Annotated in this window: 53 protein-coding genes, 3 tRNA genes and 1 pseudogene (1 of these 57 running past the window's edge); 34 read left to right on the forward strand and 23 right to left on the reverse strand. The window is 34.1% G+C overall.

Going from position 1 to position 57,671, the window contains the following annotated elements:
- Positions 1–16: 16 nt before the first annotated feature.
- Entirely contained in the window at positions 17–154 is a 138-nt protein-coding gene (locus GXM17_RS03300; protein WP_244307343.1) for a transposase, read from the forward strand.
- 221 nt (positions 155–375) lie between these two features.
- On the opposite strand, the gene GXM17_RS03305 is transcribed toward GXM17_RS03300, so the two are convergent.
- Positions 376–457: transfer RNA gene (locus tag GXM17_RS03305), tRNA-Leu, on the reverse strand.
- A 157-nt stretch (positions 458–614) separates the two neighbouring features.
- Between GXM17_RS03305 and GXM17_RS03310 the strand changes: the two genes are divergently transcribed.
- The gene (locus GXM17_RS03310; RefSeq protein WP_163397879.1) at positions 615–2,003 is read left to right on the forward strand and encodes a dipeptidase; all 1,389 of its coding nucleotides are present in this window, start codon (positions 615–617) and stop codon (positions 2,001–2,003) included.
- 388 nt (positions 2,004–2,391) lie between these two features.
- Here the strand turns inward: GXM17_RS03310 and GXM17_RS03315 are convergent, their stop codons facing one another.
- Positions 2,392–3,756 (reverse strand): saccharopine dehydrogenase family protein, encoded by a 1,365-nt coding sequence (locus GXM17_RS03315; RefSeq protein WP_163397880.1) that lies wholly within the window; start codon positions 3,754–3,756, stop codon positions 2,392–2,394.
- Positions 3,757–3,930: 174 nt separating this feature from the next.
- Between GXM17_RS03315 and GXM17_RS03320 the strand changes: the two genes are divergently transcribed.
- Complete coding sequence (locus tag GXM17_RS03320) at positions 3,931–4,317, forward strand: DUF423 domain-containing protein (RefSeq protein ID WP_163397881.1); 387 nt, start codon at positions 3,931–3,933, stop codon at positions 4,315–4,317.
- Positions 4,318–4,504: 187 nt separating this feature from the next.
- Entirely contained in the window at positions 4,505–6,109 is a 1,605-nt protein-coding gene (gene pckA / locus GXM17_RS03325) for a phosphoenolpyruvate carboxykinase (ATP) (RefSeq protein WP_163397882.1), read from the forward strand.
- Positions 6,110–6,226: 117 nt separating this feature from the next.
- On the opposite strand, the gene GXM17_RS03330 is transcribed toward pckA, so the two are convergent.
- From GXM17_RS03330 to GXM17_RS03345, 4 genes are all read right to left on the reverse strand, one after another.
- Positions 6,227–7,285, reverse strand: coding sequence for a phytase (locus GXM17_RS03330; protein ID WP_163397883.1), 1,059 nt, complete (start codon positions 7,283–7,285; stop codon positions 6,227–6,229).
- Between the two features lie 77 nt (positions 7,286–7,362).
- Complete coding sequence (locus GXM17_RS03335; RefSeq protein WP_163397884.1) at positions 7,363–10,173, reverse strand: TonB-dependent receptor; 2,811 nt, start codon at positions 10,171–10,173, stop codon at positions 7,363–7,365.
- Between the two features lie 491 nt (positions 10,174–10,664).
- Positions 10,665–10,738: transfer RNA gene (locus GXM17_RS03340), tRNA-Asp, on the reverse strand.
- A 184-nt stretch (positions 10,739–10,922) separates the two neighbouring features.
- A tRNA-Phe gene (locus tag GXM17_RS03345) sits at positions 10,923–10,995 on the reverse strand.
- A gap of 143 nt (positions 10,996–11,138) precedes the next feature.
- Between GXM17_RS03345 and GXM17_RS03350 the strand changes: the two genes are divergently transcribed.
- The 7 genes from GXM17_RS03350 to GXM17_RS03380 all read left to right on the forward strand — a co-directional run bounded on the left by GXM17_RS03350 (position 11,139) and on the right by GXM17_RS03380 (position 18,099).
- Positions 11,139–11,873, forward strand: coding sequence for a type III pantothenate kinase (locus GXM17_RS03350; RefSeq protein ID WP_163397885.1), 735 nt, complete (start codon positions 11,139–11,141; stop codon positions 11,871–11,873).
- Entirely contained in the window at positions 11,866–13,095 is a 1,230-nt protein-coding gene (bamG, locus tag GXM17_RS03355) for a BamG family beta-barrel-assembly machinery protein (protein ID WP_163397886.1), read from the forward strand. The genes GXM17_RS03350 and bamG overlap by 8 nt, the downstream gene beginning before the upstream one ends.
- Positions 13,096–13,146: 51 nt before the next feature.
- Positions 13,147–13,704, forward strand: coding sequence for an LPS export ABC transporter periplasmic protein LptC (gene lptC, locus GXM17_RS03360; RefSeq protein WP_163397887.1), 558 nt, complete (start codon positions 13,147–13,149; stop codon positions 13,702–13,704).
- A gap of 10 nt (positions 13,705–13,714) precedes the next feature.
- Positions 13,715–13,909, forward strand: a complete 195-nt coding sequence (locus GXM17_RS03365; protein ID WP_163397888.1) for a hypothetical protein — start codon at positions 13,715–13,717, stop codon at positions 13,907–13,909.
- A gap of 3 nt (positions 13,910–13,912) precedes the next feature.
- A complete protein-coding gene (locus tag GXM17_RS03370; protein ID WP_163397889.1) occupies positions 13,913–15,172 on the forward strand; it encodes a hemolysin family protein in 1,260 nt (419 codons plus the stop codon).
- A 108-nt stretch (positions 15,173–15,280) separates the two neighbouring features.
- Positions 15,281–17,380 (forward strand): peptidylprolyl isomerase, encoded by a 2,100-nt coding sequence (locus tag GXM17_RS03375; protein ID WP_163397890.1) that lies wholly within the window; start codon positions 15,281–15,283, stop codon positions 17,378–17,380.
- A gap of 287 nt (positions 17,381–17,667) precedes the next feature.
- Entirely contained in the window at positions 17,668–18,099 is a 432-nt protein-coding gene (locus GXM17_RS03380) for a hypothetical protein (protein WP_163397891.1), read from the forward strand.
- A gap of 11 nt (positions 18,100–18,110) precedes the next feature.
- On the opposite strand, the gene GXM17_RS03385 is transcribed toward GXM17_RS03380, so the two are convergent.
- Both GXM17_RS03385 and GXM17_RS03390 read right to left on the reverse strand, forming a co-directional pair.
- The gene (locus tag GXM17_RS03385) at positions 18,111–19,031 is read right to left on the reverse strand and encodes a GYDIA family GHMP kinase (protein ID WP_163397892.1); all 921 of its coding nucleotides are present in this window, start codon (positions 19,029–19,031) and stop codon (positions 18,111–18,113) included.
- Between the two features lie 114 nt (positions 19,032–19,145).
- The gene (locus GXM17_RS03390; RefSeq protein ID WP_163397893.1) at positions 19,146–20,444 is read right to left on the reverse strand and encodes a hydroxymethylglutaryl-CoA reductase, degradative; all 1,299 of its coding nucleotides are present in this window, start codon (positions 20,442–20,444) and stop codon (positions 19,146–19,148) included.
- 179 nt (positions 20,445–20,623) lie between these two features.
- Here GXM17_RS03390 and GXM17_RS03395 point away from each other — a divergent pair, with 179 nt between their 5' ends.
- From GXM17_RS03395 to GXM17_RS03415, 5 genes are all read left to right on the forward strand, one after another.
- Entirely contained in the window at positions 20,624–22,795 is a 2,172-nt protein-coding gene (locus GXM17_RS03395) for a S9 family peptidase (RefSeq protein ID WP_163397894.1), read from the forward strand.
- Between the two features lie 12 nt (positions 22,796–22,807).
- On the forward strand, positions 22,808–24,352 hold the full coding sequence (locus tag GXM17_RS03400) for a peptide MFS transporter (RefSeq protein ID WP_163397895.1): 1,545 nt from the start codon (positions 22,808–22,810) through the stop codon (positions 24,350–24,352).
- Between the two features lie 5 nt (positions 24,353–24,357).
- Positions 24,358–26,163, forward strand: a complete 1,806-nt coding sequence (locus GXM17_RS03405; protein WP_163397896.1) for a peptide MFS transporter — start codon at positions 24,358–24,360, stop codon at positions 26,161–26,163.
- Positions 26,164–26,208: 45 nt separating this feature from the next.
- Positions 26,209–26,676, forward strand: a complete 468-nt coding sequence (locus GXM17_RS03410) for a thioredoxin family protein (protein ID WP_163397897.1) — start codon at positions 26,209–26,211, stop codon at positions 26,674–26,676.
- A gap of 231 nt (positions 26,677–26,907) precedes the next feature.
- A complete protein-coding gene (locus GXM17_RS03415; protein WP_163397898.1) occupies positions 26,908–27,360 on the forward strand; it encodes a thioredoxin domain-containing protein in 453 nt (150 codons plus the stop codon).
- 1 nt (position 27,361) lies between these two features.
- Here the strand turns inward: GXM17_RS03415 and GXM17_RS03420 are convergent, their stop codons facing one another.
- The 4 genes from GXM17_RS03420 to surE form a co-directional block, all read right to left on the reverse strand.
- Positions 27,362–29,401: a ComEC/Rec2 family competence protein gene (locus GXM17_RS03420; RefSeq protein WP_163397899.1), complete on the reverse strand. Its 2,040-nt coding sequence runs from the start codon at positions 29,399–29,401 to the stop codon at positions 27,362–27,364.
- Positions 29,402–29,452: 51 nt separating this feature from the next.
- On the reverse strand, positions 29,453–29,935 hold the full coding sequence (locus tag GXM17_RS03425) for a C40 family peptidase (RefSeq protein ID WP_163397900.1): 483 nt from the start codon (positions 29,933–29,935) through the stop codon (positions 29,453–29,455).
- A gap of 9 nt (positions 29,936–29,944) precedes the next feature.
- Positions 29,945–31,063 (reverse strand): lipid-A-disaccharide synthase, encoded by a 1,119-nt coding sequence (gene lpxB, locus GXM17_RS03430; protein WP_163397901.1) that lies wholly within the window; start codon positions 31,061–31,063, stop codon positions 29,945–29,947.
- 224 nt (positions 31,064–31,287) lie between these two features.
- Positions 31,288–32,067, reverse strand: a complete 780-nt coding sequence (surE, locus tag GXM17_RS03435; protein ID WP_163397902.1) for a 5'/3'-nucleotidase SurE — start codon at positions 32,065–32,067, stop codon at positions 31,288–31,290.
- Between the two features lie 196 nt (positions 32,068–32,263).
- On the opposite strand from surE, the gene GXM17_RS03440 reads away from it, so the two are divergent.
- Together GXM17_RS03440 and GXM17_RS03445 are read left to right on the forward strand one after the other, a co-directional pair.
- Positions 32,264–34,450: a carboxy terminal-processing peptidase gene (locus tag GXM17_RS03440; protein ID WP_163397903.1), complete on the forward strand. Its 2,187-nt coding sequence runs from the start codon at positions 32,264–32,266 to the stop codon at positions 34,448–34,450.
- Positions 34,451–34,525: 75 nt separating this feature from the next.
- Positions 34,526–35,305 (forward strand): DNA/RNA non-specific endonuclease, encoded by a 780-nt coding sequence (locus GXM17_RS03445; protein ID WP_163397904.1) that lies wholly within the window; start codon positions 34,526–34,528, stop codon positions 35,303–35,305.
- Here the strand turns inward: GXM17_RS03445 and rpe are convergent.
- The 7 genes from rpe to GXM17_RS03480 all read right to left on the reverse strand — a co-directional run bounded on the left by rpe (position 35,282) and on the right by GXM17_RS03480 (position 42,386).
- Entirely contained in the window at positions 35,282–35,944 is a 663-nt protein-coding gene (gene rpe / locus GXM17_RS03450) for a ribulose-phosphate 3-epimerase (RefSeq protein ID WP_163397905.1), read from the reverse strand. The genes GXM17_RS03445 and rpe overlap by 24 nt on opposite strands.
- A gap of 229 nt (positions 35,945–36,173) precedes the next feature.
- Complete coding sequence (locus GXM17_RS03455) at positions 36,174–37,037, reverse strand: sigma-70 family RNA polymerase sigma factor (RefSeq protein ID WP_007804760.1); 864 nt, start codon at positions 37,035–37,037, stop codon at positions 36,174–36,176.
- Positions 37,038–37,407: 370 nt separating this feature from the next.
- Positions 37,408–39,543 (reverse strand): polyribonucleotide nucleotidyltransferase, encoded by a 2,136-nt coding sequence (locus GXM17_RS03460; protein ID WP_163397906.1) that lies wholly within the window; start codon positions 39,541–39,543, stop codon positions 37,408–37,410.
- Between the two features lie 176 nt (positions 39,544–39,719).
- Positions 39,720–39,986, reverse strand: coding sequence for a 30S ribosomal protein S15 (gene rpsO / locus GXM17_RS03465; protein ID WP_008466503.1), 267 nt, complete (start codon positions 39,984–39,986; stop codon positions 39,720–39,722).
- A gap of 161 nt (positions 39,987–40,147) precedes the next feature.
- Positions 40,148–41,113 carry an energy transducer TonB gene (locus GXM17_RS03470; RefSeq protein WP_163397907.1) on the reverse strand — a complete coding sequence of 322 codons (966 nt, stop codon included), beginning with the start codon at positions 41,111–41,113 and terminating at the stop codon, positions 40,148–40,150.
- Positions 41,114–41,213: 100 nt separating this feature from the next.
- A complete protein-coding gene (locus tag GXM17_RS03475; RefSeq protein ID WP_163397908.1) occupies positions 41,214–41,897 on the reverse strand; it encodes a toxin-antitoxin system YwqK family antitoxin in 684 nt (227 codons plus the stop codon).
- 33 nt (positions 41,898–41,930) lie between these two features.
- Positions 41,931–42,386, reverse strand: a complete 456-nt coding sequence (locus GXM17_RS03480) for a GAF domain-containing protein (RefSeq protein WP_163397909.1) — start codon at positions 42,384–42,386, stop codon at positions 41,931–41,933.
- Positions 42,387–42,457: 71 nt separating this feature from the next.
- Between GXM17_RS03480 and xrtF the strand changes: the two genes are divergently transcribed.
- From xrtF to GXM17_RS03510, 6 genes are all read left to right on the forward strand, one after another.
- Entirely contained in the window at positions 42,458–42,994 is a 537-nt protein-coding gene (gene xrtF / locus GXM17_RS03485) for an exosortase family protein XrtF (RefSeq protein WP_163397910.1), read from the forward strand.
- Positions 42,984–43,430: an exosortase F system-associated membrane protein gene (locus tag GXM17_RS03490; RefSeq protein WP_163397911.1), complete on the forward strand. Its 447-nt coding sequence runs from the start codon at positions 42,984–42,986 to the stop codon at positions 43,428–43,430. Before xrtF ends, GXM17_RS03490 begins: the two co-directional genes overlap by 11 nt.
- A gap of 45 nt (positions 43,431–43,475) precedes the next feature.
- On the forward strand, positions 43,476–43,868 hold the full coding sequence (locus tag GXM17_RS03495; RefSeq protein ID WP_163397912.1) for an HYC_CC_PP family protein: 393 nt from the start codon (positions 43,476–43,478) through the stop codon (positions 43,866–43,868).
- Between the two features lie 115 nt (positions 43,869–43,983).
- A complete protein-coding gene (locus GXM17_RS03500; protein ID WP_163397913.1) occupies positions 43,984–45,990 on the forward strand; it encodes a TonB-dependent receptor plug domain-containing protein in 2,007 nt (668 codons plus the stop codon).
- A 48-nt stretch (positions 45,991–46,038) separates the two neighbouring features.
- Positions 46,039–46,380 carry a heavy-metal-associated domain-containing protein gene (locus tag GXM17_RS03505; protein WP_163397914.1) on the forward strand — a complete coding sequence of 114 codons (342 nt, stop codon included), beginning with the start codon at positions 46,039–46,041 and terminating at the stop codon, positions 46,378–46,380.
- Between the two features lie 131 nt (positions 46,381–46,511).
- Positions 46,512–47,192 (forward strand): DedA family protein, encoded by a 681-nt coding sequence (locus tag GXM17_RS03510; RefSeq protein ID WP_163397915.1) that lies wholly within the window; start codon positions 46,512–46,514, stop codon positions 47,190–47,192.
- Between the two features lie 18 nt (positions 47,193–47,210).
- On the opposite strand, the gene GXM17_RS03515 is transcribed toward GXM17_RS03510, so the two are convergent.
- Positions 47,211–47,798 (reverse strand): DUF937 domain-containing protein, encoded by a 588-nt coding sequence (locus GXM17_RS03515; RefSeq protein ID WP_163397916.1) that lies wholly within the window; start codon positions 47,796–47,798, stop codon positions 47,211–47,213.
- Between the two features lie 277 nt (positions 47,799–48,075).
- Complete coding sequence (locus GXM17_RS03520; RefSeq protein ID WP_163397917.1) at positions 48,076–48,576, reverse strand: DUF456 domain-containing protein; 501 nt, start codon at positions 48,574–48,576, stop codon at positions 48,076–48,078.
- Positions 48,577–48,745: 169 nt separating this feature from the next.
- Between GXM17_RS03520 and GXM17_RS03525 the strand changes: the two genes are divergently transcribed.
- A complete protein-coding gene (locus GXM17_RS03525) occupies positions 48,746–49,240 on the forward strand; it encodes a hypothetical protein (RefSeq protein ID WP_163397918.1) in 495 nt (164 codons plus the stop codon).
- Between the two features lie 105 nt (positions 49,241–49,345).
- Here the strand turns inward: GXM17_RS03525 and GXM17_RS03530 are convergent, their stop codons facing one another.
- Positions 49,346–50,449: a glycosyltransferase family 2 protein gene (locus GXM17_RS03530; protein ID WP_163397919.1), complete on the reverse strand. Its 1,104-nt coding sequence runs from the start codon at positions 50,447–50,449 to the stop codon at positions 49,346–49,348.
- Positions 50,446–51,390: a lysylphosphatidylglycerol synthase transmembrane domain-containing protein gene (locus tag GXM17_RS03535; protein WP_163397920.1), complete on the reverse strand. Its 945-nt coding sequence runs from the start codon at positions 51,388–51,390 to the stop codon at positions 50,446–50,448. The genes GXM17_RS03530 and GXM17_RS03535 overlap by 4 nt, the downstream gene beginning before the upstream one ends.
- A gap of 142 nt (positions 51,391–51,532) precedes the next feature.
- Between GXM17_RS03535 and ruvC the strand changes: the two genes are divergently transcribed.
- The 9 genes and pseudogenes from ruvC to GXM17_RS03580 all read left to right on the forward strand — a co-directional run.
- Positions 51,533–52,087 carry a crossover junction endodeoxyribonuclease RuvC gene (gene ruvC / locus GXM17_RS03540; protein ID WP_163397921.1) on the forward strand — a complete coding sequence of 185 codons (555 nt, stop codon included), beginning with the start codon at positions 51,533–51,535 and terminating at the stop codon, positions 52,085–52,087.
- A 68-nt stretch (positions 52,088–52,155) separates the two neighbouring features.
- Positions 52,156–52,532 (forward strand): annotated as a pseudogene (locus GXM17_RS03545) (four helix bundle protein).
- Between the two features lie 64 nt (positions 52,533–52,596).
- Positions 52,597–53,742 carry a radical SAM family heme chaperone HemW gene (gene hemW, locus GXM17_RS03550; protein ID WP_163397922.1) on the forward strand — a complete coding sequence of 382 codons (1,146 nt, stop codon included), beginning with the start codon at positions 52,597–52,599 and terminating at the stop codon, positions 53,740–53,742.
- Between the two features lie 222 nt (positions 53,743–53,964).
- The gene (locus GXM17_RS03555; protein WP_425280017.1) at positions 53,965–54,231 is read left to right on the forward strand and encodes a GxxExxY protein; all 267 of its coding nucleotides are present in this window, start codon (positions 53,965–53,967) and stop codon (positions 54,229–54,231) included.
- Between the two features lie 56 nt (positions 54,232–54,287).
- A complete protein-coding gene (locus tag GXM17_RS03560; protein WP_163397923.1) occupies positions 54,288–55,064 on the forward strand; it encodes a cyclase family protein in 777 nt (258 codons plus the stop codon).
- A 59-nt stretch (positions 55,065–55,123) separates the two neighbouring features.
- Positions 55,124–55,978 (forward strand): DUF4421 family protein, encoded by an 855-nt coding sequence (locus tag GXM17_RS03565; RefSeq protein ID WP_163397924.1) that lies wholly within the window; start codon positions 55,124–55,126, stop codon positions 55,976–55,978.
- Positions 55,979–56,221: 243 nt separating this feature from the next.
- Positions 56,222–56,629 carry a GNAT family N-acetyltransferase gene (locus tag GXM17_RS03570; RefSeq protein WP_163397925.1) on the forward strand — a complete coding sequence of 136 codons (408 nt, stop codon included), beginning with the start codon at positions 56,222–56,224 and terminating at the stop codon, positions 56,627–56,629.
- A 17-nt stretch (positions 56,630–56,646) separates the two neighbouring features.
- Positions 56,647–57,015, forward strand: a complete 369-nt coding sequence (locus tag GXM17_RS03575) for an MmcQ/YjbR family DNA-binding protein (protein ID WP_163397926.1) — start codon at positions 56,647–56,649, stop codon at positions 57,013–57,015.
- Positions 57,016–57,120: 105 nt separating this feature from the next.
- Positions 57,121–57,671, forward strand: the 5' portion of a protein-coding gene (locus tag GXM17_RS03580) for a PH domain-containing protein (RefSeq protein ID WP_163397927.1). It continues 151 nt past the right edge of the window; only the first 551 of its 702 coding nucleotides appear in the window; its start codon is at positions 57,121–57,123; the stop codon falls past the right edge of the window.

Below are 57,671 nucleotides of genomic sequence, written 5' to 3' on the forward strand. Positions count from 1 at the left end.
CAACTACGATTCTATTTTGAATTATTTTGATAATAGAAGTACGAATGCTTCTGCAGAATCTTTCAATGCTAAAATAAAAGCATTCAGAAATCAATTTAGAGGAGTAAGGAATATAGACTTCTTCTTATTCAGATTATCTAATCTTTTTGCTTAATCCCCAACTTTTGCACCTGATCCAAATAAAAGCATTTAGATCCCAATTCAGAGGTGTTAGAAATTTAGAATTCTTCCTTTTTAGGCTAACTAATATTTATGCTTAATTTTTTAATCCCACAGGTTTTCGTGTTGATCCCAGGTTTTCGTGTTGATCCCTTAAATCTTTTAAAATCTGCGTAAAAAAAAAGCTCCTGAATAACTTTCAGAAGCTTTTTTTAGTGCGGATAATAGGACTCGAACCTACACGCCTTGCGGCACCAGATCCTAAGTCTGGCATGTCTACCAATTTCACCATATCCGCTCAATTAATTCACTAAACTCTTATTTTAATAAGGTGTTCATTGAACTGGTGTTTGTGGGTGCAAAGATAAGCATACTTTCGAATATTCAAAGAAAAATTTGAAAAAAAATATTAATTCTCTTTTTTGTACATTTGGTTTTCTATAAAAATAATTTAAATGGAAAACATTAAGTCCTACGTTCAACAACATAAAGATCGGTTTATCAGTGAATTGATCGAATTATTAAAAATTCCGTCGGTAAGTGCCGACACCGCATACTCACAAGATGTTATTGACACGGCCGAGGCTGTAAAAGTAAGTTTATCAAAAGCAGGCTGCGATTTAGTCGAAGTTTGCGATACTCCGGGTTATCCAATTATTTATGGAGAAAAGATAATCGACCCAAATCTTCCAACCGTTTTGGTCTATGGACATTATGATGTTCAGCCGCCGGACCCAATGGAATTATGGACCTCTCCCCCTTTCGAACCCGTTATCAAAACCACAGATATTCATCCCGAAGGTGCCATTTTCGCACGCGGTTCCTGCGACGACAAAGGCCAAATGTACATGCACGTAAAAGCGTTGGAATATATGGTACAAAGCAACACTTTGCCTTGCAACGTAAAATTTATGATCGAAGGTGAAGAAGAAGTAGGTTCTGCAAGTTTAGCCTGGTTTGTAGAGCGCAATCAGGAAAAACTGAAAAATGATGTGATCCTTATTTCAGATACAGGAATGATTTCGAACCAACAGCCGTCTATTACTACAGGTTTAAGAGGTTTGAGCTATGTTGAGGTAGAAGTTACAGGTCCAAACCGCGATTTACATTCTGGCTTATATGGCGGCGCTGTAGCGAATCCAATTAATATTCTGGCAAAAATGATTGCTTCTCTTCATGACGAAGACAATCATATCACGATTCCGGGATTCTACGACAAAGTTCAGGAATTATCTGCAGAAGAAAGAGCGGAAATGGCAAAAGCACCTTTCAGCTTAGAAAAATATAAAAATGCTTTGAACATCGCTGATGTGTACGGCGAAAAAGGCTATGTAACCAACGAACGCAACTCCATCCGTCCGACATTAGACGTAAACGGAATCTGGGGCGGTTACACCGGTGAAGGTGCCAAAACGGTTATTGCCAGCAAAGCTTTTGCGAAAATCTCTATGCGTCTGGTTCCAAATCAGGACTGGCATGAAATCACAGAACTTTTTACAAAACATTTCACCAGCATTGCTCCGGCAGGTGTTACCGTAAAAGTGACGCCGCACCACGGAGGTCAGGGTTATGTAACGCCAATTGACAGTATCGGATATCAGGCTGCAAACAAAGCTTATACAGAAACTTTTGGTGTCCCTGCTATTCCGGTTCGTTCCGGCGGAAGTATCCCAATCGTGTCCTTGTTTGAAAAAGAATTAAAAAGCAAAACTATTTTAATGGGCTTCGGACTCGACAGCGATGCAATTCACTCACCAAACGAACATTTCGGAATCTTTAATTACCTGAAAGGAATTGAGACTATTCCGCTGTTTTATAAATATTTTGTAGAACTTTCGAAGTAGTTTTTAACCGCAAAGACGCTATGTTTTACGCAAAGTTTGCTATGGTTTTTTGCTCCCAAAGCTGCAAGGTCGCGAAGATTAATTTTTAAGATATAAATCCGTTCAGCAATGAGCGGATTTTTTTGAGTTTTTTAATTGATATTAATATTGAAATTTGCCATTGCTATTGGTTTGGGCGTTACCTAAAGGTCGGGCTGTCCACTGTATCTTTTGCAATTGAGGTCTTGGGTTTAGGCAGATATTCAGTGTATTGCAAAAGGATGCCGTTCCCATCCCTAACGCGCTATTAGGCTCCAAGAAATTTAGCATCCAAAAGATTCTGAAAAATCCGCTCCTCTATATAAGAAGCGGATTTTAAAAAAATTCAAAAAACTAAAAATAAATCCGTCTAAAATAAGTCCGGATTGTATCCAAAATAGGGCATGTTTTGTTCATAAAACACAACACCATAACTTTCTAATTCTTCCAAAATAGGCAAATACACTTCTTTATTGATCGGAAGCTGCACGCCCGGAGTTGTAATTTTTCCATTCAAAATCAATAAAGTTGCAATAGCCACCGGAAGCCCAACCGTTTTTGCCATTGCAGTATAAGTCTGATCTTCGCCAATACAGACCATTTTTGAGTCTATTTGCCTTTTCTCTCCATTTAGTTCGTAACCAAATTTGTGATACATCACGATCATATCCTTTTCATCAGGTTCCAGTGTCCAGCTGTCGGTCAGTATTTTTTCCAGAATCTGGGCCGGAGTTGCATTTGGAAGGTTTACTTTTTTGTCCGGATTAAATAAATCCAGTTCCAAAAGTTTATCCCACATTATATCGTCCTGATCGATTTTTAAAATCAGGCGCATTTTTATTTCGACCGAATCGGTTGGGTGATATGGCAAAAATGAATTTGTAAACTGCCGGTAACTCATGTTTTCAGAATCTTCCATGATGTAACTGTCGTCGGTCATCCCGAGTTGGACAAACATATTCCATGCTTTCGAAAAACCCACTCTTCTGATTGTCCCTCTGTATAAAGTCAGAATATCATCCAAACCATAAATTGATCGGTACTTAAGCGAATCACGGTTGGAATAGGCTTCAAATTTACCGTAGCCCTCTACCTCAAGAAACTCTGTTCTGCGAAATAAAGTTCCGTATGGAATGTATTTATAAGTCCCTTCCTGAATAAATTTTGCTGCACCACCCTGACCCGCCAACACTACATTTCTCGGTGCCCAGGTAAATTTGTAATTCCACAAATTATTATCCGATTCCGGAGCGACCAGCCCGCCACAAAAGGATTCAAAAAGCAGCATTTTACCTCCTTTTGATCTAATTTCGTCAATGACTTTCATGGCGCTCATGTGATCTATTCCGGGATCGAGGCCAATTTCATTCATAAAAATCAAATTGTTTTTTCGGGCTTCTTCGTCAAGCTCCATCATAGCATCACTAATATAGGAAGCGGTAACCAGATGTTTTTTGAATTGCAGGCAATCTTTTGCGATTTCAATATGTAAATAGGCCGGAAGCATCGAAATGACAATAGAGGCTTTTTCTATAGCAGCTTTTCTTTCTTCCGTATCAAAAATATTGAGAGCAATTGGGGTGGCGTTGGGATGGTTATTGATTTTTTTTTCGGCCAGAGCCAAAGATAAATCAGCCACAACAATATACAGGTTTTCACTTTCTGATTTTGAAAGCAAATACCGTATTAAAGATGATGCAGATCTTCCGGCCCCAATTATTAGAATGCTTTTCATTATTTAAATATATAACACAAACATAGTAAATTGTTACAAAAACAACAATAAATCCCTGTTTTAATTTTAAAATAGACTGAAGCAAAGTAAATCAGATTTTTTTGAAAAGTGTATTTGAAATGTTTTTTGTTTGGCTGAATTAAGCCTATTTTTGTGATATTAAATTCACATATAATGGAAAGGAAAATAATTATTACAGCTGCTATTTTCGGAATGTTGGCGATTATTTTAGGTGCTTTTGGCGCACATGCCTTAAAAGCAATATTAACTCCGGAACAATTGACCAGTTTTGAAACCGGTGTTCGTTACCAGATGTATCATGCTTTCTTTTTATTTTTTGTGGCATCCCGAACAGAACTCCCTTTAAAAACGCTAAAAGTGATCTATAATTTAGTTCTGGCAGGTGTACTTTCATTCTCAGGTTCTATTTTCTTACTGACTACCAAAAATGTAACAACGATTGACTTTAAAATTATTGGATTCGTAACTCCAATTGGCGGATTCTTATTAATCTTCGCCTGGTTAGTTCTTTTGCTTACTTTTTTTAAGAAAAAATCATAAAATTCATTTAAAAAAATTCTATCTGAATTTTAATACTTAAATTTGTTGTATATATAACATATAACTATTTCTGTGTTAATATTGATTGGTATTTACATTTAAATGTAGATAATATAACACTTGATTTAAGTTTGAATTATATTTTAAAATGATAATTTTAGAATAAATATAACAACAATTAAAATTTATGGAGACTAATACACTTTCCACTAAATCGATTTCGCTGAATGATTTAGGTATTTCAAATGCTACCGTTCGTTATCAATTATCTGCAGATGATTTGCATGTCATAACAATACAATCAGGACAGGGTATTGAAAGTTCAACCGGAGCATTGGCGATTAATACAGGCGAGTTTACAGGGCGTTCTCCACAAGACCGTTTTATTGTAAAAGACAGCATAACAGAAGATAAAGTATGGTGGGGGAACGTGAATATCCCGTTTTCATCCGAAGCTTTCGAAAAACTATATAAAAAAGTAACCGGCTTTTTATCTAACAAAGAAGTATTTGTACGGGATTCATACGTTTGCTCTGATGCAAATTACAGATTAAATGTTCGTGTAGTAACCGAAACTGCATGGTCAAATTTGTTTTGCTACAATATGTTTTTAAGACCGGAAGAAAGCGAGCTGGCAAATTTCACTCCTGAATGGACTGTAATCTGTGCGCCAGGTTTTATGGCAGATCCTGCTGTTGATGGTACACGACAGTCAAATTTTGCTATTTTGGATTTTACTAAAAAAGTAGCATTAATTGGCGGAACAGGTTACACAGGAGAAATGAAAAAAGGAATTTTCTCTGCTTTGAATTTCATTTTACCGGTTTTCGAAAATACGCTGCCTATGCACTGCAGTGCCAATGTGGGTGAAGCTGGGGATACTGCGATTTTCTTCGGATTATCCGGAACAGGAAAAACCACTTTATCAGCAGATCCTGAACGTAAATTAATCGGTGACGATGAACATGGATGGACAAGCGAAAACACCGTTTTTAACTTTGAAGGCGGTTGTTATGCCAAAGTGATCAACTTATCTGAAGAAAATGAACCTGATATTTTCAGAGCCATCAAAAAAGGCGCTCTTTTAGAAAATGTGGTTTTCAAAGCCGGAACTAATGAAGTAGATTATGAAGACATTTCGATTACACAAAACACACGTGTGAGTTACCCGATAACCCATATTGACAATATTCAGCCGGGTTCTATCGGACACAATCCTAAAAACATATTCTTCTTAACAGCAGACTCTTTCGGCATCCTGCCTCCTATCTCAAAACTAACTCCGGGTCAGGCTGCTTATCATTTTATTTCCGGATATACGGCAAAAGTGGCCGGAACAGAAGCAGGTGTAACAGAACCTCAGCCTAATTTTTCTGCGTGTTTTGGCGCCCCGTTTATGCCTTTGCACCCAACTAAATATGCCGAAATGTTAAGCAAAAAAATGAAAGATGCCGATGTAAAAGTCTGGCTGATTAATACCGGATGGACGGGGGGAGCCTACGGAACCGGAACACGTATGAAATTAAAATACACGCGCGCTATGATTACTGCTGCTCTAAACGGAGAGCTCGATAATGTTGAGTACGTTGACCACAAAGTATTCGGAATTGCAAAACCTCAATCCTGCCCTAATGTACCGAGCGAGATTTTAAATCCTAGAAATACTTGGGAAGACAAAGATTTATACGATAAAAAAGCGCTGGAATTAGCTAAGAAATTCAAAGCTAATTTCGCTAAATTTGAAGAATTTGCCAATGCTGAGATTTTAGCAGGCGCACCAAAAACAGAATAAAGGAAATTATAATTCAAACTAAAAAAGCTGTTCGTTATGAACAGCTTTTTGTTTGGTTTCCAATCGCAGTAAAAATAAACACAACACTAACTGCGACTGAAAACAACACTGAAAATTTTATTTTTTGGCTTCGTCAATACGTTTCTGGATCAGATCCCAGGCGTAATAATGAAATGTCATTCCGTTACTCATGGCCACAAAAAGACCGTTTTTGTATTTTCCGCCTAAATTAATACTGGTTACATCGGCACCATCACATTCGATTGTTGAAGTTGGAACTTCTGCCAGTAATTCATAGCTGTCTGGATTTCCGTTAACACCTTCTCTCGGATAGACCATAAACGAATTTGCCTGTTGGTTTGATACTAAAATATATCCCGTAGAATCTGTTTTTTTGTAAATCGCAATTCCTTCGTGATCCGCTTTGAAATCTTTCTGACCGAAAAAAGCCAATTCCTTATTGTCGTTTAAAGCAGGATCTGCTTTGTACTTTCTGATCCCTACTTGTTCATCACAATAGTAAATTGCCCCTAACTCATTATCAACCGCAATGGCTTCAATTTCTTTTTTACCGCTGTAAGTTCCAAATTTGCGAACCACTTTCCCATCAGCAAACTTTCCGTTTCCAAAAAGTTCGTATTGCCATAAATAATTTCCTGTAGGACCTGATTTTCTTCCCACAACAGCAAATATTTTACCGTCTGTCGGGCGCGTGTATAAAGAAATTCCCATTGGATCACGCAACTCTTCCCCTTCAAAAACCGAAATTCCGCCATTATCGATTGGCTCTAAATCAGGCAGGCTGAAAATTCTGATTTTGTTGCTTTCACGTTCTGTTGTAACAGCGATATCTGTTTTTTTTCCGTCAATAACCAATCCGTAAGCGATATCAACATTGTTCGGGCGTTTTAAAGGAATTGATTTCTTCAGGATTTTTCCCTTTAAATCAAAAGCATATAAGCCCCCATAAGTATCTTTATCCGTTCCCACAATAATACTTTTTGAAGCATCGGCTGGATGAATCCAGATCGAAGGGTCATCAGTATCGTGAGGTAAAGCTTCAGTAACCGCTGTTGGTTTTACCGCATTTGGTGCCACCGAAGCCAGTTTATCGTCTTTACAGGCTGCGAATGAAAGTGCTAAAAACAACAACCCTATTATAGATTTATTCTTCATTTTTATAATGTATTTGTATGCAATTAGACAGAGTCGTTAAACTCTGTCTAATTTAATGAATTTTAAAAAACAGATTTTTACAAGTCTAATTTCAATCCGAAATTGTAACGGGCCTGATAATATTCAACTTGTTTAGTATGATCTTCAACACCCTGATAGTAACGCAACGGCTGATTTGTTAAGTTGTTGGCTTCTGCAAAAAAGCGAAGTTTAGGCGTAATTTTATAAGAAGCATTCGCATCTAAGAAAAACTGCTTGTCATAAAAACTGTCATTGTATGATTCTGAACCCAATTCATCTAAATAATCTGAAGTGAAGTTCGTTGATATTCTTGCAGAGAAACGTTTGTTTTCCCATGATAATGATCCGTTGAACATGTGCGGAGCTGTACCCGGAAGACTGATATTGTTTCTTTCATTTCCATCTTCGTCAGCGATTCCTTTTGCTTCAGATTTAGTGTAAGTGTAGTTCAGATAAATACCGAATCCTTTTAAGAAAGCACCAGGCAAGAAATCTAACTGACGCTGAAACGCCACTTCAAAACCGTAAACATCCACGTTATCTCCGTTTCTGGATTGTACAAATTCCCAGTTTTCCCCAGTTGGAATCGGATTAATCTGATTTGGAAAATCCGCAGCAAATTTTTCAGTCGTATATTGATTATCGCTGTAGTTGTAAATAAAATCATGTAATCTTTTGTAGAAAACACCACCTGAGATTAATCCAACAGATTTGAAATAATTCTCTGCCATGAAATCATAATTATAAGAATAAGTAACATCAAGATTTGGATTTCCCGCTGTAATAGCCATATCTGAAGCTATATTATTTACATAAGGAGCCAGGGCATAATAATTAGGTCTTGCCAAAGCTGTAGTTGCAGCCATTCTCAAAACTAAGTCTTTTGTAGCATTGTACTGAAATGAAATGCTTGGCAATAAATTCGTGTATGAATTTGTCGTGTTAATTTCACTTTCTAATTCTTCCTCATCCAATACACGATTTCCGGTGTAATCAATATGGGTGTTTTCTAAACGGAAACCTACAACCATTGAAAGTTTATCATTAAAATCCTGATCCCATCTGATGTAAGCCGCATAAATATTTTCTTTGGCATTATAATTTACCGCTAAAAATTCAGAAGGATCCGATTCTTTGTCAAATAAAGAAGCATTATTAAGGTCCAGATTACCCAAAAAGCTTGCAGAAGCAAAAGTTCCCGGTACATATTTACTTCCCGGATTGAAGTTTTTACCATCAAAATAACTTGTTGGAACTTCTGATAGCAAATCCATGCCATCGTTTATTGGTTCATAAGAAAAGAAAGTATTGTTTCTTTCTTTTTCTTTCATTCTCAAACGAAGTCCGGTCCTGATTCTCCCTTTTTCTGCAGCTATAATTGAGAACGGAAAACGGATATTGATTTTTGCGCCAAATTCACTTTCGCTTGTTTCATCCGTATTTTCAGAAGCCGAATCAAATTCTAACTGATCCAGCGATTCTCCTACGCTTGTAACCAGAGGAAACCTGTTTTCAGAAAAATCCTGATTAATGCCTAATCCCTCCTGACGGTATTCGATATAGCGCTCTCCCGGGCGGTATTCTCTGGCTTTAGCATAATTTGCAGACCAGTCTAAATCTAATTTTGAGTTGATTAAATGTTCTCCACGCAAAGAATAATTTTGAACTCGTTGATCTTCTAACCTTCTGTTTTTATTACGGTTATTATCTACACCACCTTTGGTTTCGCGTTTTACACGCCCTTCAAAACCAGTAATTTCTTCACCATTGTAGATGGCTTCAATATCATCATAAGTTGTTCTGAAACGGTTTTCTCTGTCATCTCTCCAATTGTAGATTGCATTGGCGAAAATGCTGTTGTTTTCATCGAATTTATAATCTAAAGCAATAGATCCGCTGCGGCGAATACGCTGAACATCATACTTTCTTATTTCTGAAGCCTGAACAAATTCGTTTCCGAAATCATCTTTTACCCATTCGTTTTCGATATTGTCAGATCCGTAATCTACATTATTGTATGAAGCACTAAAAACAGCTCCCAGTTTATTATTTAAAAAACGATTTCCGTAAACCAATCCTGCTGTATATGAAGCTTTTTCACGAATTGGAAGATAACCTCCGGCAAGTGTTGCTGAGATTCTTTCACCGTTTGGAGTTGCTCTTGTAACTAAATTTACAGAACCTCCAATCGCGTCAGCATCCATATCAGATGTTAAGGTTTTGTTTACTTCGATAGTCGAAATCATATCCGAAGGAATCAGGTCCATCTGAACATTTCTGTTGTCTCCTTCTGCAGATGGAATTCGGTCACCATTTAAAGTCACAGAGTTCAGGGACGGAGCCAAACCTCTGATGATAATGTTACGCGCCTCACCCTGATCATTCTGCATCGTGATACCCGGAACACGTTTTAAAGCGTCACCCACATTGGCATCCGGAAAACGGCCTACCTGATCTGATGAAATTACGTTTCCGATATTTTTGTTGTTTTTTTGCTGGTTCAGGGCTTTTGCCTGACCTTTTAAGATGTCTCCTACTACAACCTCATTCAATTCTGTTCCTGTAGTTTTAAGAGCAAAGTCGATTACATTGTTCTTGCCCTGCTCTACTGAAATCTCCTGAGTGACAGACGTATATCCAATATATTTTACAGTTACCTGATACGTTCCAACATTGATATTAAGCAATTCAAATCGCCCATTGTAATCTGAGATGGTATATTTGTTTTCTCCAACAATCTGAATCATTGCTCCCGGTAAAGGAAGTTTGTCATCAGCATCTAATACCTTTCCTGATATTATGGCTTTTTGAGCATAGCCTGTCAAGGTTAATAAAAATAGCATTGCTGCCACATAAAAATTTTTCATTGTGTGTTTTGGTTAAATTTCGGTTGCGAAACTAAAACCTGAATGTTATTAAAGCTGTTAAAAAAAATTAACATAATGTTATGATTGGATGTTTCAATGCAGGAAATATTAATATTTATGTAACACTAAAACAACAAAATTTTATGGACATTAACACCAAAAAGTCGCCAGAAGACCGCTAAGTAACAGTGAAACACCAACATAAGCGATAGCCTCTCAGCAAGTATGCATGCTAATCATTCTGCTGTATTCAATTTTGATATATTCCTGAGAAAAGCAGATAGAGTAGAAGCCTTCATAAAACAGTTAAGCTTCTTTTAGAATTATCTGTCATAAGTTCTTATTAGATTTTGTTGCGAAATGAGATAGATTATTACAGTAGAGCGGTATGCAATAATATGAGAATTCAAAACGAAATCTTTAAAGGCAGAAAGGAATTTAATGAATAGTCATAAAAAAAGCCTTTCCGTTAAGAAAGGCTCCAATATTAGCGGTCTGGACGGGACTCGAACCCGCGACCCCATGCGTGACAGGCATGTATTCTAACCAACTGAACTACCAAACCTACTGCGTTATTGTGACTGCAAAAATACAATAGAACTTTGATTCTACAAGGTTTTTTGTGTTTTTTAAACAAATAAAACACGTTAAATTTTTAACCAATTGATTTCTATTACAGTAGAAAACAAAAAAATCGGATTGATCCATAAATATAAACAAAAAACCCGAATATTGCTATTCGGGTTTTGTGGTACCTCCAGGGATCGAACCAGGGACACATGGATTTTCAGTCCATTGCTCTACCATCTGAGCTAAGGTACCTTGCTTTTTAATTCACTTTGTTTCTGTTTACGTTTGTTTCTGTGAACGTGTTTGCGGGTGCAAATATAGAATCATTTTTCGTTTATCCAAAACATTTTTTTAAAAAAATCAATTCGTACCTTCGCAAAGGTAAATAAATAAATATGGTTTTAACAGTCGATGTTGGCAATACCCGAATTAAAGCTGCTGTCTTTGAGGGGAGTACTGTTCTTGAAAATTTTGTTTTTGAGAAAGAAGAGCTTGAAAAAGAAATTCAAAAAATTTTAAAAAAATTTCAAAATTGCTCTGATTTGGTGGTGGCATCAGTCGGAAATATCCAAAAACAGTCTTTTCTGGTTTTCGAAAAACAGCTCAATATCCATTTTGTGACACACGAAGATCCTTTTCCTTTTATAAATAAATATGCTACTCCAAAAACTTTAGGAATAGACAGAATGGTTTTGGCCGCCGGAGCAACTTTGCAGTTCCCCAAAAAAAACAGATTAGTTGTCGATGCCGGAACTTGTATTACCTATGATTTTATCGATGAATCGGGGCAGTATTTTGGAGGAGCTATCTCTCCGGGTTTACGGCTGCGTTACGAAGCATTACATAATTATACGGCCAGACTGCCTTTGCTGTCTTTAGAAGTTCCTGACTCCTATATTGGCAATGCTACTGCACAGGCTATACACTCAGGTGTTGTCAATGGTTTGGTCTATGAGATAGACGGTTTTATCGATGAATATCGCGCAAATTTTCCAAATTTTATAATAATTTTAACGGGAGGTGATGCAGATTTTTTGGCTAAACGATTAAAAAATACCATATTTGCCAATTCAAATTTCTTGCTTGAGAGTTTGAACCAAACATTTCAATATAAAATCGACAATGATTAAAAAAATTTTACTAAGCGCTTGTTTGCTTATTTCGTTCGTTTCATTCGCTCAGCAAGGTACTGCCTCTCCATATTCTTTCTACGGAATTGGTGATGTAAGATTTAAGGGAACCCTGGAAAACAGGTCGATGGCAGGTGTTTCAGTGGAACAGGACAGTATTCATATCAATGTAGATAACCCGGCAAGTTATGCCAGTCTGATACAAACAACTTTTACTGTGGGTGGAACTTACGGAACTTCAAAAATAAAAACTGAAACAGAAAAAGCAAGTGCTACTAGATCAACTTTTGATTATTTGCTTTTGGGGATACCAATGGGTAAATTTGGGGCAGGTTTTGGATTAATTCCGGTTTCTTCTGTTGGTTATAAAATCAGGAATGATAACACAGCTACGCCCGGCGCTACGAGCAGCCAGTATGAAGGAGAAGGAGGTTTGAATAAAGTTTTTTTGGCATTAGCTTATAAAATAAAACCGAACTGGAATATAGGTGCTGATATGCAATACAATTTCGGAAAAATAGAAACCACCAGTATCGAAGCTATTACAGGAGTTGAAAGTGCCACAAGAGAAATTAATACTTCAATATTGTCCGGTTTTAATTTCAATATCGGAACCATGTATCAGACTAAGATTTATAAAAAAACAGAATTGTTTACCAGTTTGTCTTATACCTTTGGCAGTAACTTGACTTCAGACAGTGAAAGAACTACTCAGGTAGATGGGGATACTACTCCAATAGTAGAAAATCCTCCAAACAGCATTTTAGAATTGCCTAATAAATTAACCATAGGTGCTGGTGTGGGAGAAGCAAGGAAATGGTTAGTAGGTACTACAGTAGCTTTTCAGGGTAATGGCGAGTTTGAGAATTACCACAATACAAGTGAGGATGTGCATTATGAAAAATATGCAAAATATGCAATAGGAGGATACTATCTTCCAAACTATACTTCATTTACAAGCTATTTTAGCAGGATAACGTACAGGGCAGGGTTTAAATACGAAAAAATTGGCCTTGTGGTTAATAACGAATCAATAAAAGATGTTGGATTTTCAGTAGGAGCAGGTTTCCCTATTACCGGTAGTTTTTCCAGTGTAAATTTTGGAATTGAATACGGTAAAAAAGGAACAGTATCGGCAAATTTAGTTCAGGAAAATTATATAAATTTCAGCCTTAGCTTCTCTTTCAATGACAAATGGTTCGTGAAAAGTAAATTCAACTAATGCTTAAATTTAAGTTTTTATAAGCTCGATACAATTTACTACATTTGGCGAATGAATTTACCAAAAAAATATAACATTATAACCGTTGTCACAGTTTTTGCTGTGACACTGTTTTTTGGGTGCGAAAGCAATTTTAAAGAAGTTCAGAAAATTAATTATTCGGAATTTTTCCCGGCTACGGATGCGGATACAATCAATATAAAATATACGGATTCCGGGCGGATTACAGGCGTTTTAAAAAGCCGAAAAATGCTGGATTATGCAAGTGTTGATTTTCCTTTTACCGAATTTCCTAAAGGAATCGATGTTACATTGTATGATAAAAAACAAAAGCGCACTTTTATAGTGGCAAATTATGCTGTTTCCTATAAACAAACTGGTATAATTGATTTGATAGGGAAAGTAAAAATTACGTCTGAAGCCGGACAGGTACTGGAAACAGAACAGTTATACTTTGATCAGAAAAACGAATGGTTTTACACTGAAAGAAAATTTAAGCTAACAGATGCAAAAGGAATTTCTCATGGTCAGGGAATAGATTTTAGCAAGGATTTTAAAGTGATAAATTCACAAAGAGTAAGCGGGGAAATTGAAGCCGACGAAGAATAAAATAAAAATTATGAATTACTTAAAATATACACAATACGTTTACCTCCTAATTGCAGTTGCCTTTATTTATGATGGTATTACTAAGCTTAGTGAACCTAATGGAACTTATTGGCTGAGTTTTTTAATTGCAGGTGTAAGTGTGTTTATGTTTTTCTTCAGGAGAAAGTTTTCTAAGAAATTTGACGATCATTATAAAAAAAAGTAAAAAATGGAAATTAGTATTATAATACTATGTTTAATACTATCAGCCTTTTTTTCAGGAATGGAAATAGCTTTTGTTTCCTCTAATAAGATTTATCTTGAAATAGAAAAAAAACAAGATAATTTTATTTCAGGAATACTGACAAAACTTACCGAAAAACCATCCAAATTCATAGCGGCAATGCTTATTGGGAACAATGTAGCACTGGTTGTTTATGGCTTTTTTACCGCAGACTTGATTCTGAAATGCATTACAAGTTCAGGTTATCAGTTTTCTGATTATACAAATCTGTTTCTTCTTACCTTAATATCTACGTTTGTTATTTTAATAACGGCAGAGTTTTTTCCAAAGATTTTTTTTCAGATCTATGCCAATTCCTTAATTCGGATTTTTGCTGTTCCGGCCTATATTTTTTACCGGTTATTCTATTATATCTCTACTTTTTTTATCTGGATTTCTGATTTTATTTTAAGAAAATTTTTTAAGACTGAAGGAGATCAGGTGCAGTTGTATTTTAGTAAAATAGAATTGGGGAATTACATAACCGAGCAGATGAATTCTGTAGAGGATAATCAGGAAATGGATTCTGAAATTCAGATTTTTCAAAACGCCTTAGAATTTTCAGGCTTAAAGGCGCGCGATATCATGACTCCCCGGACAGAAATTGCAGATGTAGATTTATTTGACAGCGTTTCGCATCTTAAAGAATTATTTATAGAAACCGGGTACTCTAAAATAATAGTGAGCCAAAATTCTTTGGATGATATTGTGGGTTATGTGCACTCATTTGATTTGTTTAAAAAACCAAAAACGATAAAGTCGGTTTTGATGTCAGTCGAGTTTGTACCGGAAACAATTTTGATAAAAGACGCTTTGAGCCTGCTTATCAAAAAAAGGCGGAATGTAGCTGTTGTTCTGGATGAATATGGAGGAACATCAGGTATCATAACAATAGAAGATATCGTAGAAGAGCTTTTTGGTGAAATTGAGGACGAACATGATTCAGACGAGGAATTAATTGAAGAGAAACTGAAAGAGGGTAAATATCTTTTTTCAGCAAGGTTAGAGGTAGAATATTTAAATGAAACCTATAAATTAGAAATTCCTGAAAGCGATTCTTATGGAACATTGGGGGGGTATATTGTAGATTTTACGAAAGATATTCCTGAAAAAGGGGAGAGAATCAGCATTGGAAATTATTATTTTGTCATAGAAGAGTGTTCCGGCAAGAAAATCGAATTAGTAAAAATGACTATTAAAGAATAATTTTTTTAATAATTTTAAAAAAAAGTCGAAAATAAAACACTAGTTGTATTGTTATTAATTAGATAATTGTATTTTCGCAAACTGAATATAAAATTAACGATAATAAAAATGGCAGTTTTAGCAAAAATTAGACAGCGTTCCGCACTATTGATAGGAGTTATTGCACTTGCATTATTTGCATTTATAATACAGGATCTTTTCAATAGCGGTACTTTTGGTCAAAGTTCAAAAGATGTAGGAAGCATCGATGGAAAGGATATTTCATTTGAAGACTTTAGAGTTAAAGTTAGTAATGTTGAAAAAAGCGGACAAGGGATAACTTCTACTGAAGCTGCAAACCGAGTATGGGATCAGGAAGTTTCAATCGCTTTATTGTCGGCTCAATTTGATAAATTAGGATTGAGAGTAGGTGAGAAACATCTTTTGGAGGTTTTAAAATCAGATCCTAATATTGGTAAAAACCCTATGTTCCTGAATGCTGCAGGGATGTTTGATATTACTAAATTCAAAGAGTACTTTAAAGCAAATCCGGACGCGGCTCAGTTTATCACTGAAAAAGAAAAAGATGCTGCATTAAATGCAAAATTCCAAATCTACAACACGCTTGTAAAAGCAGGTCTTTATACTACTGCCAGCGAAGGAAAGCTGAAATATGAAATGGAAGCTAATAAAGTAGATTTTTCATATGCAGCCGCATTATATTCTTCTATTAAAGACAGTGAAGTAAAAATTTCTGATTCAGATATTATAGATTACATGAAGAAAAACGAGAAAAAATTTAAAGCAGATGCAACTCGTGAAATTCAGTACGTATTAGTTGAAGACAAGCCTTCAAAAGAAGATGAAGCTGAGATTAAAGCTAAGATTACAGCTTTATTAAACGGAAGAGTAGAGTACAATGCCAAAACCGGCAAAAATGATACGTTGCCTGGATTCAGAAATGCTACAAACGTTGCTGAATTTGTAAATGCTAATTCAGATGTGCCTTACGATTCAACATATATTGCTAAAAACTCTTTGCCAGCAGTTGACGCAGATAAATTATTCAGTTTAGCTCCAGGTCAGATTTACGGGCCATACGTTTTTGGAAAATACTATGCTATTTCTAAATCTTTAGGTTTCAAACCAGGCGTTAATGCTAAAGCAAGTCACATTTTAATTGGTTACGAAGGATCTCAGACTCCAAACCAGAAAGAAAAAAGAACAAAAGAAGAGGCTAAAGCGAAAGCTGAAGATATCTTAAAACAGGTTCAGGCTAATCCGGATAGTTTCATGATGTTGGCTTTTACAAGTTCTGATGATTCATCTGCACAGCAGGGTGGTGATTTAGGATATTTTGGTCCAAATCAAATGGTAAAGCCATTCAATGATTTTGTATTCAGCAACGGTATTGGTAAAGTTGGTTTAGTTGAAACTCCTTTCGGATTTCACATTATCAAAATTACAGATAAACAAGACGGAATCCGTTTAGCTACAATTGCTCAGAAAATTCAGCCTTCAGAAGCAACTTCAGATAAAGTATTTACACTGGCAACTAAATTTGAAATGGATGCTGCCGATAAAGATTTTAATGCCACTGCTAAGCAATTAGGATTAAAAGTAGAAGCTCCTGTAACGGCTAAAGCTATGGATGAGTCTTTTGGGGCATTAGGAAACCAGCGTGCAATTGTAAGATGGGCATTTGATAAAGATACAAAAGAAGGAGATGTAAAGCGTTTTGAAATCGCAAATATTGGTCACGTAATTGCACAATACAAAAGCGAAAATCAATCAGGTTTAGTATCTGTTACATTGGCAAGACCTTACGTAGAGCCAATTCTTAAAAATAAGAAAAAAGCAGAAATATTAAAAGCTAAAATGACAGGTTCAAGCATTGAGGCCATCGCTAAGAGCGCGGGAGTTAAAGTACAGCAGGCAACAAATGTAACTTTAGATAATCCAGTATTACCAGGAGGTGTTGGACAGGAGCCTAAAGTTGTAGGTAATGCATTTGCATTAGCTACAAATAAAGTATCTGCTCCAATTGAAGGAAATACAGGTGTTTATGTTGTGAAAAACATTAAAACAATTAAAGCACCGGCATTACAAAACCATGCTGAGTATGTATCGAAAGTAAAAGCTCAAAGCGCATCTGATGCAAGCAGAATTTTACCTGCTTTGAAAAGCAATGCTAAAATTGAAGACAACAGATTGCAATTTAATTATTAATTAAAAAGTAATAAATAAATAAAGAAGACCCGAAACGTTTTTAAAATGTTTCGGGTTTTTTTATCAAACTAATTGATTTGCAGATTTTTTTTTGTAGTATAAAACGAGTTGATTTCTTATCTTATATAGAGATAATAGAAATATAATTTAAAAAATTTGGGATATTCAATTTATTGCACTTAATTTGTCAGAATTTTTGTTTTAACAAAGTAAATTAGAAGTTGTAAATTCCCAATAAATTACAAAGAAGATGCGGAGTAAATGCTTTAATAATCACCTGTTTTAATATGTTTAAGTTTTTTAGAAAAAAAGCTAAAGTATATTCCAAAATTGAAAATCATATTTTTGGAATCATAACAGAACTTTTAAAAGTTAGCAGTACAGATATAAATGTTGATGAACTAGGAGGTAAATACTACTTAAGTAACGAAGAGCAGCATTTTAAAGTTACGATACTAAGTAATGATTATGTTATCAGACTGACCAATACCCGCGATTCAGTTGCTGAAAAATACGATAAGGTCTTTGTCGAAGATGTTTTAAAAGCAGTCAAAGAAGAAAAACACCGCAGAATGGAATTGGTTTACGATTCTATTACAAACAGTATAGAGAAAATGGCAGAGCGTTTGCACAATACGCTTATTGAATCTAATGAGCAGGAAAATCAAAAAGTTCGCAAACTTCAAACGAAAGAAACGAAAGATAAAAAAGCAAATTAAGGACAAAATCTTTACTTTAAAAAAATCATTTCATCGTAAGAAAGAATAGTTTCATATCCTCTGGAATTAAAATAAGCTTTTGGATTTTCTTTAGAAACGACCATCACAAAATCACCTCCCCAGGCCCCAAGACTTTTAATTACTCCATTAAAATCCGGAAAAAGTTTTTCTTTAATAGTCTGCAATTCCAGTATATCGCTCAAATGTATTTCGTGATTTTCTAATGCATGAGCAAATTCTTTTAATGTTTTTGCCTTAATAACTGCATCGGTAATTTTGTTGTTGTCAATTATATTTTTGGATAAATGACTGTTTTTATTATTGTAATACGCGTTTATAGCTCTTTTACTGCTTTGTTTTTTATTTAGATAAACAAAATAGATGTTTTGAATAAAATCAGGATGGAAGTTTATCGGTTCTGCGATTGGTAAATTATTTTCCAGGTGATAAATAATAGGACTGTTATTCTGTGCACAGGCAATATCGTAGCCGCTGCCGCCAAAGCTGTTTTTAAGCAAGGTAAATGCATCAATTTGGATCCACTGCGCTATATTGTTTAATAAGGTAGAAGATGTGCCAAGACCCCAGTTTTTAGGAAAGGTAAGTTCTGTAGTGACTTTGTAGCCGTCGGCATTATCAACGAAGTCGGGATTTAAAAGATAGGCTTCATGTAGAATGTTAATCAACGTTGTTTTTACAGTTTCTGTTTCAGTTTTTACATTATGAATTATTTCATGAAACGAAATAACATCTTCAAACCATATGCTACCATCAACATTGAAACTTTTCCATTGAATTTGCTGATTTGAACCGGATTCTACAATTAAGTTCTGCCCGAATTTTGTTGGTAATGCAAATGCTTTTGCCCCGTCAAGAACCAAATATTCTCCTGTAATTAATAGTTTTCCGTTACTGTAAAAGGTAGTTTTCATTCGTTGGTTTTTAGCCCCGATGGCAGCGGTATCCTTTTGTGGCGGGGTTCGCCACAAAAGATTTAGCGGACAGCGGGAATAGCTTTCATAAACTTATTTAGCTGGATGACAATATTATTTTCTTAAGCTTTCAATAAACTCGACTACAGCACTATGAGAAACGGCAGTTTTTTTGAAATGTGTCTTAATTAAATGACGCTCTTCTTCACTGGCTTCAAATTGGTTGATTATGTTATTAAGGTGCATTTTCATATGTCCTTCCTGGATTCCGGTTGTAGTCAGGGATCGTAAAGCGGCAAAATTTTGAGCCAGACCTGCTACGGCAACAATTTCCATTAATTCTTTGGCGGAAGGCTGTTGAAGAATTTCTAAACACAATTTTACCAAAGGATGTAAGGATGTTAACCCGCCAACGGTTCCTAAAGCAAGTGGAATTTCTAGCCAGAAAGTAAAGATGCCGTTCTCTACTTTAGCGTGAGACAAACTGGAATACTGTCCGTTTTTTGAAGCATAAGCATGAACAGCAGCTTCGACTGCCCTGAAATCATTTCCAGTTGCCAAAACTACTGCATCCACACCATTCATAATGCCTTTATTATGCGTAACGGCTCTGAAAGGCTCAGCTTCGGCAATCTGCACAGCCTGTAGAAAACGGTCGGCAAAATCCTGAGGATTAGTAATATGTTTATCTGTTAAATCTTCGATTGGGCAGGAAACCTCTGCTCTAACGACGCAATTTGGAACATAGTTGGACAGAATGCTCATAATAACCTGAACTTCCAGCCCTGCATTTTGAGCTTCTTCTTTTAAAGTTTCAGCAAATTGTTCTAAACAAGAGTTGATGAAGTTTGCCCCCATGCTGTCTCTGGTTTCAAAAGTGGCATGAAGCTGAAAATAATTTTCAAGTAAATTTCTTTTGTCTTTTAATTGGATATCGAGAATTCCCCCGCCACGTTGCTGCATATTTTTTGTAATGCTTTGGGTGTCAGAAAAGAATTTTGGTTTTATTTGATGAAATAAATCTTCTAATTTTTGAGCATCTCCGTTGAAAGTAAAATGTACCTGTCCTATCTTTTCAGTATCGATAACTGTTGCTTTAAAACCGCCCCGTGTTGCCCAGTATTTTGCAGATTTTGATGCAGCGGCAACAACTGAACTTTCTTCAATTGCCATTGGAATGGTTTTGTATTTGCCGTTGATCAGGAAATTTGGGGCAACTCCGAGCGGAATGTATAAGTTGGTTATAGTATTTTCAATGAATTCATCATGCAATTGCTGAAGCTTTTCGTCTGAATTCCAGTAATTTCTTATTATATTTTGTGCCTCTTCAGGGTTTGAAAAAAATTCTTTGGCAATCCAGTTAATTTTTTCTTTTTTGGATAATTTAGAAAATCCGGCAACAGCGTTGTTCATTCTCAGTATATTAAATAATAATGTTGCGGCAAAGATACCAATTTAAGAGTTTTGTTTAAAATCTATTTATAATTTGGAAAAGACGCGAATCTTCTTTTTTTAACATTTAACAGTTAAAATGTGTATTATGTTTATTTTTTTCATTAAAATTGAACTCTTTTTTAAATAAATTAATGCTAATGAATACAGGTAAAATTACTCTGATATTTTTGCTCCTGGTTACAATTGTTTTAGGACAGCAAAAAATTACCGTCGAAAATATTTACAGTGGTGCTTTTCGTACAAAAGGAATGGACGAATTGCAATCCTTAAAAAATACAAATCAATATACGGTTTTAAATGTTGATCAGGCAAGCAAAAGTATGCAGATTGATTTATATGATTTTGCCACTTTAAAAAAAGTATCCAATTTAATCGATACAAAAAATCATGCGGAACTTGCAGACGGAATTGACAGCTACACTTTTGATGCTTCTGAAAAAAAGATTTTAATTGCCTGTAATTCCAATCAGATTTTCCGCCATTCGTTTACGGCAGATTATTTTTTATACGATATCACTTCTAAATCCTTAACGAAGCTTTTTGATTTTCAGGTTCAGGAACCGACTTTTTCTCCAGACGCAACTAAAATCGCTTATGCTAAAGAGAATAACCTTTATGTGTATGATATAGCTTCAAAAAAATCGACAGCAGTTACTACTGATGGAAAGAAAAACGCAGTTATAAATGGTATTACGGATTGGGTTTATGAAGAAGAGTTTGCTTTTGTCCGGGCATTTGACTGGAGCAAAGACAGCAAAAAAGTAGCTTATATTCGTTTTGATGAAAGCCAGGTTCCGGAATTTTCGATGTCTATTTTCCAAAAAAGTTTATACCCAACGATTGAAACTTTTAAATATCCAAAGGCTGGAGAAAAAAACTCAGAGGTTTCACTGCATATTTTTGATGTAGCAGGAAATACTACTAAAAAAGTTGATTTAGCAAAGTACAATGACTTTTACATTGCAAGACTACAATGGACAAATGATAACAATACTTTATCAGCTCAGGTTTTAAACCGGCACCAGGATAATCTGGATTTATTATTTGTGGATGGAACTACAGCTGCCGCAAAAGTGGTTCTGAATGAAAAGGATAAGGCTTATGTTGATGTCACGGATAATTTGACATTCTTAAAGGATAACAGCTTTATCTGGACCAGCGAAAAAGACGGATTTAATCATATTTATGTATATGACAAAACCGGAAAACTTAAAAATCAGGTTACAAAAGGAAACTGGGAAGTAACTTCATATTACGGTTTCGACGAAAAAACAAAAACGATTTTCTACCAGTCAACAGAAAATGGTTCTATCAATAGAGACATCTACAGAATAGCTTTAGACGGAAAAAATAAAACCCGCTTAAGTACTAAAACTGGAACTAACTCAGCAACTTTCAGCCCGAACTTCCAATATTTTATTACTACTTTCTCCAGTAATTTAGTTCCTGTGACATATACTTTAAATGAGGCAAAAACAGGAAAAGAAATTCAGGTAATCGAAGACAATAAGGCACTTGCTGAAAAGTTAAAAGCTTATAATCTTCCAACAAAAGAATTCTTTGTTTTAAAAACAGCCAAAGGAAATGAACTAAATGCCTGGATTTTAAAGCCTAAAGATTTTGACCCTTCCAAGAAATATCCTGTTTTTATGTACCAATATTCTGGTCCGGGATCCCAGCAGGTAAATAATGACTGGAACAATACAGATGATTACTGGTTTCTTTCCCTTACCCAACAAGGTTACATAGTAGCTTGTGTTGATGGAAGAGGAACAGGCTTTAAAGGTGCTGATTTTAAAAAAGTAACGCAAAAAGAATTAGGAAAATTTGAAGTAGAGGATCAAATCGATGCTGCAAAAGTAATAGGTGCTTATCCGTATGTTGATGCTTCAAGAATTGGAATTTTTGGATGGAGTTATGGCGGTTTTATGGCTTCAAACTGTATTTTTCAGGGAGCCGATGTTTTCAAAATGGCAATTGCGGTTGCTCCGGTAACCAACTGGCGTTTTTATGACAGCGTTTACACTGAAAGATATATGCAGACTCCACAGGAAAATGCAGGCGGATATGACAATAATTCACCAATCAACCATGTAAATAAATTAAAAGGGAAGTTTTTACTGATTCACGGTTCTGGTGATGACAACGTTCATGTACAAAATTCGATGCAGATGATGGAGGCTTTAATTCAGGCTAATAAGCAATTTGATTCTCAGATATATCCGGATAAAAATCATGGGATTTATGGCGGAAAAACAAGGATTCAGCTTTACAATAAGATGACTAACTTTATTAAGGAAAATTTATAAATAAATCGCTTTATGACAAATAACTCAGTAAATAAGGAAGAATTTTTTGGACATCCAAAGGCGCTTTTTATATTATTTTTCACAGAAATGTGGGAACGTTTCTCGTTTTATGGAATGAAGGCTTTGTTGATTTTTTATCTGACGCGTTACCATCTTTTTACTGATGTAAATGGTAATCTGTTAATTGGAAGTTATGCTGCACTTGTATATGCTGTTCCTGTAATTGGAGGTTTTGTTGCAGACCGGTATTTAGGTTTTCGTAAAGCTATTGTTTTTGGAGGAATAATGTTGGTATTAGGACATCTTGGAATGGCTTATGAGGGTAATGCTGCGACACAATCGGTCACGGGTGAAATTACAAGAGATGATATGGCATTGCAGATATTTTATTTTTCACTATCTCTGATAATTGTTGGTGTTGGTTTTCTTAAAGCGAATATATCTTCATTGGTTGGAGAACTGTACGAAGTTGGAGATAAAAGAAGAGATTCCGGGTTTACTTTGTTTTATATGGGAATAAATCTGGGATCGTTTTTAGCTACTTTAATTTGTGTATGGCTGGGAGAAAAATATGGATGGAGTTATGGATTTGGTGCTGCTGGCGTGGGAATGTTTTTTGGTTTGTTGACTTTTATTTCGGGGAGAAAATTGTTGAAAGGAAAAGGAGAATCAAAAGTACCTGAATTATTAGAGAAAAAATCTTTTGGAATCAAAAACGAATGGTTGATTTACGCTTTGAGTGTTTTGTCGGCATTGGTTTTTTGGCAAATGGTACAAAGGCATGAAGCAGTGTCGTTAACTTTAATGATAGCCGGTGCGGCTTCGTTTGTTTATATTATTTATTATAGTATCACACAATTAGATAAAAAAGCCAGAGAACAGTTGATTGCATTGACAATTTTGATTGTTTTTACGGTTATATTCTGGGCTTTGTTTGAGCAGGCTTATACCTCATTAAATTTATTTGCAGACAGAATTTTGGATAGGGACTTTTTTGGTCATACTATTTCTGCAGGACAGTTTTTAAGTTTTAATGCCTTGTTTATTATATTATTAGCCCCTGTTTTTGCATGGCTATGGGTGAAACTTGGAAAATATAATCCAAACACAGCAGTAAAGTTTTCTATGGCTTTATTGCTTGTAGGATTGGGTTTTGGTTCTTTGGTTTTGGGTATCAGTTTATCAGGACTTGGAAAAGTGGCTATGATTTGGTTAATACTAACTTACTTTTTACATACATGTGGAGAATTATGCTTGTCTCCTGTTGGGCTTTCTGCTGTAACAAAATTATCACCATCGAAGATTGTGGGTTTTATGATGGGAGTTTGGTTTTTAGCTACAGCAAGTTCTGAATTTATTGCATCAATTTTAGCCAATATAGCGTCAGTTGATACGTCTAATGGTACGGCTCCTGACTTAAATTTAGCTAAACAAAGTTACTTAGTGCTTTTTGAATATCTTTTTTATACAGGTATTGGTTTTGGAGTTGTACTTTTTGCACTTTCGCCAGTTATTAAAAAATTAATGCACGGAGTTGATAAAGAATTAAATAATTAAAATAGATGAGTCAGAACAACACAGATCAATTTTTTAAGAGTACCGTTTTAGGACATCCTGCCGGTTTATTCGTTTTATTTTTTACAGAGATGTGGGAGCGTTTTTCATTTTACGGAATGCGTTCTTTGTTGATATTATTTTTAACCACTTCTTTTACAGATGGCGGCTGGGGATGGACTCGTGAAAATGCTTCTGCGCTTTTTGGTTCTTATGTCGGACTGGTTTACTTGTCTACCATGCTTGGAGGTTATTTTGCCGACAAAGTAATTGGTTTTCGATGGGCAGTTGTAGTCGGGGCAGTTTTAATGACGTTAGGTCATGCTTCTATGGCGGTTGAAACAGAATTTTCTATTTACCTCGGTTTGGTATTATTGGTTTTTGGAAACGGTTTTTTCAAGCCAAATATGACTTCTATTGTTTCAGAAATGTATAAAGACCGTCCTGAAAAGAAAGATGGTGCCTACACTTTATTTTATATGGGTGTGAATGCAGGTGCTTTTTTTGGAATTTTGCTTTGCGGATATTTAGGAGAAAAAGTGGGTTGGAGTTATGGTTTTGGATTGGCAGGAATTTTTATGTTTTTCGGAATGCTGCAGTTTTGGCTGTCTCAAAATATTTTTGGAGATATCGGTTTAAAACCAAATAAGGAAAGCAAAGCAAAAGCTGAAGCTTTGGATACAGATAAAAGGAATCCTTTTTCGCCATTACAGTTGGCAGCAATTGCATTCTCTTCAATTGTAGCGTTATTATGGCTTGTAAATGATCCTGCGGCCAAAATATCCGGAGGAAAAGTAAATGTTTTTTCTTTTCTGGGGGATAACGGAAATTCAATTGCTATTCTTTCTGCCCTAATTGTTTTTATCCTCTTGTTGGTTTACAGATTTACCCAATACTCCAAAATCACTAAAGAAAAATTGATAGCGGTTACTTTCTTCGCTTTTCTGACAATCTTTTTTTGGGCTATTTTTGAGCAGTCTCCAAACAGTCTGACCATTTTTGCCAGCGATTATACAGACCGTGTTCTGGTTGGAAACTGGAGTGTTATCTTTTTAATAGTGAATTCATTAATTACGGTTTTGCCTTTGGTAATTATAACCTGGGTTTTGATTTTATTATTTAAACAAACTTTTAAATTATATGCTGTCGCTAATATTATTCTGAGTATTAGTTTTGTCATCATTTGGGCGATAGCAATCTGGATGCTGGTTAAAGATTATTATACTGCAGGATATTTGACTTTATCAGACTCAACATTGCAGACTTTAAAAATAGATAAGGTCACAACGCCTCTTACTGAAGTACCTGCAACCTGGTTTTCAACTCTAAATTCGCTATTCATTATTTCGTTAGCGCCATTATTTTCTAAATGGTGGGAAAGTAAATACAATCCTTCAGCAAATTTAAAATACGGAATCGGAATGGGATTGCTGGCATTAGGGATGGCCTGTGTTGCTTTTGGAGCCAATGGTATCGAGCCGGGTGCCAAAACAGCTTCGGTAAGTATGATCTGGCTGATTTTGGTTTACCTTTTTCACACAATGGGAGAGCTTTGCATTTCTCCGGTTGGACTTTCGTACGTTAGTAAATTAGTTCCTGCCCGTATGATAGCCTTTATGTTTGGGGTTTGGTATCTGGCTGTGGCTATCGGAATGAAAGGAGCAGGTATGTTTGGAGAGAATATTGATAAAATTGCCAATGAGCATGGTTTAAGTTATTTCTTTTGGATGTTGACTATTATATCAATTCTGGTTGCTTTATTTTCAATTTTAATGACACCTGTTATTAAGAAATTAATGCATGGTGTGAGATAACCAACTTTATTATTTTTGTTTAAATTTGAAGAAAATTAAAACCAAATGAGAAAAATATTTATACTCACATTTTTTATAATAGGGTCTTTTGCTTTACAGGCTCAGGACTTAAACTGGCATACAGATGTTAGGGAGGCAATAGCAATCAGCAATAAAGAGAAAAAACCTTTGATGATGTTCTTTACGGGAAGTGACTGGTGCGGTTGGTGTATTCGCCTGCAAAATGAAGTGCTGAAAACACCTGAATTCCAAAAATGGGCGAAGGAAAATGTAATTTTGGTAGAGTTGGACTATCCTAGAAGAACAGCCCAGACTCCGGAGATTAAGAATCAAAATGCCGAATTACAACAAGCGTTTGGAATACAAGGTTTTCCAACTGTTTATTTCACAAATGCAGAAAGCAAAGATGGCAAAGTAAATTTTAAGGGACTTGGTAACACAGGTTATGTTGCCGGTGGTCCCACAGCATGGCTGGCTGTTGCTGACGGAATAATTAAATCTCAAAAAATGTAAACAACATTTTTAATAATATTTAAAAAATCCTCTCACATTTTAATGTGAGAGGATTTTTTTTGTTTAGTAAGAAAATTTATTGTTTTTGAGTGATTATATTAAATTTAAATCTTATTTTGATAAAATTTTTGGTTCAAAAAAACATATAATATAATTTTAATGATAAAAAACCTTGTAGAATTAAAATATAATGTTAATTTCGTTTTGCTAACTAACCAAATCTTTTATACTATGATAAAAAAAATACTTCTACTAACTTTATTTTTAGGTTCTATTACTTTTCAGGCTCAAAATTTAGTTTGGAAAACCAGTATGGATGCGGCTATTACCGCAAGTAATGATGAGAATAAACCAATGCTGATTTTTTTCACTTCTTCGAGCGCTCCAAGTAATCTTCAGAACGAGGTTTTTAAAACACCGGATTTTGCAGTATGGTCAAGGGATAATGTTATTTTAGTTAAATTAGACTTATCTGACATGAATGCATCAGATGTTGATAAAGAACAAAATGTCAAACTTAAAAACGCATTTGGCGTTCAGGATTTACCTGAAGTTTGTTTTGCAAGCGCTTCAATCAGAAAAAATAAAACAACATTTCAGGCATTAGGCAAAATCGGATATAAGCCTGGAGGCGCAAAAGCCTGGATTTCGGAGTCTGACGCCATTTTACATCCTGCGGAATAAATTAGTTCAGCAATTTATAGAATCCCTTTTCGTTAGTAGCGTGGAAAGGGATTTTTTGTTTTAAACAAGTCTCTTTCCAATATTTCTGAATGGTATATGAATTTGATGCATCAGCTATAATGATCTTAGGTTGTAATGTTTTTAAAACACGATCAAGATTAATTTTTGGAGACTGAATTAAAAGTAAAATATCAGGCTGGAACTTTTTTTGATAAATGCCTGTACTATCAATGATAAAAATTTTTTTATTATTAAAAAACAATGTGTTTTTAATTTTTGTCTGCTTTTTTAAATTGCTAAAATTGCCAACCAGATAAGAATTTAAAATGCTGTTTTTTGATGTTTTCTTGAAAAAATCGTCATTACAAAAAAGGCTAACATTTTCTCCATTTCTTTCAGAAATAAGTGTTTCTTTTTTTATGTTGTAAACAATAACTTCCTGTTGACTTTGTATATTCTTCTTAGTGAACAGAAAAGAAAGTTGTAAAATAATTATTGATACGAATACTCCAATTAATTTATAATAGGTAGGTTTTTTTATCCAAATAATGGTAAGCATTATGAATAAGTAAAAGGCAAATAAATAGTAATTATTAAAATGGATGTCTCTTACAACAAATGAATCAAATGAAGCAACAAAATGTATAACCTTATTTAATACGTAAATGCTTTTTTCTAAAATTTGAACTAAAAAAAGTGGGGCAGCATTAAAAACAGCTAAAATCATCACCAATATTCCTACAAGCATAACTACAGATAAAATGGGGACAATAACAATGTTAGTCACGAAAAACAGTCCTGGAAACTGATGAAAATAATACAAACAAAGTGGTAAAGTGCCAATTTGTGCTGCAAACGAAACGGTTAACACATTCCAGATGTTCATTACAATTTTATTTTTTGGATTCCATAGGTTCTTTAATACTGGCTGCAGCCAAACAATAAAAAATAACGCCAGATAACTTAGCTGGAAGCCTACATCAAATAAAAAGTAAGGTTCAAAAAGTAATATTAAAAACAGGGAAACTAATAATGTGTGATATGTATTATCTCCTCTTCGAAGGTGATTTCCAATAGCCAGAAATGAAAACATGACGACAGAACGCAATACAGAAGGGGATAAGCCTGAGATTATGGCAAAAATAAAAAGTGCAGCCAGAATAGAAATTAGTTTTACAAAAGACCCTTTTCGAGTATTCCCAATTGGCTTTAGAATAAAACCAATAAGAAGCATTATAAAACCTACATGCAACCCTGAAACAGATAGTATGTGTGTTGCACCGGAAAATTGATAATCCTGAATTATATCCGGGGATATTTCCTGTCTTTGTCCTAAAATAAGTGCCAGGGCTACATTCATCTCAACAGGATCGAAATTTTGTTTGTTAAGGTTGTTCACAATCCTCGAATGTAATTTTGCCGTATAATACCAAATATTTTTTTTTATTGTTTTGCTAATGCTCATTTCTGATTTAGATGCATAAACCTGCGCATAGATTTTTTTGTCTTTTAAATATTTGCCATAGTCGAACTGGTTAGGATTTTTGGGCGTACTACTGCGTTGTAAGATAGTCTTTAAGCGAATAATATTTCCTATAATAAGTAGGCTCGGGGAACTGTCTTTTTGAATGTTTACAATAATTCTTCCCTTGAAATTTTGATTTCCAATTTGACTGATTTGAGCTATATATCTGTCGTTATAATCGTTGCTCTTTAATTTTTCGCGTAAACATAAAGTAATTTGTTGCGGTTTTTCAAAAGCTTTTTTGCAATGTGTATAATTTGTCTTGTGTAGTGATTCGGTATGGAATAACAAGGTCAGACAACCAATAAAAAAAGAAATTAAATAGGTATGCAGGCTAAAAAGCATGATAAATTTCTTCTGATTTCGCGATAAAAAATAGAAAACTGTAAATAGTAATAATACAGTAACTATAGCAGAATTTATAAAAAACAAATCAGGCTGTGTATAATAAGCTGCCAAAATGCCGATTATAAAGCAAATTGTAATTTTAGTCAAAGGGTAATTTAATACTTTCATGAATGTAAAAGTATTAAAAAATGTAAGAAAATTATTCTTTTACGCTAAAAACTATTCAACTATTCTGTTGATCTGAACAAAAGAGGTTTTATAATAATTCTCTTTGGTTGAAGAAATGATTACTCCTTTAGATGTGGAGGAATGTACAAATTTTATTTCATCTCGGCTGACTTCTGTTATAAGTCCTACATGATTAATCTGCTTGCTTTTGTTGGTTTTAAAAAAAATCAAATCTCCTTTTCTCGCATCATCAAATTTGATTACTCTTCCAATTTTTGATTGTTCATAAGAACTTCTCGGCAGTTCAATGTTTTCTGTTTTAAAAGTAGAAAAAACTAAACCAGAGCAATCGAACCCTGCTTTGGTCGTGCCTGCAGCTTTGTACCGGATACCAATATTAGCAGTTGCAGTTTCAATTAAATTATTTACTACGTATTTTGTTTCATGTTTAGATTCTTTATTTACAGAACCAGAACCTGTTTTACATGATATTGACAAAATAGATAACAGGATCAGTAAGAATACTTTTTTCAAAACGAATTTTTATTGTTTTTTTATATCTTCGACAATAAGACCGGCTGTTTTTTTACTGGCTCCAATTCCTCCAAGTTTTTGTTCCAAAAGATCATATTTTTTTAAGACCTCCTGGCGATATTCCGGAGTTAATAATTTTTGCAATTCCTCCTTGATTCTTTTCGTATTGCAATCATTTTGAATTAATTCGGTTACAACTTCTTCGTCCATGATTAAATTAACCAGTGAAATATATTTTAAAGTTATGATTCTTTTTGCGATTTGATAGGATGCCCAGCTTCCTTTATAGCAAACTACTTCCGGGACTTTAAAAAGTGCAGTTTCTAAAGTTGCTGTTCCTGAAGTTACTAAAGCTGCTGTTGATGACCGTAACAAATCATACGTTTTATTCGAAATGAATTTGATATTTTTATCTGAAATAAATTGCTGGTAAAATTCAAAATCCTGACTTGGCGCACCTGCAATAACAAATTGATAATCCTTAAAATCATCAACAACGCTTAACATTACACTTAGCATTTTTGTGATTTCCTGTTTGCGGCTGCCAGGTAAGACCGCGATAATTGGCTTGTCACCCAATTGGTTTTCTTTTCTAAAAACAGCTTCATCAAAAACGGCCTGATTGTGAATAGCGTCAATTAAAGGATGCCCAACAAATTCTACCGGAAAATGATGTTTATCCTCATAAAAGCTTTTCTCGAAAGGCAAAATCACGAACATTTTATCCACATCATTTTTTATTGCTGTAATACGGCTTTCTTTCCACGCCCAGATTTGGGGCGAAATATAATAATGGGTTTTATAGTGAAGTGTTTTCGCCCACTTTGCAATTCGCATATTAAATCCCGGATAATCAATAAAAATAATAACGTCAGGGTGAAATTCTGAAATGTCTTTTTTGCAGAATTTAATATTATTTAATATCGTTTTCAGATTAAATACCACTTCGACAAAGCCCATGAAAGCCAGCTCGCGATAGTGTTTTACTAAAGTTCCGCCTTCCTTTTGCATTAAATCTCCTCCCCAAAATCGAATTTCAGCTTCAGGATCCTCCTGATATAAGGCTTTCATTAAATTAGAACCGTGTAAATCGCCGGAAGCTTCGCCTGCAATAATGTAGTATTTCATACTTTTTCAGATTTTTTAAGTAATTGTAATACAAAGATAATAACTTAAGTCAGTAAAGTCGAAAATGCCAAAACAATCACTGCTAAAATGACGCCACCTGAGCCTTTTCTTTAATGGTTTGGATTCCGTTTTTAAAGGTCAAACCGGGTAAAGAGATAATGAACAAATAATTTCCAGGTAAAGAAGCGAAAAATCCTAATGCTAAAATCTGAAAGTTGTCTTAGTTATTCATTTAAATTCCATGTATTTAGTTGCTGGATGGCATGATGTGCGGTTAGGTCAAACTGCACTGGTACTACAGAAATATATCCGTTTTCTAAAGCCCATTCATCTGTGTCATCTCCTTTATCCTGATTTACGAATTCACCAGTAAGCCAGTAATAATCCTTTCCGAAAGGTGTTTGTCGCTTGTCAAATTTTTCTGCCCACAGCGCTTTTGCCTGTCTGCAGATTTTAATGCCTTTAATTTCCTTTTCTTTCAACTTTGGAAAATTGACATTTAGAATAACACCTTGCGGTAATTTTTTTTCAAGGGTTTCTAAAGCTATTTTTTTTGCAAATTTTTTGACAGGCTCAAAATCTGCGTCCCAGTTATAATCCAGTAATGAAAAACCTATGGCCGGAATTCCTTCTATTCCCGCTTCAACAGCAGCACTCATAGTTCCCGAATAAATTACATTTATAGAAGAATTTGAGCCGTGATTAATTCCGGATACACATAAATCAGGTTTTCTCTTCAAAATTTCATTTGTGGCTAGTTTCACGCAATCTACAGGGGTTCCTGAACAGCTATATTCTGTTATTGAATCATTCTCTTTCGAGATTTTGTTAAGATATAAGGTGTTGTTTATGGTAATAGCATGTCCTGTAGCACTTTGGGGTTTGTCGGGAGCAACAACAATCACATCTCCTATGGTTTTCATAACCTCAATTAAGCTTCTTATGCCAGGAGCAGTAATGCCGTCATCGTTGGTCACTAATATTAAAGGCTTTTTCTTTTTCATGGTAGAATTGTAAAATATAAGGTTTAAGACAAATGTAAGTACAGATTTTTTTAGAATGCTAACAAATAAATTAAAATTTGTCAACTAAATTATTGTAGTTTTTTGCGATTCAAAGATTTTTATATCTTTAACAAAAAATTATAGAAGGGTTGGCTTTATTGGCTTGATTTTTACTATAACTTAGATAAAAAAATTGATGAATGCTATTATTAAATTTATGAAACGAAATTATAAAATTCTCATAGCCGTATTATGCTTGTCTGTTACCTTGTTTGCTTTCAGGGTAAATGCAGATAAAATTAGTGATCCGGATCCAAATAAAGACAAAATGCTTTTAGAGTTATTGGCTTTTGTAATAGAAAAAGGACATTATAATCCGCCTGTTGTCGATGATGCATTTTCAAAAGGAATTTTCAAGGATTATATTGATGCCCTGGATCCTTCAAAAAGATTTTTTCTGCAATCTGATATTGATGAATTCAGACAATACGAGCTCATGCTTGATGATCAGTTCATTAATAAGGATTTGACTTTTTTTAATCTTACTTATACTAGATTAATGAAACGTATGGAAGAAAGTAAAAAGCGATACAAAGTTCTTTTGGCGCAACCATTCAATTATAATATTGATGAAACTTTTAATGCAGATTATGAGAAGATTCCGTATGCAAAAAATACAGCGGAAATAAATGAAAGATGGAGAAAACAAATCAAATTATCTACTCTTTCGTCCCTTGTAACCAAACAAAAATTAGAGGAAGATAAAAAGAAAACGGATCCCGCGTATAAAGTTAAATCTTTTGAAGTTTTAGAAAAGGAAACCCGGGAAAGTTCTCTTAAATCATTAGACGATAATTTTAGTTTAATTAAAGATTTGGACAAACAAGATTGGTTTTCTGTGTACGTAAACTCAATTATGACTCGGTTTGACCCTCACACCAGCTATTTTGCACCAGAAGAAAAAGATCGTTTTGATGTAAATATTAGTGGAAAATTAGAAGGGATTGGTGCACGTCTGACAAAGAAAAATGATTTTACTCAAATTGATGAATTGATTTCAGGAGGCCCGGCATGGAAAGGTAAAGAACTGGAAGCAGGTGATTTAATCCTTAAAGTGGCACAAGGTAAGGAAGAGCCTGTAGATGTTGTAGGTATGCGTCTTGATGATGTCGTAAAAAAAATTAAGGGTCATAAAGGGACTGAGGTAAGACTTACTGTTAAAAAAGTTGACGGTACAATTAAGGTTATTTCCATTATTAGAGACGTAGTGGAAATAGAAGAAACATATGCCAAGTCAAGTATTGTTGAAAGAAATGGATTGAAATACGGTGTAATTTATTTGCCTAAGTTTTATATCGATTTTGAAAACAAAGATGGACGTGATGCAGGTAAAGATATTGCACTGGAAGTTGAAAGACTTAAAAAAGAAAATATTAGCGGGATAGTACTGGATGTACGTGATGACGGGGGAGGATCGCTTTCTACTGTAGTTGATATTGCAGGATTATTTATAGAAGAAGGCCCAATTGTTCAGGTAAAATCAGCAGGAAAAAAGAAAGAAGTTTTATACGATAAGGATAAAAAAATTGAATGGGATGGGCCTTTGGTAATAATGGTAAACAGTTTTTCTGCTTCGGCATCTGAAATATTGGCAGCGGCAATTCAGGATTATAAACGAGGGGTTATCATTGGTAGTAAGCAGACATATGGTAAAGGAACAGTCCAGACAGTTATTGATTTGAATCAGTTTGTCCGAAATAGTGAATTTGGAGATTTTGGAGCTTTGAAAGCAACAGCTCAAAAATTCTACAGAATCAATGGTGGTTCGACTCAGTTGGAAGGAGTAAAAAGTGATGTTGTTATGCCGGATCGTTATGCTTATTTAAAAATGGGTGAGCGCGATATGGATAATGCAATGCCCTGGGACAAAATAGATCCTGCAAATTATAATGTATGGAACTCAAATGAAAATTTTAATCAGGCGATATCAAACAGTAAACTTAGAATTGCTCAAAATCCTCAGTTCAAATTAATAGAAGATAATGCTAAATGGATTGATGTGAAAAATAAAGAAAACACATACAGTCTAAATATTAAAAGTTTCAAAGCCACACAGGAGCAAGTAGAAAATGAAGGCAAAAAATACAAACCAATTGCCGATTATAAAAACAATCTAGTTTTTAAATCATTGCCTTATGAAAATCTTGAAATAGCTAAAGACGCTAGTTTAAAAGAAAAAAGAGAAGCCTGGCACCAGGCCTTAGCAAAAGATGTGTATGTTGAGGAAGCATTAAATGTATTAGATGATCTACAGCCAAAAGGTAATGCCAGTAAACAAACTAATTCTGCAAAACTAAAAAGAGAGAAATTAGTTAAATCTTAATTTTTAAAAATAGTTTAAATTTTAAAGGCTCCATATTTTTATTTTATGGAGCCTTTTTTTGATTAATATTTTGGTATGAAAAAAATATTATTTTTATTTCTAAATTCATTATTTCTGATTTCCTGCAAAGATCAGACTAAGGAAAAACAAGCGTTTTTCTCGCAAAACACTTTTGTTGCCCCATTGCAGAGTGTTGCTCAGACATACTATTCAGTAGCTTATTTGCCCACTTCGACAACACGACAAGTTGTAAAACACGATTATTATACATTATCTTACAATGAAAAATTTGAACAGGCAGAGTGGGTGGCGTATGAATTAAAAAAAGAATATCTAAAAGATAATGATTTTAAAAGACCTTATTTTATTGAAGATCCTAAAGTGATAACCCGGTCTGCAGACTGGCGAAATTATAAAAAATCAGGTTATGATAAAGGGCATTTATGTCCTGCAGCCGATATGGAGTTTGATAAAAAAGCGTATGATGATACTTTTTATACTTCAAATATTTCACCGCAAAATCGTGATTTTAATGGCGGAATCTGGAATCGCTTAGAAAATAAGGTTCGTTACTGGGCCGGTAAATATAATACTGTATATGTTGTAACTGGAGGAATTTTAAAAGATTCTGATAAAAAAATAGGAACAGAAAGGGTTTCTGTTCCTAAATATTTTTATAAAATTGTTTTGGCTAAATCAGGAAAAGAGCACAAGGCAATTGCCTTTTTGATTCCAAATGAAAAGAGCCAAAAAGGAATTTATGAATTTGTAGTCCCTGTTGAAACCTTAGAAAAGATGACCGGAATCGATTTCTTTCCTAATTTAAAAAACTTAAAAAGCAGTAAGGACTTTTAAGTCTGCTATAGTTGTTATTGGATTTTCTGCTTTAAAAACAAAGCTTCCTGCAACTAAGACATCTGCACCCGCATCTACTAATTGTTTTGCATTTTTGTTGGTTACACCTCCATCAATTTCAATAAGTGTTGAAGCGCTTTTGCTTGTGATTAAGTTTTTCAGTTTTTTAACCTTATCATAAGTGTTTTCAATGAATGATTGTCCGCCAAATCCAGGATTTACACTCATAATACAAACTAAGTCAATGTCGTTTATTACATCTTCTAATAAATCTATATTTGTGTGAGGATTAATGGCAACGCCTGCTTTCATTCCTTCAGTTTTAATGGCTTGTAAAGTTCTGTGCAGGTGTGTGCAGGCTTCGTAATGTACGGTTAAATTATTAGCTCCCAGATCTGCAAATGTTTTGATGTAACGATCAGGATCAACAATCATTAAATGTACGTCGATTGTTTTGCTTGCATGTCTTGTGATTGCTTCTAATACAGGCATTCCAAAAGAGATATTCGGAACAAAAACTCCATCCATAATATCAATATGAAACCAGTCAGCCTGACTGTTATTAATCATTTCGATATCTCGTTGTAAATTGGCAAAATCAGCTGCAAGAACAGAAGGAGCAATAAGTGTATTCTTCATTGTGTGTGTTGTTGTTTAATGAAGAGGCACACAATAGTGTGTCTCCATGCGTTTTATTTTTGCAAAGGTAATTATAAAAAATAAAAAACTCCGGTAATCAGCCGGAGTTTCAATCATCAATCAAAAAACGAACAGTCAATCAAACTGTTGTTTGGGTTACAAGGTTTCATGTTCATAATTTCAAGTTACAAAAAGCAACCTGAAACTTTAAATCTGAAACAAATATTGTTTATCCTAAATAAGTTTTAAGGATTTTACTTCTGGAAGTGTGTTTCAATCTGCGGATTGCTTTTTCTTTGATCTGACGAACACGCTCGCGGGTTAAATCAAATGTTTCTCCAATTTCTTCAAGAGTCATTGGATGCTGATCGCCAAGACCAAAATACAAACGAACTACATCAGCTTCTCTTGGAGTTAATGTTTCTAATGAGCGCTCGATTTCAGTACGAAGAGATTCGTGGATTAATTCTCTGTCAGGATTAGGGGATTCCCCGGAACGTAAAACGTCATAAAGGTTAGAATCTTCACCTTCAACAAGTGGCGCATCCATTGATAAATGACGCCCGGAGTTTTTCATAGACTCTTTTACGTCATTAACAGTCATGTCTAATTCTTTGGCAATTTCTTCAGCAGAAGGCGGGCGCTCGTTAGATTGCTCTAATAACGCATACATTTTATTGATTTTATTGATAGAACCAATTTTGTTTAATGGTAAACGAACAATACGTGATTGTTCTGCTAAAGCCTGAAGAATCGATTGACGAATCCACCAAACAGCATATGAGATAAATTTAAAACCACGGGTTTCATCAAAGCGTTGAGCCGCTTTGATAAGACCTAAATTTCCTTCATTAATTAAGTCAGGAAGAGTTAATCCTTGATTTTGATATTGTTTAGCTACCGATACAACGAAACGCAGGTTGGCTTTTGTTAATTTTTCTAATGCTCTTTGATCACCGGCCTTTATTCTTTGTGCTAATTCTACCTCTTCATCAGCCGTAATCAGGTCAACTTTTCCGATTTCTTGTAGATATTTATCTAACGATGCAGTTTCACGATTGGTTACCTGCTTGGTGATTTTAAGTTGTCTCATGTTGTTGTCTCCCTATTTTTTTAAAGTGTACGAATGGTTATACGTAGAAAGGTTTCAAAAAGTTACAATCGATTAAATATTTTTTTAAAATAATAAATCTACCTGAGTATTTATTTTGTCCATGTAATAATCAATCTTTTAGGCTGAAAGATTAAAGAAGTAAATTTTACTCTTTTAATTCTTGATTGTCAAAGTTTTGAATTTAATAATTGATACATGAAGAACTCATCACATTTTATTATTTATCATTTATAATTGTAGTGAAGTAAGTAGCTGGAGTTGATTATTCATGCTTAACCTAAAAACCCCAAAATCAAATAAATGAATTTGGGGTTTTCTATGAATAAACCTTTAGTAAACTAAGATCTGATTACTCTTTTTTCTCCTCGCGTGGAGGTCTTGGAACAAGTGCTTTTTTAGATACTTTTTCCTTTTTTGTTTTAGGATCAACTCCCAAGTATTTTACTTGGAATACATCGCCCATTTTAACTACATCAGCAACATTTTCTGTGCGTTCCCAAGCTAATTCAGATACGTGAAGTAATACTTCATTTCCTGGTGCAGCAGTATATTCTACAACAGCTCCAAAATCAAGCATTTTAATTACTTTCACTTCGTAAGCTTCTCCTAATTGTGGTTTGAAAGTAATTGAAGCAATTTTTGCTAATACTGTTTCAATTCCTTTAGGATCAGTTCCTAAAATTTCGATAACTCCTTGCTCGTCCACTTCGTTAATAACGATTGTAGTACCAGTAGCTTTTTGTAATTCTTGAATTACTTTTCCTCCAGGCCCAATTAATGCTCCAATGAAGTTTCCAGGAATAGTTCTAGTGATGATCTTTGGAGAATGTGCTTTAACATCAGGTCTTGGTGCAGCAATAGTTTCAGTTAGTTTACCTAAAATATGCAAACGTCCTTCACGAGCTTGACCTAAAGCTTGCTCCATAATGTCATAACGCAATCCATCAATTTTGATGTCCATTTGACAAGCTGTAATACCGTCTTTGGTTCCAGTTACTTTAAAGTCCATATCTCCTAAGTGATCTTCATCACCTAAAATATCAGACAATACAGCAAATTTCTCACCGTCAGTAATCAATCCCATAGCAATTCCAGAAACTGGTTTTACCATTTGAACTCCAGCATCCATCAAAGCCATTGTTCCAGCACAAACTGTTGCCATAGAAGAAGAACCATTAGATTCTAAAACTTCAGAAACAACACGAATTGTATAAGGACAATCAGCAGGAATCATATTTTTTAAAGCTCTTTGAGCTAAGTTTCCGTGACCAACTTCTCTTCTTGAAGTTCCTCTTAATGGTTTTGCTTCACCAGTAGAGAAAGGAGGGAAGTTATAATGTAAGTAGAATTTTTCTTCACCTTGCTCAGATGGAGAATCGATTTGGTTTGCTTCTCTAGAAGTCCCTAAAGTTACAGTAGCCAAAGCTTGAGTTTCTCCACGTGTAAATAAAGAAGATCCGTGAACTCTTGGTAAATAATCCGTTTCACACCAGATTGGTCTGATGTCAGTTGTTTTTCTACCGTCTAAACGAATTCCTAATTCCAACACTACGTTACGAACCGCTTCTTTGTTTGTTTTGTAGAAATATTTAGAAACTAAATCTCCGTCAGCAGCTAATTCTTCTTCAGTAAATAAAGCTTTAACTTCTTCTTTTATTTCAGCAAATGCAGCTCCTCTTTCGTGTTTAGCAGAACCAACTTTTGCAACAGCATAAATTTTATCGTAAGCAGCAGCTTTTACTTTTTTGTAGATTTCTTCGTTTTCTTTCTCACCTTCGTAAGTACGAATTTCTTTTTTACCAAAAGCTTCCTGTAAACGGTATTGAGCCTGAATTTGAACTTTGATAGCTTCGTGAGCAAATTTGATAGCTTCTACCATTTCTGCTTCCGAGATTTCTTTCATCTCACCTTCAACCATTGCAACAGAGTCCATAGAAGCTCCAATCATCATATCGATGTCTGATTTTTCTAAATCTTCTCTGCTTGGATTGATTACAAATTTTCCGTCGATACGTGCTACACGAACTTCAGAAATTAAGTTGTAAAATGGAATATCTGAAACGGCTAATGCTGCAGAAGCCGCTAGACCAGCTAATGCATCTGGCATCACTTCTTCGTCGTGAGACATTAACTGAATCATAACTTGTGTTTCAGCATGGTAATCGTCTGGGAAAAGCGGACGCAGTACACGGTCAACTAATCTCATTGTCAATACTTCGCTGTCGCTTGGACGGGCTTCTCTTTTGAAGAAACCTCCAGGAAAACGACCTGCTGCTGCGAATTTTTCGCGGTAATCTACCGTTAATGGTAAAAAGTCAACGCCTGGGTTTGATGTGCGAGCTGAAACTGCTGTTGCAAGAATCATTGTGTCGCCCATTCTAACTACTACAGAACCGTCGGCTTGTTTGGCTAAACGACCTGTCTCGATTGTGATGCTTCTTCCATCACCCAAATCGATTTTTTCTACAAATAATTGTGGAATCATAATTTTTTCCTTTTGATTATACAATGGGTTTTAGTTGTGTTGTAGTTGTTGTTGTGTGTAGTTGTTGTTATCTAAAACCCAATGAAAAACCAAACTTTTTTCTTGTAACAAGTCCTGTCAGACTTGTGTATTGTAAAAACAAAAAGAGGCACTTTCGCACCTCTTTTCTATATTGATTATTTTCTGATATTCAATACTTTAATGATCTCACGATATCTGTTGATATCTTTCTTTTTCAAGTAATCCAACAAAGCTCTTCTTTTACCAACTAATAGTACAAGAGAACGCTCAGTGTTGTAATCGTGACGATTTTTTTTCAGGTGTTCAGTTAAGTGTGAAATTCTGTAAGTGAACAATGCAATCTGACCTTCTGCGCTTCCAGTGTTTGTTGCACCACCGTGTTGAGCGAAAATTTCTTCTTTCTTTTCTTTAGTTAAATACATTCCAATATTATTTAATGATTTTTATGTATGTCGTACATCTTTTGTAAGACGGGTGCAAAATTAGATTAAAAAAACAAAACAATCAAACAAAAAGAAAAGAATCTCTCTTTAAAAGTTTTTGAGCAATTGGTTCTGATAATTGTTTTATGTATTATTTGGTTTTATCTATAAGGTTGAGCTGAATTTGTTTTTGATGTTTGTATGGTTATTGGTATAGAATATAATACGTCTTTTGTAATTCCTTTTATTTTTCCCGGAATCCATTTGCCATAAGCTATTATGGTTTTGACAGCTTCTTCTCCTGTGTTGTAACCAATGTCTTTTAAAATTTTTAATTTGGTAGGATCTCCATTTTTATCAATTACAAAAGATATATAAATTTTCCCGCTTAAACCTTCTATTTTAGGATTTTGATAATGTCTTGCTACATATTTATAAAAATCTGATATTCCTTTTACAGGAACAGGTTTCTCATAAAGCTTTTTATAATTATACTTATTATTGTTTTCGTCAGTACTGGTACCGGAAATAAGTTTTCCATCTTCATAGGTTTCAATAAAACTGAATTTTTCTTTAAGATTTTTACCTTCCCATATACCTTGTTTTTTGCCGTTTTTTACTTCTCCTTTTTCATAGAAATTATCTTCAATTTCTTCAAGCTGACCATTGCCGTTTATAACAGTCTGTTCTTTTTGAAGATTCCAGAAATTGTTGATCTTTAAATTATTTTCATCTTTTATATCAAAATATTCTAATTCGGATTTTATATTTCCGTTTTCATACCAATTATATTCTATTCCCGTTTTTTTGCCATTAGAATAGATTTGTAGTGATTTCTTGTTGCCATTCTCGTAGTACGAAACAAATTGTCCGTCTTTTTTTATGATATCTCTGTCTAAAGTTGTTCCTATGGACTTTATAGCAGAGGATTTATAATATTCTTTAAAGACATATTTTTCTTTTTTAGAGAAATACCCTTCTATGCGCCTTGTGTATTTGTAATTGTCTGCATTGGTTTCTGCCCAGGTCGAATCGAGATAAATTAATTTACTAACAGGGACAGAATTTTGAGCAAGTAATTTGGTTGAAATTAAAAGAAAAAACAATAAGTGCAGTGTTATTTTCATGAGAGTATAAAAAGAGGTTAGCTTCGCTAAAGTAGTATTTTTAGTATGATTTACAACTTTTATTTTGCACAAATGTTTTCAAACAATAGCCATTTTACTCCTAATTGTTTTTAACCGCCTGTTTTTTGTTTAAGTATGTGTAAGGAGTTTTTATATTATTTTCATCTACACTTACTCCTGAAATTAAAATTCCTTTATCATAATTTTCAGTAAATGTAATTTTACGTGCAGTATCATTTCCCTCCCAGAGTCCTTGCTTTAAACCATTTTTAATAGTTCCTTTCTCTGTTATAAAGCTATCTGTATTTTCATATTCGCCATTTCCATCCACTACAGTTTGTTCTTTATTTACATTCCAGAAATTAAGGATTAAGGTTTGAACGGTTTTTGTTTTAGGATTCCAGATATTTTGCCTCTCAAATTTCTTACTTTGGTTTTCATACCAATTGATTTCTTTACCTTCTTTATGATCTTCTTTATAGTTAATAACAGCTTCTTTTGCGCCGTTTTTGTAATAATAGATAAATTCTCCGTCTTTTTTAAGGACATCCCTGTCTAAAGTTGCTCCTGTCATTTTCTTTCGCCCGTTTTTGTAAAAATCAGTAACAACGTAGCGGACACTTTTTTGAGAATAGTTTGTAATCACGCGTGTGTAGCTATAGTTTTCAGGGGTAGCTTCACAATATAACGAGTCAAGAAAAAATTTTTTCGAGACCATATTAATTTGTGCAAATAGATTAGCTGAAATTAAAAGAAAGAATAATATGAAATGGCTTTTTTTCATTCAGGTCTATTTTTTTATAATCAAATAGGACTTCTAGAATAATTTGGCAACTTCCTGATTTACAAATTCTAAAAATCGTTCGTCTGCGTCTGTAAAAGGATTTATGACGTGACTGTCAATATCAATTTGCCCAATATTTATTCCGTTTACAAATAAAGGTACAACAATTTCAGATTTTACAGTAAAACTGCAGGCAATATAATTATCCTGGGCAGAAACATCCGGTACAACAAAATTGGCATTGCTTTCTGCTACCTGTCCACAAATCCCTTTTCCGAAAGGAATTACAGTATGATCGGTTTCAGCACCTACATAAGGCCCTAAGTGCAAAGTTTTGTTGTCATGATTGGCAAAATAAAAACCAACCCAGTTATAGTATTCAATATTTTCGTTTAATAACTGACAGACAGCCAGTAATTTTTCGTCTCTGGTAGTATTTGCTTCAGCTACAATAGCTGAAATTTTTGGCTGTAATTCCTGAAAAGTCATGGTATAAAAATTTTATACAAAAGTATTCAAAGCTGAACTCAAAAAATACATAAATTTGAAAAAAAAATCCCTTGAAAAAATATTTAGTCCAATTTAAACCGTTCCTTATTTTCATAGGGACTTTTTTTGCCACTTATATTTTACTTACTATAATTTATAAAAGTTATCTGAATAGTTTTGGGTCAGATGACATCGACGGAATTACTACTGTTGTTGGCTCTAATGTATATGGGTTAATGGATGCTTTTAATTGTGATGTCCTGATTCAAAAAAGTTCATCAGGGCCTTATTTAGAAGTCTGGTACAATAAGGATTATGTTATTCGAATTGTAGAAGGATGTAATGCAGTAAGTGTAATGATTTTATTTATTTCATTCGTGCTCGCTTTTTCCGGAAAGCTTAAAACGACTGTATGGTTTATTTTATCAGGAACTCTTTTTATTTATATTTTAAATGTGGTCAGAATTGCGTTATTAGCGGTTTTGTTATTTCGTTATCCTGAAAAACTGCATCTTTTGCATGGCGTCTTTTTTCCGTTGATTATTTATGGATTGGTTTTCGTTTTATGGGTTTTCTGGGTGAATAAATTTTCGAAATATGCTAACTAAAGCATTAGAACATAAAGGTAAAGTACTAATCACAGTAATTGTTGTTTTGTGTTTTGGATTGATTAGGAATTTCGAAAATCAATTGTTCTACGATCCTTTTCTGGTTTATTTTGAAGCTGATTTCGATGTATTACCATTTCCTCAGGTTGATAATTTTAAGCTTTTTGCAGGACTTTTGTTTCGTTATGCTTTAAATACTGCTTTGTCATTAGTACTTATTTATGCTTTATTCCGGGACATTGAGGTTTTGAAGTTTACGACATTTTTATACGTGTTTTTTTTAGTGCTTCTTTTGGCAGCTTTTTTTATCATTCTTGAATTCTATCCCAATGCGAGCTGGCTGCTTTTTTATGTAAGAAGATTTATCATTCAGCCCATATTTGTATTGTTGTTTATACCTGCTTTTTATTATCAGCAACAGAATCTAAAAAAATAACATTTTATTAAATTTTTTTAAATTCATTTTGGATAATTTTGCACTATGAATTTAAAGAAGTGCACAGGAGTATTTTTAGCGTTCCTATTGCTGATTTCCAGCATTGGATTTGCTTTTGATGTGCATTATTGCGGAGGAAAAATTGCTTCGGTTTCATTAAGTTCTTCAGTTTCCCCTGAAAAAAAATGTTGTGGAATTAAAGAAAAAAAATCTTCCTGTTGTAAAGACAAGGTAGTTAAATTTGAAAAAAAATCAGATGATGCTACTTTTAAGGTTTTCTTTTTTCAGATTGCTTTTCCGGCACTAGTTCAGGAGTTTAAACCGCTTGCCTTTTTATCAGTTCCAAATTTTAAAAGCAAAGAAGTCATCTCGTATTATTCTGATGCGAATGCTCCTCCCTTATATCAACTCTATCATCAATATATTTTTTACGCCTGATTTTAATGTTTAACATCAAGCCATTTGTGGTTTGTACTTATACTGTTGTGATCTTTCTCCTTAACATGGAAGAAATTTAAAAGACAGTTTCACATTAACATTAAAATCATTTTTTATGCAAAAAAATATCCTGCTTTTTATGGTGTTTTTGCTTTCTGTTTCTGTGTTTTCGCAAGAAGATTTGGAGGAAGTAAAAGTCACTAAAAAGCAAAAATCACTTAAAAAATCCTATACGGTTACTGCTAATACAACTGTTATTACCAGTAAGGAATTACTCAAAGCGGCCTGCTGTAATCTGGCAGAAAGTTTTGAAACAAATCCGTCAATCGATGTCAATTTCTCTGATGCCTTGACGGGAACCAAACAAATAAAAATGCTGGGTTTAACGAGTCCATATCTTATGATTACTGAGGAAAATATACCTTCGGTTCGTGGAGCTTCTCAGGCGTACGGATTGTCTTTTACACCCGGAACCTGGATCGAAAGTGTGCAGATTACTAAAGGTGCAGGAAGCGTAATTAACGGATACGAAAGCATTTCAGGACAAATAAACACAGAACTTTTAAAGCCGTTAAATGACATTCCGTTTTTTCTGAATGCTTATGGCTCTACCGATGCGCGTTTTGAATTGAACACCCATTTCAATAAAAAATTATCTGACAAATGGGCAACAAGTTTGTTTCTGCACGGAAATACGCGCGTGGCTAAAAACGACATGAATGATGACGGATTCTTAGATAATCCGTTAGGAAAACAGATTAATATCCTGAATAGATATCAATATTATAACCCGGAAAGCGGCTTAGTAAGTTTTATCAATTTCAGGTATATGAATGACAAAAAACAAACCGGTGAAGTAGATTTTGATAAAGATACCGATCGCGGAACAACGAATCAATGGGGATCAGAAATTAATACGGAACGTTTTGATGTATCGACAAAAATTGGTTACGTTTTTAAAGATATGCCTTATCAAAGCATTGGTTTTCAAAATGCTTTTAACAGTCATAAACAAGAGTCGTATTTTGGTTTAAACCAATACGATATTAAACAGAATAGTTTTTATTCGAATTTGATTTTCAATTCGATTATCAATAATACGATGCATAAATTTACAGCTGGTCTGAATTTTACTTACGATCAATATCAGGAATTTGTAAATGCAACTGATTATAGCCGGATTGATAATTCGGTTGGTGCATTTTTTGAATACACCTACGATAATACCGATAATTTTAGTTTGATCTTGGGCGGGAGAGTCGATAATCATAACCGTTTAGGGTTTTTCATAACACCCCGACTGCATATGAGATACAATCCATGGAAAGACGGAGTAATTCGGTTTTCTGCAGGAAGAGGGAAAAGATCTGCCAATATTTTTGCAGAGAATCAACAGCTTTTTGCCAGTTCGAGAACTTTTTCAATATTAGATAACAGTGGAAAAATTTACGGATTAAATCCTGAAATTGCATGGAATTATGGGATGAGTTTTTCTCAGAAATTTAAACTCTTCAGTAAAAATGCCGAAGCAGGTTTTGATATTTACAGAACCGATTTTCAAAATCAGGCCGTTGTCGATTTGATGGAAAGTCCGCAGGAAGTTTTGTTTTATAATTTAAAAGGAAACTCATTCGCAAATAGTTTACAGTTAGAGTTTAATTATGAGTTGATCCATAATCTGAATTTAAGAACGGCCTACAAATACTATGATATTCAAACAGATTATTTAAGAGGAACTTTCCAGAGGCCATTGCAGGCAAAACATCGTTTCCTGGGAAATCTTGAATTTGAAACCCAATTAAATGATGATAAACAGTGGAAATTTGATTATACCTTTAACTGGTCCGGAAAACAGCAATTGCCTTATACAGCATCAAATCCTGAAGCCGACCGGTTTCCTGAGTTTTCACCTTCCTATGCTGTTATGAATATTCAGGTAACCAGAGTTTTTTCTTCAGTATTTGAAGTATATGCAGGAGGGGAAAATATTGGAAATTACAAACAGGAAAAAGCAATTTTAGGAGCAGATGATCCGTTTGGTGCGAACTTTGATGCTTCTATAGCCTATGCACCAATCTTTGGACAAATGTACTACGCAGGACTGCGATTTAAAATAAAATAAATTACCAATTTCAAAAATCAATTTCAATAACAATAAATAATTTATAAAATGAAAAATTTAATTTTAATTGCAATAGTAACTTTTTTAGGATTTTCGGCTCAGGCGCAGACTAAAAAAAATAAGAATTTAAAATACACTACTGAAGTAAATGGCAATTGCGAGCAATGTAAAAAACGCATCGAAAAAGCCGCTTTTGGTGTTCCGGGTGTAAAGACTGCCAATTGGGACATTAGTTCACACCAGCTCACAGTAATTTTAAATGAAGAAAAATCATCAACTGCTGATTTAAATAAAGCGGTTGCTAAGGCAGGCCATGACACTAAAGAAGTAAGAGCAACTCAGCAGGATTATGATAATTTGCATAGTTGCTGCAAGTACGAAAGAGAATAATCAGAAGCCCGGGTTTTTAAAAAAGCCCGGGCTTTTTTAATAGTTAATTTATCTTTAAAATACTGCATTTTATTGTGGTTAAATTAATTTATTGTTACTTTCACCAACTAATAAATGTAACCAAACCTGATATGAATAATTTTGACTGGACTCAATTAATAAACCCTGAATTTTACATCACATTAAGCATTGGAGGTTTTCAGATTGGTTTATTTATTGTTTTGTTTATCGTTTTTGCTGAGACAGGACTTTTTGCCGGCTTCTTTCTGCCAGGAGACAGCTTGTTGTTTTTAGCGGGAATCTACAGTCGGGAATTGATTGAGAATATGGCTTATATTCCAAATGATTTTTTAAACGTCTTTTTACTGGCATTTATGGTAGCTGTAATGGGAGTTTTAGGAAATATGACCGGATATTGGTTTGGTGCCAAAAGCGGATATTATTTATTCAAAAAAGAAGATAGCTTTTGGTTTAAAAAGAAATACCTCTTACAATCGAAGGATTTCTTCGAAAAGTATGGAGGTAAGGCTATTATTTATGCAAGATTTTTACCAATTTTCAGAACTTTCGCTCCAATTATTGCAGGTATAGTTTCTATGGATAAAAAGAAATTTATGTTTTATAATATTCTGAGCTCTTTTCTATGGTCTTTCATATTGATTTTCGCAGGGCACTACTTATATGGAGTGTTTTTAAAACAAGGAATCGACCTCAAACATCATATCGAATATATCATTATAATCATTGTGATTATTTCTACATTCCCTGTTTTGCTGAAACTTTTAAAGAAAAGACCAATCGAAAAAATCTAATTTTTAAATTAATAAAAATTAGATGTTTCCAAAAAGATTAAAAATAGATCTTGCAAAACGCGAATTATTTTTCTCTTCCACAGTTTCATAACAGGAGAAGCCTAAAATAATTTTAATTCCCGGAGGTATGCTGTTCAGGATGTCCCTTTTCTGTTCATCCAGAAGCAATTTTAAACTTGAGGTTACTTCAGCATTGTACTTTAAGTAAGAAAGAATAAGCAATGTGGAAAAATTTAAAACCTCACGTGCTGTCTCACTTTTAATGCCAACTTCATTGGAAATCATTTCGGTAATTCTGGCTTTTTTACTGGAGAAAATCTGTTCTAAAAACCGATTTCCTTCTAATTTGTAATTGTCGTCCACAGATAAAATCCGTGAAGAAGCGAAATCAATTTCTTTGTAAAATGCAGAGTCTGGAAGCAGCTCAGTCATTTCTTCTAAATTTTTCTCATCAAAATTGTTATAACATCCCATTAAAACAGTTCCTAACGAAACATCAATTGCCTTAATTAGTAAGGCATCATTTTCGAAATAGAATTTGTTTAATTTTGAGATAACATTAGACGAGATAAAACGGCGTAGTTCAATTTGTAGATTTGGGGTCATAATTGGTACTAGATTAATTAATAATTGCTGTCAATAAACCGATTAAATGTGGTATTTTGTCGTTTATTGTGATAAAAATATAAAAAAAATTAACATATCCAAAAAATAAGTTAAATATATTGTTTTAACTTTTTTGCAATTTAATTAACAAATATCCGTTGTATCACTAAATATCATACTTAGTTATCAAAATAAAGTGATAATTATTTAAAAATATTTTTAATTTTTACTTAACAAGTTTTAAAATATAAGAAAAAACCTAAGAACAATTTTGCATTTAAAAAAGTAAACTGCTGTTTTGAAAGATTATGGTAAGAAATATTCCCAGGTAAATCATGCACATTAAAAAATTGATAAAACCGGAAGCTAAAAAACCAATTAGTGAGCCGGTAGCTGCCTTGAAAGCTCTTTTATGATCTTTTGAGTCATATAACATTTCTCCTATAAAAGCTCCTGCAAACGGCCCTATAATTATTCCAAATGGGATTGGAGCGAGGATGCCAACTACTAAACCGATATTAGTACCCCAGATTCCGTATGAACTTCCGCCAAATCGTTTTGTTCCTTTTGCCGGAATCGTATAGTCTAAAATCGTGATAATAATCATGATTATAAAAGTAATCCCCAAAACCCAGTAATTATTTTCGACAGCCTTAGTTAAATAAAGTAATAGCAGACCAACCCAACAACTTGACAAGCCAGGTAAAACCGGCAAAAAACTCCCCATGATTCCTATAATCATGCATATAAAACCAAGTAAAACTAATAATAGATCCATACTAAAAGCCATTGCAATTTTGATTGTAAATTTATACTAATCATTTAAACATCATTTATAAAGTAATAGAAAAATGCTTCATAATTTCTTTGTAAAAGAATTTACAATACAAGCTTACCAAAAAAAATAATCGTATTTTTACATTAGTAGTCAAATCAACATCAAAATCTTGAAGCCTTTTTTCCTTTTTTTAGTTTTTATATTTTTTAATTCTTGTCAATATTTTGAGAAGCAGGTACCTTCTGAAAAAGAATTGCTTCAAAAAGAATTAAAATCAATCAACTGGAAAGAAGTTGATGAATATCCCTCTGTGGCCGAATGCGAGAAAATCAACGACAAAAGTCAGCGTCAGCAATGTTTTTTCGAAATCATGTCGCGGCTTGTTCAGGAAAAACTGGATATAGATACACTTTCCATTTTATATCCTGAATTAGATACCATAGAAGTTAAAGTAACTGTTTTTCCAAATGCTGCTTTAGAATTCGAACCACGATTTCCTAAAGATTCGGTGACTTATGATACTATAAAAATCGACAGTATCCTCCGGGCCCGATTAATTGATTTTCCAAAAGTAAACCCAGCCATAAAACGAGGGATCCCGGTAAAATCACAATTTATTTTGCCTGTAATTCTTAAGGAAAAAGTAGTAGAACACAATCATTAGTAATTAGGAGCTGTGTCCTGCTCTTCGCTGTATCTTTTTATTTTTAAAGAAAAAATAAAAAGGATGCCGCTTCGATCAGGGCTAGGCATTTAGACTCAGCATAAACTATTTTTGAAACTTTCGCCCTTTCCATTCATAAGATCCAAATAAGCTGTACAAAGCGACAGTTGTACTAAAAAAGGGATAAAGTAAACTGCTCAAAAGAACACTTTTTATTTTGCCTTTAGTCAAAAAAATACTCGTGACATAAAGCAGGACAAAATCTATTGCAAATTTAAAAAAAGCAAACAAAACAAAAACCGGATACGGCCAGATTCCGAAAAGGAGAAATAAAAACCCAATTACAAAACTCAAATTTCCAAAGAAAACAATTAATCCCAATAACTTTCCGAACTCACTTTTATAAGAGCTTGCTTTTGCAGCCCAGCGTACCCTTTGATAAAATAAGATTTTCCAGGTTTCAGTTGGTTGGGTTGTTACAATAGCTTCCTCAGCTTTTAAATAATGAACTTCTTTTGGGAACACCTGAATCGCTTTTTGCAATAAAAAAACATCATCTCCGCTTGCAATTTTATCATTTCCTTCAAAGCCATTAAGTTTTTCAAATAATGATTTTCGGTAAGCAAAATTGGCTCCGTTACACATAAACCCATTGTTCAGACCAAAGCTTCCAATCGTAGCGCCTTGCAGGCTTGTTAAATCCAATTGCTGAAAATGATCGAGGAAAGAGTTTTTGCATTCATACGTTACAGCTGCTGCCAGCATCGAGATTTCATTTTCCTGAATATAGTTGTCGAATGTCAAAAGCCAGTTTTCAGGAACAATACAATCGGCATCTGTTGTAATAACCCAATCGGTTTTTACATGTTGCATTGCAGTTGTAATAGCATCTTTTTTAGGCGAATTAGAAGTTCTTATATTGTCAATTACAGCAATTTGAAATTTTTGATTTAAAATTTGGGTTTTTTCGTGAGAGTTATCATCAACCAAAATTACTTCAAATAAATCAGTTGGGTAATTTAAATTAGAAAAGCTTTCTAAAAGGTTTGGCAAATTTTGTGCTTCATTGCGAAAAGGAACTATAATCGTAAAACGTGTTTTAGGTTCCAAATCTGATTTCTGGTATTTTTTGACTTTGAAAAAGCCATAAATGAGCAAGCCGATTGTTATGATATAAATTTTTAATATGATGAACAATATCAGACTCATGCAGCAGTTTTTGTTTTAAAATTCAATACAAAATAACTTCCTAAAACAACAGGTAAAACCACATTTAAAAACCACATCAGTGTACTGATAAAAACCACAATCCATTCGTTTACGCCTAAAATTCCGAAGAAATAAATCGCTACACTTCCTTTCACTGCAAAATCCAGAAACTGAAACGTTGGTAATGAAGAAGCCAAAAAATACACAGAGGTAATGGCTGCCATTAAAGTCAAGTATGGCAAATCGACATCAAAAGCCAGAAACAAAAAGTAATATTGGTGCGAGAAAACCAGATAACGGCAAAAGCCTAAAAAGATGTTTTTCTGATGAACTGGTTTTTGAATTTCATTGATTTTATGAATCAGTTTCTCAATTGAATTCCCTTTTATTTTTATCTTTTTTATTGAAAACAAAACAAGCAGAATAAGTACAAATCCGCCAAAAAGGATCAGAACAGTTTGAGTTGTAATAACATTAAATTGAGCATTGAAATAGAGCAAGCCGAAAATTCCGAAAATTATAGTTAAAATCATCTGGATTCCGTTGCAGATCAAGTTTAGAAAAACTACTTTTTTAGCTTCTGTTTTAGGATAGTATAAAGCTTTTCCGGCGTATTCCCCGACTCCGTTTGGTGTAAAAATTCCGGCTGTTAAAGCGGCGAGAACCTGTTTTGTAGATTCGTAAACCGAAATTTTATGAATAACCTGCGCCAGATTCTGCCATTTCAAAATCTCAAAATAGCGATTTAAAACACTCAAAAGCAAAATAAACCCAATTCCTAAAACCGACTGGTTTTTTCGGAACAATGCAATGAACTTCTGCCAGTCGAGTTTATCATTGTTCGCCAGCTGATTGTAAATAAAATAAAATGCGCCGCCAACAATCAAAAGTTTGACCAGAAGAACAAGGAATTGCTTAGCTTTGTGAGGAATTGAAATCATGCCGCAAAAGTAACACAAAGTATTGTAATTATGCTATTTCACAAAGATTCGCAAAGAAGTAACGAAACAGCACAAAGAATTTAAAATTATCTTTGAGAATCTCTGGCTAATCTTAGTGTAACTTGGCGTAATAACTTGAAAATTGACAAAAGAACGCATCATATTAGGTATTGATCCCGGAACCACAATTATGGGTTTTGGACTGATTAGAGTAACCAATAAAAAAATGGAATTTCTGCAATTGAATGAATTGCAGCTTTCCAAATACGATAATCATTACCAAAAACTAAAAATCATTTTCGAAAGAACTATCGAATTAATCGAGACGCATTGTCCAGACGAAATCGCAATCGAAGCACCTTTCTTTGGAAAAAACGTGCAATCGATGTTAAAACTTGGCCGCGCACAGGGTGTTGCCATGGCAGCCGGACTTTCAAGAGGAATCCCAATTACGGAATACGAGCCTAAAAAAATAAAAATGGCGATTACCGGAAACGGAAACGCCAGCAAAGAGCAGGTGGCGAAAATGCTCCAGCAACTTTTAGGCTTAAATGAATTGCCAAAAAATCTCGATTCAACAGACGGCTTGGCGGCAGCTGTTTGCCATCACTTTAATTCTGGAAAAGTGATCGCCGGAAAAAGTTATTCGGGCTGGGATGCTTTTGTGAAACAGAATGAAGATCGAGTTAAAAAGTAGTTGTTCAGTGTTCAGGTTTTTAGTGCTCAGTTATTTTCTTTCGTAGTTTCGTTATAAATAAAAATTTAATGAGATTTCAAGATTTATTAGCTTACAAAAAGTCGTTTTCTTTAGCAATGAAGATATTTGATATTACCAAACAGTTTCCAAAAGAAGAAACTTATTCATTAGCCGATCAGATTAGACGTTCATCCAGAAGTGTTCCAGTAACAATTGCGGAAGCTTATAGAAAACGTATTTATCCGAAACATTTCTACAGTAAATTAACTGACTCTGACGGCGAAAATTCTGAAACACAAGTTTGGCTGGAATTTGCTTTAGCTTGTAAATATATCTCAAACGAATCTTATAATGAGCTTTTGTCCGAAAGTGTTGAAATCGGAAAATATTAAATTATATGCTTTTGAACCCTGTAAAGTTTGGAGTTAAAATTAGTGACCAGTAAAAGCTTTTAGGAGGCATTTTTGTCAACTGAACACTAAAAAAACTGAACACTGAACACTAAAAATATGAGCGGCATCTACATACACATACCATTTTGCAAGCAGGCTTGCCATTATTGTGACTTTCATTTTTCTACCTCAATGAAAAAGAAGGAAGATATGGTTTTGGCTTTGGCGAAAGAAATTGCCATGCGAAAACCCTACGACTCCGCTCAGGATGACAATATCATTGAAACTATTTATTTTGGTGGTGGAACGCCTTCGGTTTTGGCCAATGACGAAATCAACTTTTTAATTTCAGAAGTTTATAAAAATTATAAAGTTGTGGAAAACCCTGAAATTACGTTAGAAGCCAATCCGGATGATTTGTCTTCAGAACGAATTTCAGAATTATCGAAAAGTCCGATAAACCGTTTAAGCATCGGAATTCAGTCTTTTTTTGAAGAAGATTTGCAGCTGATGAACCGCGCTCATAATTCGGCGGAAGCCAAAAAATGCCTGGAAGAAGCAACGAAGTATTTTGATAATATTTCACTCGATTTAATTTACGGAATTCCGGGAATGAGCAACGAAATGTGGAGACAAAATATTCAGACTGCTCTGGATTTTGGTATTCCACATATATCAAGTTATGCTTTGACAGTTGAACCGAAAACAGCTTTGAGCAAATTAATCCAAACAGGAAAAGTTGCCGAGCCACAAGATGAAACCGCTTCCAATCATTTTACGATTCTGGTTGAAGTGCTTCAGAAAAACGGTTTCATTCATTACGAATTATCGAATTTTGGAAAAGAAAACTATTTCTCCAAAAACAACTCAGCTTACTGGCTCGGGAAAAAATATATCGGGATAGGGCCTTCTGCTCATAGTTATGATGGCGAAAAAAGAGGCTGGAATATTGCTAATAATTTGCTTTACATCAAAGCAATTAAGAATAACGAGCTTCCTATAGAAACTGAAATCCTGACCATTTCTGATCGTTATAATGAATATATTATGACCGGTTTGCGAACGATTTGGGGTGTTTCGTTAGATAGAATTGAAAATGAATTTGGACAGGAATATTTAAATTATTTAAAAGAGCAGGCTCAGAAATTCTTAAATGACGATTTGCTTTTTATCGAAAATAACATTTTAAAACCGACTCCGAAAGGAAAATTTTTGACAGACGGAATTGCGAGTGATTTGTTTTATATAGATTCTGAGACTTAACCGCAAGGTTCGCTAAGATTTACGCAAAGGAAAAATATTGTTATTTTTGTAAGAATTAAATTATATTTTTTTAAAATTTAATTTACATTTGAGTTTTAATTTAGAATTATTTATGTCAGAAAATGATTTATACCGAATTGTCTTTAATTCCGCTTTGAAGGTTCATAAACTTTAGGTCCTGGTCTTTTAGAAAGTGCTTATGAAGAATGTTTATTTTTTGAATTGAAAAAATTAAACCTCAAGATAGAAAAACAAAAAGCATTGCCATTAATTTATGAAGAAGTAAAATTAGATATTGGTTATCGTTTAGATATTTTGATAGAAAATAAACTAATTTTGGAAATAAAGGCAGTTGATTGTCTAAATGAAGTTCACTTTGCTCAGCTATTGACTTACTTAAAACTAACAAATTGTAAACTAGGCTTATTAATTAACTTCAATGTTTCTTTATTAAAAAATGGAATAAAAAGAGTAGCGAACAATCTTTAATAAATCCTTGCGAACTTTGCGTAATCCCTAGCGTACCTTGCGGTTAAACCTAATTTATGAAAGCAAAAATCAATAACTTCGAAATAGACTTATCAAAACCCATCGATATCTCGATTCCATTAACCAATACAGAGGAAAACCCTATTGCCTGGTATATTGAAAAACCCGTTATTGAACCGGTAGTTTTTGGTGACTGGATCGGTAAAGTTTCGGAAGGAAAATCATCGACTAATTTTAATAATATTTTCTTCAATCCGCATGGTCATGGTACGCATACAGAATGTTTAGGTCATATTACAAATGATTTTTACAGTATAAATAAGTCTTTAAAAAAGTTTTTCTTTTTTGCCAGACTGATTACCATCGAACCTGAAATAACTGAGGAAGATTTTGTGATTACAAAAGAGCAGATTTCAAAAGCTCTTAGGAGTTCGGATTTTTCAAAAACAGAAGCAATTATTATTAGAACGCTTCCGAATCAAAAAGACAAAAAGTCAAGAAAATATTCGAATACAAATCCGCCTTACTTATCTGAAGAAGCGGCAGTTTTTATCCGCGAAAGCGAAATTCTGCATCTTTTAATTGATCTGCCAAGCGTTGATCGCGAACATGATCAGGGAAAATTATTGGCTCACAAAGCTTTTTGGAATGTTAAGGACACTCATAATTTAAACATAGATGCCCGTTTTGAGGCAACAATCACCGAAATGATTTTTGTACCAGACGAAATTGAAGATGGAAACTACCTGCTAAACATACAAATCGCTTCATTTGAAAACGATGCCAGTCCAAGTAAACCTGTTTTATATGCATTGGAAACTTTTGATAAATAATTTTCAACTCAGTTTTAAATTAGGTTATATTTACTACAGCCAAATTATTAGCATTGAAAATGTCAAAGAAACACAATTTAAATTCAGCCAGTAATTATTTAGCTGGAATATTTTTGATGTTATTTGTTTTGAGTTCTGCCAAAATATTCTGCCAGAATGAAACAAAAAAAGACACCGTAAATTTTATTTATTACTTAGACAAAATAATGGTTAGGGCAAATTTAAGTTCTCAGACGGATTCCTATTTTTTAAACAATAAAAAAGGGACAAATCTGGATCTGGAAACCAATAACAGTTACAAACTTTTCCTGAGCATTGACTATAAATTTATCGGGTTTAGTTATGGTTTTTACCCTAACTTCTTTGGTGGAAACAACGATGAAGACTTAAAGGGAAAATCTTCCTTTTCAGATTATAATTTTCGTTTCTTTTTGGGCAGATGGATTCAAACGGCCCAGTTTAGCAAAGCAAAAGGTTATTACGTAGCCAATATGACTGATTTTTTGCCGGATTGGGAGGAAGGAAAAGATCCGTATATTCAGTTTCCTGATTTCAAAACCCTGCAATACGAAATGTCAACTTCATATCTTTTTAATCCTAAATTTTCGCTAAAAAGTATCACCTCATTTACAGAATGGCAAAAAAAGAGTTCCGGCAGTTTTATTCCGTCCCTGATTTATTCATACAACCGGATTACTTCGAAAGCAGAAAATCTAAATGGTAAACAAAAAGAGTTTGACATTCGTTTGGCTACAGCATATTATTATAATTTCATCATTCACAAAAACTTTTATGTTGCGCCGCATTTAGCGCCATCTATCGGAGTGAAATTTCTGAATGATAAAAGTAGTAGTTCGGGAGTTGAAACCGTGGAGAAAGAAACCTATTTTACCAAAAATCTGAGGGTGGACTAAAAATAGGATATAACATTGATCGTGTACTTTTTGGAGCAAGTTTAAACTTCAACAGCAGTTCTTATAATGAGGATAAAACAACGGCTGTTACAAATGACAAGGTTTATGGATTATTGTATTTTGGCTACCGTTTTAATGCCCCTGAATTTATCAGTAAGCCGGTTGAAAAAATCGACGAAAAGATGAAAATGTAATAATACGAATAGCCTTAAAAATTGTTTAAAAGAATATAATTCCAAGATTATGAATCAGATTGCCGTTTCTACAGATAAAAGCAAGCTTGATATTTTGTTTATTCAAAATTTTCTAAAAGATATTTACTGGGCTGCCGGCCGGACGATTGAAGAAGTACAGACCACAATTGACGCTTCTGTTTGTTTTGGAATTTATCTTGATGATCAACAAATTGGTTTTGCAAGGGTAATTACTGATTATGTTGTTTTTGGATATGTAATGGATGTTTTTATTGCAGAAGAACACCGCGGAAAAGGTTACTCGTCTATTTTAATTCAGAATATGATGCATGAGCCGTTGCTGAAAAATATTAAAATCTGGCGTCTGGCAACGACTGATGCTCATTTTTTATATGAGAAATTCGGTTTCACAGCCTTAGAGCACCCGGAAAAAATGATGGAAAAGAAAATAGTGTAATTTTAGATTTTAATAAAATGAATTTAGAAACATTTTACGAATATTGTCTTTCTAAAAAAGGGGCGAGTGAACATTTTCCTTTTGATGAAGACACTTTGGTATTAAAAGTTGGCGGAAAAATGTTTGCTTTATCCTCTTTATCACAATGGGAAAAGAATGAAGCTTCTGTAAATTTGAAATGCGATCCGGAACGGGCACAGGAGCTGCGGGCAGAATATGATGATATAAAGCCCGGTTATCACATGAGCAAAGTACATTGGAATACGGTTGCGCTAAACGGGAGTTTACCGGAATCTTTTGTGAAAGAACTTATTGATCATTCGTACGAATTGGTTTTCAAAAGTTTGACAAAGAAAATTCAGAATGAAATTATTGACCAGGGATAAAATTTTTACCGAACAGACAGAGCAATTAGAAAATTAGGCATTACATTTGTAAGGATGTGAAAAACATAACACTCAATTAATTTGCAACTTAGTAGTTTATAGAATATGAAAGAACAATTTAAAAAATTTCTGAACGAAGAGCAAGATCCTAAAGCGATTGAAAAAATTACTTCAAAACTCAATGATTTATTGATGAAAGGAGAAGAAGTAGGATATATTGCAGTTCAAAAAAAGCCTGCAATTACTGTTTTTCCGGATAGTATTGTATTAACGAATAAAAGAATTATTATTTGTAAACCTAAAAATTTGGGTCTTTCGATGGATTTTACGGATTATACCTGGGATGATATTGCCGGAGCATTTGTAAAAGAAAATATTCTGGGTTCAGAATTCTCATTTAATACCAATACCGATTTATCGATTTCTATTGATTATATTCCAAAAATCCAGGCCAGAAAAATATATACCTACGCAAAAGAGCAATTGGATTTATTTAAAAATCCAGTAACTATACCCGCTCCTGTTTCAGAAATTATCCAGACAGAGGAGCCAGAAGATACAGTTGAAGAAGTAGAAACAGAAGAAGTGACTAATTTTGCAGAAATTATACCTGCCACAACTCCATCTTATACAGAAACTTTTGAGCCAATTTCACA

It is taken from the genome of Flavobacterium fluviatile, from assembly GCF_010645065.1.
Classification (GTDB): Bacteria; Bacteroidota; Bacteroidia; order Flavobacteriales; family Flavobacteriaceae; genus Flavobacterium; species Flavobacterium fluviatile.

Excerpts from the sequence above, each read along its gene's own strand:
- GXM17_RS03310 (WP_163397879.1), top strand. The coding sequence starts at position 615 with ATGGAAAACATTAAGTCCTACGTTCAACAACATAAAGATCGGTTTATC.
- GXM17_RS03315 (WP_163397880.1), bottom strand. The coding sequence starts at position 3,756 with ATGAAAAGCATTCTAATAATTGGGGCCGGAAGATCTGCATCATCTTTA.
- GXM17_RS03320 (WP_163397881.1), top strand. The coding sequence starts at position 3,931 with ATGGAAAGGAAAATAATTATTACAGCTGCTATTTTCGGAATGTTGGCG.
- pckA (WP_163397882.1), top strand. The coding sequence starts at position 4,505 with ATGGAGACTAATACACTTTCCACTAAATCGATTTCGCTGAATGATTTA.
- GXM17_RS03330 (WP_163397883.1), bottom strand. The coding sequence starts at position 7,285 with ATGAAGAATAAATCTATAATAGGGTTGTTGTTTTTAGCACTTTCATTC.
- GXM17_RS03335 (WP_163397884.1), bottom strand. The coding sequence starts at position 10,173 with ATGAAAAATTTTTATGTGGCAGCAATGCTATTTTTATTAACCTTGACA.
- GXM17_RS03350 (WP_163397885.1), top strand. The coding sequence starts at position 11,139 with ATGGTTTTAACAGTCGATGTTGGCAATACCCGAATTAAAGCTGCTGTC.
- bamG (WP_163397886.1), top strand. The coding sequence starts at position 11,866 with ATGATTAAAAAAATTTTACTAAGCGCTTGTTTGCTTATTTCGTTCGTT.
- lptC (WP_163397887.1), top strand. The coding sequence starts at position 13,147 with ATGAATTTACCAAAAAAATATAACATTATAACCGTTGTCACAGTTTTT.
- GXM17_RS03365 (WP_163397888.1), top strand. The coding sequence starts at position 13,715 with ATGAATTACTTAAAATATACACAATACGTTTACCTCCTAATTGCAGTT.
- GXM17_RS03370 (WP_163397889.1), top strand. The coding sequence starts at position 13,913 with ATGGAAATTAGTATTATAATACTATGTTTAATACTATCAGCCTTTTTT.
- GXM17_RS03375 (WP_163397890.1), top strand. The coding sequence starts at position 15,281 with ATGGCAGTTTTAGCAAAAATTAGACAGCGTTCCGCACTATTGATAGGA.
- GXM17_RS03380 (WP_163397891.1), top strand. The coding sequence starts at position 17,668 with ATGTTTAAGTTTTTTAGAAAAAAAGCTAAAGTATATTCCAAAATTGAA.
- GXM17_RS03385 (WP_163397892.1), bottom strand. The coding sequence starts at position 19,031 with ATGAAAACTACCTTTTACAGTAACGGAAAACTATTAATTACAGGAGAA.
- GXM17_RS03390 (WP_163397893.1), bottom strand. The coding sequence starts at position 20,444 with ATGAACAACGCTGTTGCCGGATTTTCTAAATTATCCAAAAAAGAAAAA.
- GXM17_RS03395 (WP_163397894.1), top strand. The coding sequence starts at position 20,624 with ATGAATACAGGTAAAATTACTCTGATATTTTTGCTCCTGGTTACAATT.
- GXM17_RS03400 (WP_163397895.1), top strand. The coding sequence starts at position 22,808 with ATGACAAATAACTCAGTAAATAAGGAAGAATTTTTTGGACATCCAAAG.
- GXM17_RS03405 (WP_163397896.1), top strand. The coding sequence starts at position 24,358 with ATGAGTCAGAACAACACAGATCAATTTTTTAAGAGTACCGTTTTAGGA.
- GXM17_RS03410 (WP_163397897.1), top strand. The coding sequence starts at position 26,209 with ATGAGAAAAATATTTATACTCACATTTTTTATAATAGGGTCTTTTGCT.
- GXM17_RS03415 (WP_163397898.1), top strand. The coding sequence starts at position 26,908 with ATGATAAAAAAAATACTTCTACTAACTTTATTTTTAGGTTCTATTACT.
- GXM17_RS03420 (WP_163397899.1), bottom strand. The coding sequence starts at position 29,401 with ATGAAAGTATTAAATTACCCTTTGACTAAAATTACAATTTGCTTTATA.
- lpxB (WP_163397901.1), bottom strand. The coding sequence starts at position 31,063 with ATGAAATACTACATTATTGCAGGCGAAGCTTCCGGCGATTTACACGGT.
- surE (WP_163397902.1), bottom strand. The coding sequence starts at position 32,067 with ATGAAAAAGAAAAAGCCTTTAATATTAGTGACCAACGATGACGGCATT.
- GXM17_RS03440 (WP_163397903.1), top strand. The coding sequence starts at position 32,264 with ATGAATGCTATTATTAAATTTATGAAACGAAATTATAAAATTCTCATA.
- GXM17_RS03445 (WP_163397904.1), top strand. The coding sequence starts at position 34,526 with ATGAAAAAAATATTATTTTTATTTCTAAATTCATTATTTCTGATTTCC.
- rpe (WP_163397905.1), bottom strand. The coding sequence starts at position 35,944 with ATGAAGAATACACTTATTGCTCCTTCTGTTCTTGCAGCTGATTTTGCC.
- GXM17_RS03455 (WP_007804760.1), bottom strand. The coding sequence starts at position 37,037 with ATGAGACAACTTAAAATCACCAAGCAGGTAACCAATCGTGAAACTGCA.
- GXM17_RS03460 (WP_163397906.1), bottom strand. The coding sequence starts at position 39,543 with ATGATTCCACAATTATTTGTAGAAAAAATCGATTTGGGTGATGGAAGA.
- rpsO (WP_008466503.1), bottom strand. The coding sequence starts at position 39,986 with ATGTATTTAACTAAAGAAAAGAAAGAAGAAATTTTCGCTCAACACGGT.
- GXM17_RS03470 (WP_163397907.1), bottom strand. The coding sequence starts at position 41,113 with ATGAAAATAACACTGCACTTATTGTTTTTTCTTTTAATTTCAACCAAA.
- GXM17_RS03475 (WP_163397908.1), bottom strand. The coding sequence starts at position 41,897 with ATGAAAAAAAGCCATTTCATATTATTCTTTCTTTTAATTTCAGCTAAT.
- GXM17_RS03480 (WP_163397909.1), bottom strand. The coding sequence starts at position 42,386 with ATGACTTTTCAGGAATTACAGCCAAAAATTTCAGCTATTGTAGCTGAA.
- GXM17_RS03490 (WP_163397911.1), top strand. The coding sequence starts at position 42,984 with ATGCTAACTAAAGCATTAGAACATAAAGGTAAAGTACTAATCACAGTA.
- GXM17_RS03495 (WP_163397912.1), top strand. The coding sequence starts at position 43,476 with ATGAATTTAAAGAAGTGCACAGGAGTATTTTTAGCGTTCCTATTGCTG.
- GXM17_RS03500 (WP_163397913.1), top strand. The coding sequence starts at position 43,984 with ATGCAAAAAAATATCCTGCTTTTTATGGTGTTTTTGCTTTCTGTTTCT.
- GXM17_RS03505 (WP_163397914.1), top strand. The coding sequence starts at position 46,039 with ATGAAAAATTTAATTTTAATTGCAATAGTAACTTTTTTAGGATTTTCG.
- GXM17_RS03510 (WP_163397915.1), top strand. The coding sequence starts at position 46,512 with ATGAATAATTTTGACTGGACTCAATTAATAAACCCTGAATTTTACATC.
- GXM17_RS03515 (WP_163397916.1), bottom strand. The coding sequence starts at position 47,798 with ATGACCCCAAATCTACAAATTGAACTACGCCGTTTTATCTCGTCTAAT.
- GXM17_RS03520 (WP_163397917.1), bottom strand. The coding sequence starts at position 48,576 with ATGGATCTATTATTAGTTTTACTTGGTTTTATATGCATGATTATAGGA.
- GXM17_RS03530 (WP_163397919.1), bottom strand. The coding sequence starts at position 50,449 with ATGAGTCTGATATTGTTCATCATATTAAAAATTTATATCATAACAATC.
- GXM17_RS03535 (WP_163397920.1), bottom strand. The coding sequence starts at position 51,390 with ATGATTTCAATTCCTCACAAAGCTAAGCAATTCCTTGTTCTTCTGGTC.
- hemW (WP_163397922.1), top strand. The coding sequence starts at position 52,597 with ATGAGCGGCATCTACATACACATACCATTTTGCAAGCAGGCTTGCCAT.
- GXM17_RS03560 (WP_163397923.1), top strand. The coding sequence starts at position 54,288 with ATGAAAGCAAAAATCAATAACTTCGAAATAGACTTATCAAAACCCATC.
- GXM17_RS03565 (WP_163397924.1), top strand. The coding sequence starts at position 55,124 with ATGTCAAAGAAACACAATTTAAATTCAGCCAGTAATTATTTAGCTGGA.
- GXM17_RS03570 (WP_163397925.1), top strand. The coding sequence starts at position 56,222 with ATGAATCAGATTGCCGTTTCTACAGATAAAAGCAAGCTTGATATTTTG.
- GXM17_RS03575 (WP_163397926.1), top strand. The coding sequence starts at position 56,647 with ATGAATTTAGAAACATTTTACGAATATTGTCTTTCTAAAAAAGGGGCG.